General features: G+C 42.2%; 45 protein-coding genes. 28 read left to right on the top strand and 17 right to left on the bottom strand.

Annotation, left to right across the window (positions count from 1 at the left end; genetic code table 11):
- Nucleotides 1–249: 249 nt before the first annotated feature.
- Together L2096_RS15540 and cysK are read left to right on the top strand one after the other, a co-directional pair.
- Nucleotides 250–786, top strand: coding sequence for a GNAT family N-acetyltransferase (locus tag L2096_RS15540; RefSeq protein WP_208477461.1), 537 nt, complete (start codon nucleotides 250–252; stop codon nucleotides 784–786).
- A gap of 88 nt (nucleotides 787–874) precedes the next feature.
- The gene (gene cysK, locus L2096_RS15535) at nucleotides 875–1873 is read left to right on the top strand and encodes a cysteine synthase A (RefSeq protein WP_208477460.1); all 999 of its coding nucleotides are present in this window, start codon (nucleotides 875–877) and stop codon (nucleotides 1871–1873) included.
- A 63-nt stretch (nucleotides 1874–1936) separates the two neighbouring features.
- Here cysK and L2096_RS15530 read toward each other — a convergent pair whose 3' ends face one another.
- Nucleotides 1937–2443 carry a lytic transglycosylase domain-containing protein gene (locus L2096_RS15530; protein ID WP_250365799.1) on the bottom strand — a complete coding sequence of 169 codons (507 nt, stop codon included), beginning with the start codon at nucleotides 2441–2443 and terminating at the stop codon, nucleotides 1937–1939.
- Nucleotides 2444–2714: 271 nt separating this feature from the next.
- On the opposite strand from L2096_RS15530, the gene L2096_RS15525 reads away from it, so the two are divergent.
- Nucleotides 2715–3110 (top strand): putative signal transducing protein, encoded by a 396-nt coding sequence (locus L2096_RS15525; RefSeq protein ID WP_250365795.1) that lies wholly within the window; start codon nucleotides 2715–2717, stop codon nucleotides 3108–3110.
- Between the two features lie 22 nt (nucleotides 3111–3132).
- Here L2096_RS15525 and L2096_RS15520 read toward each other — a convergent pair whose 3' ends face one another.
- The 6 genes from L2096_RS15520 to L2096_RS15495 are packed head-to-tail and all read right to left on the bottom strand — an operon-like array spanning nucleotide 3133 to nucleotide 8980.
- Nucleotides 3133–4077: a phosphatidate cytidylyltransferase gene (locus L2096_RS15520; protein WP_004947646.1), complete on the bottom strand. Its 945-nt coding sequence runs from the start codon at nucleotides 4075–4077 to the stop codon at nucleotides 3133–3135.
- Entirely contained in the window at nucleotides 4074–4757 is a 684-nt protein-coding gene (locus L2096_RS15515) for a lysophospholipid acyltransferase family protein (protein WP_004947643.1), read from the bottom strand. Before L2096_RS15515 ends, L2096_RS15520 begins: the two co-directional genes overlap by 4 nt.
- An 8-nt stretch (nucleotides 4758–4765) precedes the next feature.
- Entirely contained in the window at nucleotides 4766–5206 is a 441-nt protein-coding gene (locus tag L2096_RS15510) for a hypothetical protein (protein ID WP_228154107.1), read from the bottom strand.
- The gene (locus L2096_RS15505; RefSeq protein WP_104125302.1) at nucleotides 5206–6558 is read right to left on the bottom strand and encodes a phosphatase PAP2/dual specificity phosphatase family protein; all 1353 of its coding nucleotides are present in this window, start codon (nucleotides 6556–6558) and stop codon (nucleotides 5206–5208) included. Before L2096_RS15505 ends, L2096_RS15510 begins: the two co-directional genes overlap by 1 nt.
- 19 nt (nucleotides 6559–6577) lie before the next feature.
- On the bottom strand, nucleotides 6578–8326 hold the full coding sequence (locus L2096_RS15500) for a bifunctional alpha/beta hydrolase/class I SAM-dependent methyltransferase (RefSeq protein WP_250365794.1): 1749 nt from the start codon (nucleotides 8324–8326) through the stop codon (nucleotides 6578–6580).
- Nucleotides 8327–8344: 18 nt separating this feature from the next.
- Nucleotides 8345–8980, bottom strand: coding sequence for a CDP-alcohol phosphatidyltransferase family protein (locus tag L2096_RS15495; RefSeq protein WP_250365793.1), 636 nt, complete (start codon nucleotides 8978–8980; stop codon nucleotides 8345–8347).
- Between the two features lie 157 nt (nucleotides 8981–9137).
- Here L2096_RS15495 and ybaK point away from each other — a divergent pair, with 157 nt between their 5' ends.
- From ybaK to L2096_RS15455, 8 genes are all read left to right on the top strand, one after another.
- Nucleotides 9138–9608 carry a Cys-tRNA(Pro) deacylase gene (gene ybaK, locus L2096_RS15490; RefSeq protein WP_004937900.1) on the top strand — a complete coding sequence of 157 codons (471 nt, stop codon included), beginning with the start codon at nucleotides 9138–9140 and terminating at the stop codon, nucleotides 9606–9608.
- A gap of 108 nt (nucleotides 9609–9716) precedes the next feature.
- Nucleotides 9717–11306 (top strand): histidine-type phosphatase, encoded by a 1590-nt coding sequence (locus tag L2096_RS15485; protein WP_502801303.1) that lies wholly within the window; start codon nucleotides 9717–9719, stop codon nucleotides 11304–11306.
- Between the two features lie 230 nt (nucleotides 11307–11536).
- Nucleotides 11537–13678 (top strand): bifunctional mannitol-1-phosphate dehydrogenase/phosphatase, encoded by a 2142-nt coding sequence (gene mtlD, locus L2096_RS15480; protein WP_151764612.1) that lies wholly within the window; start codon nucleotides 11537–11539, stop codon nucleotides 13676–13678.
- A gap of 87 nt (nucleotides 13679–13765) precedes the next feature.
- A complete protein-coding gene (locus L2096_RS15475; protein ID WP_250365792.1) occupies nucleotides 13766–14404 on the top strand; it encodes a 2'-5' RNA ligase family protein in 639 nt (212 codons plus the stop codon).
- Between the two features lie 3 nt (nucleotides 14405–14407).
- Nucleotides 14408–14929, top strand: coding sequence for a bifunctional adenosylcobinamide kinase/adenosylcobinamide-phosphate guanylyltransferase (gene cobU, locus L2096_RS15470; protein ID WP_119690880.1), 522 nt, complete (start codon nucleotides 14408–14410; stop codon nucleotides 14927–14929).
- Nucleotides 14926–15975 (top strand): nicotinate-nucleotide--dimethylbenzimidazole phosphoribosyltransferase, encoded by a 1050-nt coding sequence (cobT, locus tag L2096_RS15465; RefSeq protein ID WP_250365791.1) that lies wholly within the window; start codon nucleotides 14926–14928, stop codon nucleotides 15973–15975. Before cobU ends, cobT begins: the two co-directional genes overlap by 4 nt.
- 5 nt (nucleotides 15976–15980) lie before the next feature.
- Entirely contained in the window at nucleotides 15981–16592 is a 612-nt protein-coding gene (locus L2096_RS15460) for a histidine phosphatase family protein (RefSeq protein WP_502801302.1), read from the top strand.
- Nucleotides 16589–17332 (top strand): adenosylcobinamide-GDP ribazoletransferase, encoded by a 744-nt coding sequence (locus L2096_RS15455; protein ID WP_250365790.1) that lies wholly within the window; start codon nucleotides 16589–16591, stop codon nucleotides 17330–17332. The genes L2096_RS15460 and L2096_RS15455 overlap by 4 nt, the downstream gene beginning before the upstream one ends.
- A 26-nt stretch (nucleotides 17333–17358) precedes the next feature.
- Here L2096_RS15455 and L2096_RS15450 read toward each other — a convergent pair whose 3' ends face one another.
- Both L2096_RS15450 and L2096_RS15445 read right to left on the bottom strand, forming a co-directional pair.
- Nucleotides 17359–18051 carry an LrgB family protein gene (locus tag L2096_RS15450; RefSeq protein WP_104125311.1) on the bottom strand — a complete coding sequence of 231 codons (693 nt, stop codon included), beginning with the start codon at nucleotides 18049–18051 and terminating at the stop codon, nucleotides 17359–17361.
- Nucleotides 18048–18476, bottom strand: a complete 429-nt coding sequence (locus tag L2096_RS15445) for a CidA/LrgA family protein (protein ID WP_250365789.1) — start codon at nucleotides 18474–18476, stop codon at nucleotides 18048–18050. Before L2096_RS15445 ends, L2096_RS15450 begins: the two co-directional genes overlap by 4 nt.
- 116 nt (nucleotides 18477–18592) lie before the next feature.
- Here L2096_RS15445 and L2096_RS15440 point away from each other — a divergent pair, with 116 nt between their 5' ends.
- The 5 genes from L2096_RS15440 (at nucleotide 18593) to L2096_RS15420 (ending at nucleotide 21632) form a co-directional block, all read left to right on the top strand.
- The gene (locus tag L2096_RS15440; protein WP_250365788.1) at nucleotides 18593–19498 is read left to right on the top strand and encodes a LysR family transcriptional regulator; all 906 of its coding nucleotides are present in this window, start codon (nucleotides 18593–18595) and stop codon (nucleotides 19496–19498) included.
- A 61-nt stretch (nucleotides 19499–19559) separates the two neighbouring features.
- A complete protein-coding gene (locus L2096_RS15435; RefSeq protein ID WP_250365787.1) occupies nucleotides 19560–19976 on the top strand; it encodes a YeeE/YedE family protein in 417 nt (138 codons plus the stop codon).
- A complete protein-coding gene (locus tag L2096_RS15430) occupies nucleotides 19976–20386 on the top strand; it encodes a DUF6691 family protein (RefSeq protein WP_250365786.1) in 411 nt (136 codons plus the stop codon). Before L2096_RS15435 ends, L2096_RS15430 begins: the two co-directional genes overlap by 1 nt.
- 4 nt (nucleotides 20387–20390) lie before the next feature.
- Nucleotides 20391–21269 carry an MBL fold metallo-hydrolase gene (locus L2096_RS15425; protein ID WP_250365785.1) on the top strand — a complete coding sequence of 293 codons (879 nt, stop codon included), beginning with the start codon at nucleotides 20391–20393 and terminating at the stop codon, nucleotides 21267–21269.
- A 3-nt stretch (nucleotides 21270–21272) separates the two neighbouring features.
- Entirely contained in the window at nucleotides 21273–21632 is a 360-nt protein-coding gene (locus L2096_RS15420) for a YidH family protein (protein WP_004937858.1), read from the top strand.
- 130 nt (nucleotides 21633–21762) lie between these two features.
- On the opposite strand, the gene L2096_RS15415 is transcribed toward L2096_RS15420, so the two are convergent.
- Nucleotides 21763–22995, bottom strand: coding sequence for an MFS transporter (locus tag L2096_RS15415; RefSeq protein WP_250365796.1), 1233 nt, complete (start codon nucleotides 22993–22995; stop codon nucleotides 21763–21765).
- A 338-nt stretch (nucleotides 22996–23333) separates the two neighbouring features.
- On the opposite strand from L2096_RS15415, the gene L2096_RS15410 reads away from it, so the two are divergent.
- Nucleotides 23334–24551 (top strand): CaiB/BaiF CoA transferase family protein, encoded by a 1218-nt coding sequence (locus L2096_RS15410; RefSeq protein WP_250365784.1) that lies wholly within the window; start codon nucleotides 23334–23336, stop codon nucleotides 24549–24551.
- A gap of 121 nt (nucleotides 24552–24672) precedes the next feature.
- Nucleotides 24673–25518, top strand: coding sequence for an IclR family transcriptional regulator (locus L2096_RS15405; RefSeq protein WP_004937849.1), 846 nt, complete (start codon nucleotides 24673–24675; stop codon nucleotides 25516–25518).
- A gap of 32 nt (nucleotides 25519–25550) precedes the next feature.
- Here L2096_RS15405 and L2096_RS15400 read toward each other — a convergent pair whose 3' ends face one another.
- Nucleotides 25551–26735, bottom strand: coding sequence for an MFS transporter (locus L2096_RS15400; RefSeq protein WP_250365783.1), 1185 nt, complete (start codon nucleotides 26733–26735; stop codon nucleotides 25551–25553).
- Between the two features lie 157 nt (nucleotides 26736–26892).
- Here L2096_RS15400 and L2096_RS15395 point away from each other — a divergent pair, with 157 nt between their 5' ends.
- Nucleotides 26893–28116, top strand: coding sequence for a CaiB/BaiF CoA transferase family protein (locus L2096_RS15395; RefSeq protein ID WP_151753110.1), 1224 nt, complete (start codon nucleotides 26893–26895; stop codon nucleotides 28114–28116).
- Nucleotides 28117–28163: 47 nt separating this feature from the next.
- Here the strand turns inward: L2096_RS15395 and L2096_RS15390 are convergent, their stop codons facing one another.
- The 4 genes from L2096_RS15390 to L2096_RS15375 all read right to left on the bottom strand — a co-directional run bounded on the left by L2096_RS15390 (nucleotide 28164) and on the right by L2096_RS15375 (nucleotide 32719).
- Nucleotides 28164–29009 (bottom strand): IclR family transcriptional regulator, encoded by an 846-nt coding sequence (locus L2096_RS15390; RefSeq protein WP_076032411.1) that lies wholly within the window; start codon nucleotides 29007–29009, stop codon nucleotides 28164–28166.
- A gap of 121 nt (nucleotides 29010–29130) precedes the next feature.
- Nucleotides 29131–30339, bottom strand: a complete 1209-nt coding sequence (locus L2096_RS15385; protein WP_250365782.1) for a 3-oxoadipyl-CoA thiolase — start codon at nucleotides 30337–30339, stop codon at nucleotides 29131–29133.
- Nucleotides 30340–30354: 15 nt separating this feature from the next.
- Nucleotides 30355–31875 carry a 3-hydroxyacyl-CoA dehydrogenase gene (locus L2096_RS15380; protein WP_250365781.1) on the bottom strand — a complete coding sequence of 507 codons (1521 nt, stop codon included), beginning with the start codon at nucleotides 31873–31875 and terminating at the stop codon, nucleotides 30355–30357.
- A 55-nt stretch (nucleotides 31876–31930) separates the two neighbouring features.
- Nucleotides 31931–32719 carry an enoyl-CoA hydratase gene (locus tag L2096_RS15375; protein WP_250365780.1) on the bottom strand — a complete coding sequence of 263 codons (789 nt, stop codon included), beginning with the start codon at nucleotides 32717–32719 and terminating at the stop codon, nucleotides 31931–31933.
- 266 nt (nucleotides 32720–32985) lie between these two features.
- Here L2096_RS15375 and L2096_RS15370 point away from each other — a divergent pair, with 266 nt between their 5' ends.
- The 7 genes from L2096_RS15370 to L2096_RS15340 all read left to right on the top strand — a co-directional run bounded on the left by L2096_RS15370 (nucleotide 32986) and on the right by L2096_RS15340 (nucleotide 40808).
- Nucleotides 32986–34140 (top strand): acyl-CoA dehydrogenase family protein, encoded by a 1155-nt coding sequence (locus L2096_RS15370; protein WP_004937831.1) that lies wholly within the window; start codon nucleotides 32986–32988, stop codon nucleotides 34138–34140.
- A 56-nt stretch (nucleotides 34141–34196) separates the two neighbouring features.
- On the top strand, nucleotides 34197–35474 hold the full coding sequence (locus tag L2096_RS15365) for an MFS transporter (RefSeq protein WP_250365779.1): 1278 nt from the start codon (nucleotides 34197–34199) through the stop codon (nucleotides 35472–35474).
- A gap of 89 nt (nucleotides 35475–35563) precedes the next feature.
- Nucleotides 35564–36835 (top strand): MFS transporter, encoded by a 1272-nt coding sequence (locus L2096_RS15360; RefSeq protein WP_004937826.1) that lies wholly within the window; start codon nucleotides 35564–35566, stop codon nucleotides 36833–36835.
- Nucleotides 36836–36876: 41 nt separating this feature from the next.
- Nucleotides 36877–37545 (top strand): 3-oxoacid CoA-transferase subunit A, encoded by a 669-nt coding sequence (locus L2096_RS15355; protein ID WP_004937825.1) that lies wholly within the window; start codon nucleotides 36877–36879, stop codon nucleotides 37543–37545.
- Entirely contained in the window at nucleotides 37545–38201 is a 657-nt protein-coding gene (locus L2096_RS15350) for a 3-oxoacid CoA-transferase subunit B (protein WP_250365778.1), read from the top strand. Before L2096_RS15355 ends, L2096_RS15350 begins: the two co-directional genes overlap by 1 nt.
- Before the next feature lie 67 nt (nucleotides 38202–38268).
- Complete coding sequence (dcaP, locus tag L2096_RS15345) at nucleotides 38269–39576, top strand: outer membrane trimeric porin-like protein DcaP (protein ID WP_151795612.1); 1308 nt, start codon at nucleotides 38269–38271, stop codon at nucleotides 39574–39576.
- Nucleotides 39577–39596: 20 nt separating this feature from the next.
- The gene (locus L2096_RS15340; RefSeq protein WP_250365777.1) at nucleotides 39597–40808 is read left to right on the top strand and encodes an MFS transporter; all 1212 of its coding nucleotides are present in this window, start codon (nucleotides 39597–39599) and stop codon (nucleotides 40806–40808) included.
- 23 nt (nucleotides 40809–40831) lie between these two features.
- On the opposite strand, the gene L2096_RS15335 is transcribed toward L2096_RS15340, so the two are convergent.
- A complete protein-coding gene (locus tag L2096_RS15335) occupies nucleotides 40832–41254 on the bottom strand; it encodes a PaaI family thioesterase (protein ID WP_151815772.1) in 423 nt (140 codons plus the stop codon).
- 341 nt (nucleotides 41255–41595) lie between these two features.
- Between L2096_RS15335 and L2096_RS15330 the strand changes: the two genes are divergently transcribed.
- Complete coding sequence (locus L2096_RS15330; RefSeq protein WP_250365776.1) at nucleotides 41596–43398, top strand: acyl-CoA dehydrogenase C-terminal domain-containing protein; 1803 nt, start codon at nucleotides 41596–41598, stop codon at nucleotides 43396–43398.
- 152 nt (nucleotides 43399–43550) lie between these two features.
- On the opposite strand, the gene pcaU is transcribed toward L2096_RS15330, so the two are convergent.
- Entirely contained in the window at nucleotides 43551–44375 is an 825-nt protein-coding gene (gene pcaU, locus L2096_RS15325; protein ID WP_004937819.1) for an IclR family transcriptional regulator PcaU, read from the bottom strand.
- A gap of 290 nt (nucleotides 44376–44665) precedes the next feature.
- Between pcaU and L2096_RS15320 the strand changes: the two genes are divergently transcribed.
- Nucleotides 44666–44869 (top strand): CoA-transferase (locus L2096_RS15320; protein ID WP_284444944.1); only part of this gene is annotated, 204 nt, incomplete at its 3' end.

Raw genomic sequence — 44869 nt, 5'->3', positions numbered from 1 at the left:
AGTGAAACCTCTTCGCGCTGATGGTAGTGTGGCGTTAGCCATGTGAGAGTAAGTCATCGCCAGCTTTTAAATACTAAGCCCCCTTAACATACGTTAAGGGGGCTTTTTTATACCTAAATGAAAGGGAAAGAAAAAAGAATAGAAGATTAAGAAGAGAAATAAAAAGCGCATGTCAAATTAGAAAATACAAAATCTGCCCAGCCCATCGGTCACTTTACGTTATGATGAATGAAAACGGAGGGATTTTGTGTGCAGTTTAAGGTAATAAGCGCGAGCGATTTAACGCATAACCAAAGAGAGCAAATCGCAAAATTATGTTTTGAGGCTTTTGATGAAGATCCTTGGAGCCAATATGCATTTATGCAAAATGCTGTGCATGTTATTGGATCAGTAGATAATGTGATTGTGTCACATGCTTTATGGACAAAAAGAAACTTCACTGTAAATACGCTTCAGAATATTGAAACGGCATATGTTGAGTATGTCACTACCGATTTGAGTATGCGGGGTAAAGGTTATGCATCGCAGTTACTTAAATATTTAATCCATTATTTAACTCTGAACCAGTATCCTCTTGCAGCTTTACAGCCTGAAGACAATGAGTTTTATAAAAAACTAGGTTGGTTACCATGGAAAGGTAATCTATATGTTCAAAATGGGCAGTCGTTGTATCAAACTGAAGACGTCGAGATTTTACTTTATCCATTGAATAATGAGATTGAGGCATATCTCAAGTCACAACATCAGCTTCTATGTACAGACTGGAGAGAAGGTGAGCTTTGGTAAATGAATCAGATTTTATGATGAGATTTGACAGGCTTATTTTGATTCTGAATAATGCATGAGAATCATTCCAACGCTAATAAGGATAGTTATGTCTACCGATCCACACTTCAAAACGCCTGAAAATCGTGGTGTTGCAGTTTATGCGAATAATGCTGATGCCATTGGTAATACGCCTTTAGTACGAATTAACCGTATTATTCAAACGGGTGCAACCGTGTTGGCAAAGGTAGAAAGCCGTAATCCTGCATTTTCAGTGAAATGTCGTATCGGTGCTGCACTGATTGCCGATGCTGAAAAGCGTGGCGTGCTTAAGCCGGGCATGCACATTGTGGAGCCAACAAGCGGCAATACTGGTATCGCATTGGCATTTGTTGCTGCTGCAAAAGGTTATCCAATTACACTCACAATGCCTGCAAGTATGAGTCTTGAGCGTCGTAAAGTGCTGAAAGCCTTTGGTGCGAATCTAGTTTTGACAGAACCAGCGAAAGGTATGAAAGGTGCTGTCGATGAAGCTGTCAGATTGGCAACAGAGCAACCTGAGCTCTATTTTTTACCTCAGCAATTTGAAAACCCTGCAAATCCGAAAATTCATGAAGAAACGACTGGTCCTGAGATTTGGGAAGCCACGCAAGGTCAAGTGGATATTCTGATAGCTGGTGTAGGAACTGGTGGTACGATCTCAGGTATTTCGCATTATTTTGAAAAAATACAAAACAAACCGATCTATTCGGTTGCAGTTGAGCCGGCAGAATCTCCAATTATCTCTCAAACCAAACGTGGTGAAGCCATCACTCCAGCCCCTCATAAAATTCAGGGAATTGGAGCAAACTTCATTCCAAAAAATCTAGATTTAGACATAGTCGATGAAGTGATCACGGTCGAGAGTGCAGAAGCGATTGAGTGGGCACGCAAGTGTGCAACTCAAGAAGGGATTTTGGTGGGGATATCATGTGGTGCAGCATTGGCTGCAGCAGCAAAAATTGCTGAAAGACCAGAAAATGCTGGAAAAACAATAGTCGTGATTTTACCTGATGCGGGTGAGCGTTATTTGTCTTCTGCACTTTTTGAAGGCATGTTTGACGAGTAATATCAAGAAGGAAGAAGCCTATGTAGGGCTTCTTCTGATTTGGGTATCGCTCAATAGGTTATACTAAAGTTCCTTTTTTAAAGTTTTTTCAAAACGTTTCACAGATCGCGCATATTTCTTAGCTTTGTGTCTTGTCCAAAAGCTCGATTTATATCCCGTTGGTCCTACATTATAGTAGGCGCTGGCTTTAAACCAACTTCCAGCCATGCTGTTATAGCGTTCTAAAATATAAGCACTACATTGAATATTGGTATATTCGTCCAACAAGTCGCCCGGACAGCTCTGTTGCCAGTAACTTGGAATAATTTGTGCCAGACCGACGGCTCCACCTGAAGAACGAGCGTAGGAATTATAATTCGACTCTTGACGAATCGTGGCTGCAATTAATAGTGGTGGTACATTATAGCGATCTGCACTTTGAATAATCATAGGTGAAATACGGTTCGCTGCATTCGGGGAAACTGAATAGGCACGCTGTAGTCCATGAGCAAGTTTATTTGAGCGTTCGACTACGGTTCCACTGTGTGGTCCTAGTGTCGTACATCCTGTAAAAATCAGACTGATTGTCATCACACTTAAGGTTTTTAAAGAATGAATCGGATTAATAAGAAATTTATGTTTATAAGATAACTGCGTAAATAAAGCCAAGGTGACGATCTATCAGAAATACTATTGTTCTGGATAGTAGTGATAAGCACATTTGAGGTCAATATATGATAACTTTTCATAACAACATGTTGCTCGCAACAGTAAAATGATGCTTATAAGCAAAATAAGTATTTTAACGCACGCTAAATTATGAAAGAAATTGCACTCAAGTAAATAATGTAGGACATCAAAAATGAAGTGGATGGTTATTGCGCAGTATTCATTTCCCTATGAGGCTCACATTGCAAAGGCTCGACTGGAATCGGTTGGTATTCCAGCATATATTGAAAATGAACATACTATTAATATGTATTGGCTGTATTCAAATGCTTTAGGCGGGGTACGTGTTTTAGTGCCTGATGAGCAGGTAGACACGGCACTTTATTTAATTTCTCAAGATTTTAGTCAAGATCTAGATAATGAGCTGAATCTGACTTCGGTACGATGCCCAAAATGCAACAGTACGCAAATTGAGCCATTTACTCAAGGCAAAAAAGCAGCTTTCATTGCGTTTTTTGTGATCAATGTTCCACTATTTATATACAAGCACGGCATGCGCTGTAAAACATGCCAGCACTTTTTTAATTAATATTTTGTTTGCTATTGATGCTTTAAGTCCACCAGTATCTCAAAATATGAAAGAAAATCGGCGCTGAAAAACAAACGGAGTCGATACGATCCAGCATCCCGCCATGACCTTGAATCAGTTGTCCCCAGTCTTTAACACCGCGATCGCGTTTGATTGCAGACATCACCAGTCCGCCAAAAAAGCCAAAAATACATACCACTAAACCAATTGCTGCTGCCTGCCAAAGATTAAAAGGCGTTAACCATTTCATGGCCACACCTAATGCGCTCGCCAGTATAACCCCACCAATTAAACCTTCAATCGTTTTAGACGGAGATAAAATAGGCGCAACTTTATGTTTGCCAAAGAGTTTGCCGCAAACGTATTGCAGTACATCTGAAGCTTGCACCACCATAATTAACCACATTGCCAGCCAGATTTTATCTCCATGAAAGTGAATTAAATTCAAATTGAGAAGTGCGGGCACATAAGAAACACAAAAGACACAGATCATCAGACCCCATTGAATTTTTGCACTTCGCTCTAAAAAATGTTTAGTATCTTCTTGTTTTAAACTTGCAATTGGAATAAGTAAAAAGGCGTAAAGTGGTATAAAAATAGAATATAACCCATACCAATCGGTATAAACCAAGTAATACTGATATGGAATCATAAAATAAAATGAAATGAGTAGAGGGAAATAATCACCACGTCGGGTTGGCAGTAGACTAATAAATTCACGTAAAGCAAATAACGAAATAAGCCCAAACAGCACAATAAATGCAATTTTTCCAAGTAAAATAGCGGTTGCAAGTACAATCAGCATGATCCACCATGCATTAATACGTGCATTTAAATTATCAATCACAGGGGAGGCTTGAGTGCCAGCGCGTTGCTTTAAAACAAAACCGATACTCGATGCAATAAGCAAAACGCCTGCAAAAATAGCAAAAAGCAGATAGGTTTGATATAAATTATGTGCCATCATTGATATTCCGCCTGTTTAAGTTTAAGCAGTTCATCTTGAGCAAGACTTAAAAAATGGTCTTTGTCTAATGCAGAAGATACTTGCAACGGACATCCAAAAATGACGCTAGAGAGTAACGGTAAAGGAATAAATGCACCTTTTGGCATGACTCGTTTCAGGTTTGAAATCCATACGGGTACAACTTCCACCTCGGGAAATGCCTGACTTAAATGATATAAACCACTTTTAAATTCGAGTAGTTCAATATCATCGTTTAAATTACGTGTGCCTTCAGGAAAAAAGATGATCGAATAGCCTTCTTGTAACACATCTTTGACGGGCTGTAAGGGATCTTCATGATGTTCTCGTTGGCGTTTAATAGTCACACCAGAGAATGTATCTTGAATTAAAAAGCGTCTGAAACCATCTTTTAACCAGTAATCTGATGCTGCAATGGGTCGGGTTTGTCTTCGAATCGCTTTGGGTAGTGATGACCAGAGCAAAATAAAATCGATATGGCTGGTGTGATTGGCATAGTAAATTCGTTGTTTCATTTCTGGTGCACAGCCTAACCAGACACTTCGCGCACCCGTCAATAACCGTGCACTGCGACGAATAATGAGCGAAATTAAACGCGCAAAAAGTCGACTGATTGTTGAGTTTGTGCGGGTAGTAGGATCAGATTGAGCAGGTATTGTCATTTTTATCTCTATGAATAGCCAGATAGCATTTGAATCAAACTCATCATTAACATAGCGTATTGCAGCACAAGAAGAACAATTTGTAGTTTAAATAATCGCTTGCATCCATTTAAACGCTCTGTCCAAGTTCGACCTGCTTTACTGTTTGGCATTAACTTTAACGCGATTAAAGCCAAATCCAGATCATGAGTTCGTTCATTTAGCATTTTGGGGTCATGCTCAGCCAAGTAAAGCAAGAGTTCTGCATCGAGTTTGACACGGATAGAGACATAAAGATGACTAAATATCAGAATAAAAATTACAGCAAAATAACCCCATATCCAGATTGTTGGCCAGAGCGCATAAAAGAAACATAAAATGCATAACACAAAAGCCACATAGCCTGCCATTAACAATGAATGGGTGCTTTGTAATACTTTTGCCAGTACAATAAACTGCATATGCATCATTAAAACTCCAACTTTTGAGCATAGTCATGTAGACATTGCATTTGCTCAATGTTCAAACGTACCCATGGTCGCTCCGTTTGAACGATACGTAGTGCATCTTCTGGATCACGTGCAAAGTTTTGATCAATCAGCCAGGCACACAAAATAGCGGTACTGCGTGAATAACCGAGTGCACAGAAAACAAGTAATTCATAAGGTCTTTCTGCTGCTTTAGATTTTTGAACGAGATCATCAAAAATACGCACTGCATATTTTAACTGTTTGGGTTGAAGCGGAATAAGATCTAGACTGAAATATGCTTGATAATGTTTTTGTGTGTGAACAGGCAATTCCGCGCAGCAATCAAATAATGCAGTGTAGTTCTTTGCCACAGATGACGTTGGTATTCTACCCAGATAAAGATTTCCAGATTGATAAGTCAAAATTTTGGAATCTTCTGGATGTTTTTTTGTCCAAAGTCGACTATTTAGCCAAGCCATGACCAAATAAGGCCCCAACAATAAAGTCGCTGCATGCGTTAAGCGACCGTTGGCTTGTTTCTGAAAAAAATGCGGTCTGACCAACAGATATGCCAATCCGACAATGGTTAAACTGACGGCAGGATAGAGCAACCAGAGTGTCCAGCTGGCATAATAAAATGCAATAAAGCTAAGCCCTAAAGCGCCAAAAAGATAATAACTGGCCAGACGAATGTGCCGTGATGTACGGTACTGAAGTGCATCCGCTTGATAAGGTGCTTTGACATGAAAAGGGAACAGCCAAATACATAAGGCGCCCGCCAACACACCTGTTGGAATATCGATAAAATGATGTTGCCATGTCGTCAGCACTGAAAGACCAATCAAAAAGGACCACAGATCTACGATCCATTTATATGGAGCAACTACATGCCGACGGTAGAAATCCCACAAAATAACCAGAAGCACAATATGCAAAGAGGGCGCCTGATTAAATGGCTTGTCAAACCCCATCAGCACATCAAACCAAACACCAAAAAAACCATCAAGTGCGGGCCGATCAAAGCTAAATTTAAGCGGGAAAAGTAAGAAGCAACTTACAGCAATTAGCTGTGCGGTGAATAATCTTAGCGCATGTTGTTTAAGTTCTAAGCGATTCCAGCACAATAGCAACGATAAACCATAAAATAGATCAATCGACCAATATGGAACAATCGTCCAAGGCCACAGCGGAATTTTATGCTCCCAGTCAAATACAATACTTCCAACGTAAGGGAGATTGTCGGCATATTGATTGGCAAAGCCATAACTTAAGAAAAAAAAGGGTGCTAAAAAAACTAAACAGAGAAGTCCCCATTTCCATGTGCCAGCCTGTAGTTCAAAATCTTGCTGCATATGCGTCTTTCTCTGATCTCTATTTGATTTTTTGGGCAACCGATACACTAAATATTCCAAATTCATCAATACATTGATCAATTTTTTTAAATCCGGCTTCTTCTACCAACGCATCAATTTCGGCTTGAGAACGTAAACGCATCACCCAAGCATCTCCCTGACGGTGTGAGGTGAGTGCACGAGCTATAAATTCTTGTTGAGGATGCCAGATCTGACCGGTGTAAATAAGGTAGCCTTCTTTTTCAATGGCTTGAGAAAGACCACGAAGTGACTGTCTGAGTAGATCATTATCACTAAACAGCTCGTACAATCCAGAGACCACCGCCAAAGTGATTTTAGGCTCAATACTCGCCAGTGAGGCTTCATCAAAGGCATCACCTTGTTTAAATACTGCAATATCGTCCAAACCACGAGAGCGAATTAGTGTATTACCTGCATTTACGTTCAGTGGGCTGTAATCTCTTAAAAGCACATGGGCTGGGCGCACAGAGAGATTTTGTATACCATCGAGAATATATCGGCCATGACCTGCGGCGATATCTAATAGCCTAAGTGGTTTTCCTGATTGATTTAGTTTTTCTGCATATTGAATAAGTAACTGCTCGATATGTTGCTTGCGTATACGAATTCCTCGCCAGCCTATGGCATTTAAATATTGTCGATCAATCAGCTTACCCAATATAGAGGTGCTTTCTGGCTGGTTGCGGTACACAAAATCAAGGGTACTTCCTGAGTCATATCCTGTATCTTCACCCAATTGAAGCCCTTTAGAAAATCGGCTGCCTATTTTTAAATTTTGCTTTGTGATCGACCAAAACCAGTGTTTCAGTGAATTACGAGGAAAAGGCGTACTTAACTGTTCAGCGGTCGCACAGCTTGGCCCGACTTTATCGGCATCTAATATATCTGGCGCGGTATAAGCGTGTGCGAAGCATTGGAGAATATAGCGGCGGATTTTCTGTACTGCAATATTGCGGTGCTGCTCTCCCAAAGTATCGTGATAAAAGCCTTCAAGTATATGGAATTCTTTATTGGGATGTGCCAGCCGCTGATAGAAAAGCTGTTGTGGTTTGCGATGTACGACAAAATCTGCGCCCGAACATAACACTTGAGTAGGCACAAAAATGTGTTGAGCATCGGCAACGATACGTTGAGCAGCTGTATACAACCCAAGTAACATGCGCACTGAAATTGCTTTGGCGATCTGTGGATCTTGAGCGTAGTCCGTTGCACGTTCGCGGTCATGCGTTAGCATGTTGGCTTTCACATAACTGGTAATAAAAAAGTTACCTTTTATCTTGCTGAGTAGTGACAAGCCTGGTTTTGCAAACGGAACATAGAGCTTAATATCAAAAGCAGGTGAGGCAAGACACAGTGCCCGAAGTGGCGGGGCATAATCATGCACCCATGTGGCAGTTAAAACAGCGCCTACACTCTGTGCCACAATGGCGATATCGGATGTTTTGATCTGATACTCAGCTTCGATATGTCGCATAAAGTATTGAATATCTTTGACACAAGCCGAAAAACTTGGTGCGTCTCCACGTTCGCCGGGTGATTGACCATGTCCTCGGGCATCCCATGCAAAAAAATCAAAATCTGGAAGATTCAGCTCTTCAACCAAGTGTGCCATACGTTCAGAGTGCTCATGACCCCGATGAAATAATACGATGGCTTTTTTCGCAGGTTGATGTGCTGCCGCCCAGCGCTGATAAAACAGGGTAGTTTCGTCATGTGTGATAAATTGATGATGACTGTTGTGATGCATAGTATTTTGTCCTGTTTATTATTTTGAATGAATTGCGTGTCGAACTCGATTCGATATTGTGAGCATTAAAAGTAAAGCCATAATACCTAAAAGGCCGTTTGCTACAGAATGAAGGATCTGCTCTGAAATGATGGAATTCAACTTACTTGCCAAAACAATCCAGAGGGCAAGAAGACTAAAACAGAATGCTCGATCACTTTTGCCCATGGGGCCATCATAGCGTCGTGCTTGACCAATAAGTGGCGCCATTACACCCGCATATTCACTTAAAATAGCCATAAAAATGACCGCCACTAAAAGTATCGGCTCGATAAAACCAAACGCGATAAAGCAGCCGTAGAGCGCCGTATCGGAAATCACATCACACAGCTCGTTTAGGTAAGCACCTAGCATTGTTTGCTGGTTGAATTCTCGTGCCAACATGCCATCTATAGCATTGAAACCCATACGCACCAACATCCAGAGCGGAATGAATAACCAAACAAAATAAGGCGCTATATTTTCATGTAGCAGCAAATAGGCTGCCAGAGCGACAGAAATCAGCATTGCGAGTACTGTAACTTGGTTGGCGGTTACTCCCTTGTGATAGAGCTGTTTTACCAAAGGTCGTAAAAGATTCTGAAACGCTGGTTTTAATTGATAAATTGAAGGCATTTTTCGTTTTTTTAGTTCAATCTAAAACTTATTCTTATCATTTTGACTTATAACTTACAAGCTGATGCCGAATTTAACTAAAATAGCCTAAGTAATTTTAAAATCTATATAAAAGAATTTATACTCAATTTGCTTTCAATCACTGGACTAAAACAACATGACACCTGCCTGTAAGCTTCTTAAAAATCAAAAGATTGAATTTAGTCTGCACGAATACGAACACGATCCGCAGGCTAAAAGTTTTGGTCTGGAAGCCGCCGAAAAATTGAATCTGAATGTCGAAGATGTGTTTAAAACACTTTTAGTCACCGACGACAAAAACTATTTCGTTGCGATATTACCTGTTAATCATCAGCTTAATCTAAAAAAAATTGCGTCGGCTTTGGGCTGTAAAAAATTACATATGTCGGATCCTAAAGAAGCGGAACGGCTGACTGGATATTTAGTGGGGGGGATTAGTCCGCTTGGACAAAAGAAACGACTTAAAACAGTCATTGATGCAACTGCGATCAATAAACCCAAAATTTATGTCAGTGGTGGAAAGCGTGGTTTAGACATTGGCGTTTCACCACAAGATTTGTCCAAACTTCTTGGCGCAGCATTTGCCGATTTACTCGATATCTCATGATATTTAAATGAATGTCTTTAAATGGTCGTGAAAGCTTCATTAAAATGACATCTTGACTGCGCAAAATCAGTCAACTTTTTTTAATGCCTAAACAAAATGAAAACAAGAATGCTGCTTTTGATGATCTTGACGGGGAGTGGGTTGATCGGACTGACAGGCTGTAATGACAGTTCGAATGATGATTCGACTACTACAACTTCAATTACAACCAACACATCTGGTTATTTTCAGACCAAAACACCTTATCAGGCGCAGCAGAGCATTGGTAGCTATCAGGCAGCACCGGCTGGATTTGAGCCCGTATTTACAGAACTGGTTGCGCGTCATGGTTCGCGCGGTCTATCGAGTATGAAATACGACTTGGCATTGTACAATCTCTGGAAACAGGCCAAGACAGACAATGCATTAACACCATTAGGAGAAAAGCTCGGCTCAGATCTTGAAGCGATGATGAAAGCCAATATCGTCCTTGGTTACGGCGTCGAGGGAATTCGCCAACCGGGTTATGGCAATGAAACTGGACTGGGGATAGACGAGCATCGCGGGATTGCAGATCGTTTGCTGCAACGCTTACCACAGCTTTTTAATGTCTCTGCGATGGGAAATCAGGATATTCTGGTGCAAAGTTCGGGGGTAGACCGAGCCGTAGACAGTGCCAAATTTTTTAGTAATGAACTTATACGCCAAAATGCCGCTTTATCAGGCAAAATTCGTCCTGCAAGCTATACGATTTTAAATACAAGTCTCAGTCCAACTGTTCAAGATCAGGGCGTCGACCGCTTCTTACTGTATTTTCACAGCTTAAATAAAGACACTGATGCAAGCGAAATCAATTCAAGCTTTAAACAACGCATTTTTGACGCCAGCATGAATTATCAAAACTTTGAAAGGAATGATCTTCAGTTACAGCAAAAGCTCAAACAACTTTCTAGTCAAACGCAAGCGCAGCAAGTTGCACTGACAGTGCTAGCTCCACTTTTTAAAGATGCATTTATTCAGAAGTTGGGAACGCCAGGTTATACCTTTAGCAACACGGGCTCTTTTTCAGCCACAGCATCAGACGGCACTGTGGTTACGGAAAAAGGAAAAGGCAAGAATACCATTAGTAGTGCAGTCGATGCTGCGGCATATTTATATGAGTTATATTCGATTGCACCGGGCATGAAAAAAGAATTGGTCAATACAGATTTTGCTCAATATATGCCACGAGAAGCAGCTAAATTTTATGCGGAATATAATGATGCCAACGATTTTTATGAAAAAGGACCAAGTTTTAGCGAGTCTAATCAGGTTACGAGTATGATGGCTCAAGGCTTGAAGCAAGACTTTTTTAACCAAGTCGATGCTTTGATGAATCAGCAGCAGTCACATAAAGCGGTTTTACGTTTTGCACATGCCGAAATCATCATCCCATTGGCGACTGCGTTTGAACTCAAAGGCATGATGACGCCGTTACCGCTTGTCCAAACTTATTCATACAGCAACAGCGCATGGCGTGGTGAAGATATTTCCCCAATGGCAGCCAATATGCAGTGGGATATTTATCAAAATGCGCAAGGTTATACCTTGGTCAAAATGCTTTACAACGAGAAAGAGACCTTATTTAAATCGAATTGTGACTATGCTCGCTACGCACCGAATAGCTATTTTTATGATTATCTGAAATTGAAACAGTGCTACAACATTTCAAATTTTTAACAGATTTTGCGTGGGCAGCAGTGTTTGACTGCTGTCCAATTCTTACATTTAGTTTCATAGATTTCTTATAAAAACAATATTTTCTGATTGATTTGATTAAAAATGTTGAATAATAGACTATATTTTGTTTAAAAAATAATCAAAAATGTTTCATTTATTAAGATCAGCCCGCAAAAGACGATTTATTGGTTACTCTAAAAAACAACAAATTATAAACAAAGGGGAAAAATATGCTGATATTTCACTCGTTTTCTGTTCAGGGCGCGCTTTTTGATATGGATGGTACAATGTTTGATACTGAACGACTTCGGTTTCAAACATTGAAACAGGCATCTCAAGAACTCCTTGGGCAGAGCTTTTCAGATGACTACTTAATGCAGTGTTTGGGTTTAAGTGCAACTACAGCAGAGCAGTTGGCCAAAGAGCGCTACGGCGAGCACGTTCCTTATCAGAAGATTCGCCAGCGCGCCGATGTGCTCGAACTCGAACGTGTCCGTAACGAAGGTGTACCGATTAAAAAAGGCTTGGTGCAAGTTTTGGAGCGTTTACGCAAATCGGGATTACGTATGGCAGTTGCCACGTCGAGCCGCCGAGCGATTGCAGAAGAATATCTGATTAATGCCAATGTATATAAGTTTTTTGATGTGCTGGTTTGTGGCGATGAGGTGACTTGCGGTAAACCTCATCCTGAAATTTTTGAAAAAGCGGCAGAGCAGCTCAACCTTAAGCCGACGCAATGTTTAATGTTCGAAGATTCTGAAAATGGCATTTCATCTGCACATGCAGCGGGTGGTGTGACTATTTTGCTCAAAGACATTAAAACGCCAAATGACAACATGCTTTCAAAAGCAAATTTTTACTACGAAACCATGTATGACTGTTTGCATGATCTGGATCAATTTGTCGCAACGATGGACATGCCTGAACTCGATGCGTCATTTCCGCAGTCATTAAATCAGCTCACCGTTGGCATTCATGGTTTTGGGGCAATCGGCGGCGGATATCTGGCTCAGATTCTCTCGCATTGGGATGGTTATACACGACCGCAGCGCATCTTGGCTTCCACCAGAAATTCCTTATATCGTGAAGCCGTCAATGCATTTGGTACCTACTGTATCCGTTATGGGCAACGTTCTTATGATGAGCGTATAGAATACATGTCGGTGATCGATGCCGATAATGAACAACAAATGCTGGATATGTATCTCGAATCGTCTTTGATCGCGTTATGCTTACCCGAACAAGCGATTCAAGATGAAGCCAAAATCATTGCAAAAGGCCTCTATGCACGTTATGCCTCCCAAACAATGCAAAATCATCATCCACTGACGTTTTTAATTATTTTAAATAAAGTCGGCGCTAAAAAGATGGTGATCGATCATATCCGTGACGCTTTGGCTCAGCTTTCAACCGTTGAGATTGCAGAACAAATCATGCAACAGCATTATTTTTGCGACACGGTGGTCAACCGCATGGTTTCAAAATTGTCAGAGCAAAATCTATATCGACAACTTAAGATTAAATACAACTTTTTTAAGCAATATCAGTCGGATGTAGAATGCGATAATGTCGAGATTGAAGATACGTCTAAGTTATCGAGTGAGCAAGAGCATCAAGCTGCGATGTATATCGATGATATGCGTCGAAATTTTCAGCCAAGCCATATTTTGCAAACGATGGATCTGATTTTGTTCAATAGCGAAGTAGATATGCCAATTTATGTAGAAAATTGCAGTCCGCTTTTAGCTAAATTAAGGCAAGTCATCCGAGTAGATAACATTGCAGATATTCAATTGATCAAGAATCGTTTATGGAACGGTGTACACGCCATGATCGCTTGGTATGCAGCGACGCTCGAACACGACACCATTGGAATTGCAATGGGAGATTCACGTGTAAAGGATTTTGCTGATGCATTGATCGGTAATGTACAGGCGGGATTGAGTCGGCAGTTGCCTCATCGTGAAAAAGATTTACAGCGTTTGGCCAAAAGCTTCATCGAATCGTGCCAATACGCCTATAAAGACCCATGTGAACGTGTGGCACGCGATCCCTTACGTAAACTCAGTTATCCCGAACGTGTTTTTGGTTCGATTGCCATAAATCTTCAGCATGACCAATCTATCGATGTCCTAATTGTTGGCGCAGCGTTGGGTTATTACTACGCGCAACATGCGCAAAAGCAGCCTTTAGCAACAATTCAGGCACATTTACAGCAAACGTTAGATGCTATGAATATCGCTGCCAAGCACAAACATCTAATCAAGCAGCAAATCCTAAACTATTTAACCGAATGGAATGAAAACCCTGAACAGCTGCTGTCAACGAGTTTTTTGCAAGATGCATTAGAACATCATGCTGTAAGCGCTTGATCTAGACAATTGATTTCTAAATTTAAGCGCACTACAGAATCTAAAAGCATGTTTTAATATTGGTCTTAAAGTTTTCGGTGCCATGATGTGTTTATCAAGCCAAATCAGTTTGTTATACCAACCGAGCAACGTGATTATAGCGAATGGCACCGTGGACGCACACGTTATGCACTATGGTATTTGTTGCTTGATCAGGTTAAACATGCAGAGATAATCAAACAGCTTGATCAGATCCGTCATCAGTTTTCGGACTGTTTAATAAAATCTTCAAACCGCCAATACCATATTACATTGTTTATTGGCGGTTTTTTGACATGTGATGAGTCTATTTATAACGATGATTTTCCACAGTCATTGTTTGTCAAACAACAGCAACAGCTTGAATCTTTAAATTTATCTCATTCGATCACACTAAAGTTGACCGCTGTAAATAGCTTCGAAAGTGCGCTTTTTGTGCAGGTGAGTGACTCACTGCATCAACTCACATCGATCCGATCCGCTTTAAGATTAGCCCAACATACTGAAGTGGCTGCGCAAACATACTGTGCGCATATTACATTGGGGCTTTACGCTCAAAAAGTGATGGGACAAGATGTTTTGCAGCGTTTGGATGCATGTGCAGCACTTGATGTAGAACTCGAATTTGATCAAATCCATTTTGGTTATTACAGTGCGCAAACACTGCAAGGCCCGTTACATTCACTTTATTGTTTTAATCTGGAATGATCTATGCTACAGCTGATCTTGGGCGGCGCACGCTCTGGAAAAAGTCGACATGCAGAGAAAACTGCTAAATCCTTTGCGTGTCCTGTGATTTATATTGCGACCGCAGAAGCGCGAGATGCTGAAATGCGGGAGCGAATTCGCCATCATCAATCACAACGGCCCGTCGAATGGAACCTAGTGGAAGCACCACTCGATTTAGTCGATCAGTTGCTGGCACATGATCATGACAATCAAGTAATACTGATTGATTGCTTAACGTTGTGGCTGAGTAATCTTTTAATCACAGAAGATGTGCATTTTCAGTCACAGCAATGCGATCGATTGGTTCAAATCTTACCGACTTTAAAATCGGATGTGATCATGGTCAGTAATGAAACAGGCCTTGGTGTGGTTCCGATGGGAGAACTGAGCCGCCGTTTTGTCGATGAGTCAGGCCGATTACACCAGCGTTTAGGCGAGGTGGTCGATAAAGTAGAGTTTTGTGTTGCGGGTTTTGCAATGTGTTTAAAAGGAGAGGCATCGTGAATTGGTGGATGGCACAGATTAGACCTGTAAATCAAATCGCACAGCAAATGGCCGAGCAGCGACAGCTTCAATTGACAAAGCCGGCAGGCTCACTTGGAATGCTTGAGCAGGTGGTGATTCAGCTTGCTGGATTACAAGGTACACCTCATCCGCAGCTTTGCAAGCCGTGGATCAGCATTTTTGCAGGCGATCACGGCATTATGCAAGAGCAGATTTCGGCTTTTCCGCAAGCGGTCACGCGCCAGATGCTACAAAACTTTGCAACAGGTGGGGCATGTATCAGTGTGATCGCACGTGAACACGCTGCTCACTTACAGGTGATTGATTGCGGAACGGTGGGTGAGGCTTATCACATCGATGGCGTTGAAACCCATTGTATCCGTGTAGGAACAGCAAATTTTATTCAAACTCAAGCTATGATGGCATTCGAGTGTCAACAGGCATTAAATTTAGGGCGTGAAAGTGTCGAAAAAGCCCAGATCGCCCAAGCAGATATATACATTGCAGGTGAGATGGGTATTGGAAATACCTGTTCGGCTGCTGCGTTAGCCTGTTTACTTTTAAATGAAGATCCAGATCAGCTCACAGGCGTAGGAACGGGTATCGATGCAGATAAACTTAAACACAAAAAGGCAGTGATTCAAACTGCGCTGAATCTACATCGAGAAGCAAAAGGTAATGCCTTTCAATCACTGTGTGCAGTAGGCGGGCTTGAAATTGCTGCCATGACAGGTGCCTATATACGCGCTGCTCAATTAGGAATCGCGATGGTGGTGGATGGTTTTATCAGTTCGGTAGCAGCACTCTGTGCTGTACATTTAAATCCAGATGTTCGTGGGTGGATGATTTTTGGCCATGCCTCTGCCGAATACGGGCACCGCCGAGTGCTTGAAGCATTAAATGCAACTCCACTGCTCCAGCTTAATTTACGTTTAGGTGAAGGAAGTGGGGCGGGTGCAGCGCTTGGTTTGATTAAGCTTGCATGCAGCTTGCACAATCAAATGGCCACATTTGCTCAAGCGGCTGTGTCGGATCATACAGGCTAACCGAAATGAATCTGCCAATCATTCGACTCGATCTATTGCGCCACGGAGCCACCGAGCAAGGGCATACTTTACGTGGTCATATCGATGATGCACTGACAGTAGAAGGGCTTGCGCAGATGCAGGCATCAATCGATGCACATAGCAACCAAAACTGGCATGTGATTGTAAGTTCGCCTTTATTACGCTGTGCTCACTTTGCAGCGCCTTTGGCACAGCGCTTGGCGTGTCCATATATAGAAGTTGAGGCACTCAAAGAAATGTATTTTGGTGAGTGGGAAGGTAAAACCACCCAATCCATATATGAGCAATCACCCGAAGAATTGGCAAACTTCTGGCAGTGCCCTACACAGTACAGTGCTCCACAAGGTGAACGGCTAATCGATTTTCAAACACGGGTTTTAAATGCCTTGAAAAAACTCATCGAACTGATGTCGGTGCGGCATCAGTCGCATGCTTTGGTGGTGACGCATGGCGGGGTAATCAAACTATTACGCTGTCTTGCGCAGCAGCGCCCGTTAGACGAGCTCTTGACCATGCAAGCACCTTTAGGTGAGCTGGTTACACTGCAATTAAGCACTCAGGATGATCAGTTAATGATTCAAGAGATGTATCAATGATGCCGTTTTGGATTGCCTTACAGTTTTTGACGATTTTACCTGTACAGCTTGATCGCATGCCGACAGCAGAAGAAAATGCGCGAGCTGTGTTGTTTTATCCTGTGGTTGGGCTACTTTTAGGTGGGCTTTTATACGCTCTGGCGCTGCTTCTTGTACCAGTGCCAACCATTTTAACAGCAGTGCTCATAACGGTTTTCTGGATAGGCCTGACAGGCGGATTGCATCTTGATGGTTTGGCAGACACGGCCGATGCATGGGTGGGGGGCTTTGGAGACAAAACCCGAACGCTTGAAATTATGAAAGACCCTGCATGCGGGCCTATAGGTGTATTAAGCTTAATTGCGCTGGTTCTTGTTAAAGTGTGCTGTGTATATTTGCTTTTGATGCAAAGTCAGACACTATTTTTAATTTTTGTACTGGCACTGAGCCGCACAGTCCCCATATTACTGTTTTTGAGCACACCTTATGTACGCAAAAAAGGCTTAGGGCGCGATATTGCGGCAAGAATTCCTAGATTATATGCATACTTGATTTTAATCTTGATTGCACTCGGAGGCATCAACTGGGGCTTACGAGGTATGTTGGCTGTCTTGGTTTCGATAACGACCATTATTTTTTTGCGTAGATGTTTTATCAAACGTATCGATGGCATCACAGGAGATACCATCGGGGCGAGTATTGAAATTGTTGAAGCCATGCTCATCTTAAGCTTTGTTTTGCTTGGCTATTATTTGCTGTAATCCGACTTTGGTGTTGAGAGTTTCAATTAACCTAGTAACTTGATAACCAGATGAATCAGGCTCGGACCAGCCACCACCATAAAAATACCAGAAAGTACCATCGTGAGACTGGCAATCACGCCTTCATCTTTATGCCGGGCATAGGCTTTACTGGTGCCAAAGCCATGCGCTGCATTGCCTAAAGAGGCACCTTGTGCCAGCGTAGAGCGTAAGCGCAAAATCGCCAATACCACATCACCGAGTACCATGCCTGTAATTCCGGTGATCATGGTAAAAACAATCACCAGTTGCACCGATCCACCGATGTGTGCCGTGAGTGCCATGGCAAATGGTGTCGAAATTGAGCGCGACATTAAACTAAGCGTGGTTTGCTCATCAAAATGAAACCATCTTGCCAGATAAAATGCACTCACAATACCCGCCGTCATACCAATACATATTCCGAATCCGATTGCCAATGCATGACGACGGATGATACCCCGATATTCATAAATTGGAATAGCAAACGCGACAGTAGCTGGGCCAAGCATCCACACAATCCACTGGTTATCTTGCATATAGGTGTTATAGGAAATATTGAAAGCCACCAATATAAGTATGATGATGGCCGGCAATAAAATGGCGGGTGAAAGCAGTAAATAGGGAAAGCGTTGGTGTAGGGCTTTGACCAGCACGTAACCAGCGAAGGTTCCGATTAAACACAAAAGTGATAGCATCATGACAATGACTCACTTTTACTATTACCTTTGCCAAAGCGAAACGAATGTTGAAGCCATTGTTCAAGCTTAAAGCACAAATGGACTGTATATACGGTTGCAAGCATGACGCATACTGTACCAAGTACGACCGCCGTGATGAGCTGCAAGCCTTCGCTAAGAAAAAGCACTTTATAGTTCATTAGCCCGACCACACAGGGAACAAAAAATAGAACCAGTTCGCTCAAAATAAAATCTGAGCCCGATTTAATCCAGTTCAGCTTAAAAGTTCCACTGAGTAATCCGAGCAACACCAAAAATAACCCAATCACACCAGCCGGAATCGGAAGTTGAAACAGCTTTTGAATCAGTGATCCTATCCACCACAGCATGATCAAAAGGCCGATCTGTAAACTTATTTTTGCCAAAACCGAATAACGTGAGTTCATCACCAGAAGTATCCTAAACTTATGCGGGAGAAAGTGATGTAATTAGTTTAAATCGACTTTTTATATCAAATTATGAATAATAAAATTATAATTATGCTGTATTGGAATGTTTGATTGTGGATATTAAAGCCTTAAAAATTTTTGTGCAGATTGTTCAATCGCAAAGTTTTACACTTGCGGCTGAACATATGTTTGTAACTCAACCGACCGTAAGTAAGGCCATTTCTCTTTTAGAGAATGAACTCGGAACAGCACTATTTAAAAAAGGCGAGGCAGGGCGTAAGCGTGAAATTGAACTGACCTATACTGGTGAACTGGTTTATCAGCATGCATTAAAAATTTTAGCCGAACAAAAGAAAATCTATGAAACCCTAGAAGATATCAAGCAGCTCAAAAAGGGCAAGTTAACTTTAGGTTTACCTCCTTTAGGCTCTGTTCTACTTACTCCTCTAATTGCAATGTTTCATAAACAGTATCCCAACATTGAATTAAGTTTTTTGGAAGTGGGTTCCAATACCATTGAGCAGGCGATTTTAGCGAAAAAAATTGACGTTGGAATTTTATTGAGCCATCTCAATCCGGTACTGGCGACCATACCCATTATCGATTCTCCACTGTATTTACTTGCAGCAAAAGATTCACACTGGAAACATCATGAAGCTGTGGTATTGAGTGATTTACGTGAAGAGTCATTTTTGTTGTACGACGATAGCTTTACCCTGAACCATTTAATTTTACAAGCAGCACAACTTGAAGGCTTTCAACCCAAAATCGTATGTAAAAGTAGTCAGTGGGATTTTATTGCCAAGCTAGTCGAGTTTTCGATGGGTGTTGCACTGTTGCCAAAAATTTATTGTGATCAACTTGATGCCTCCAGATTTATGATAATCCCTTTGATTAACACACCGCTACGCTGGACCTTAAGTATGGCATGGAATACCTCCGTACCCATGACTAGTGCTACCCAAGCGTGGTTAAAGATTGTAGAGCAACATAAGCAGCAGATTGGGTTTAAAAAATAACTTGAACAAATTATAAAATAATATATTATAAAAATGTATATTGTTAAGTGAGGCTAAGCACATGCACGAAGTTCTGTTGGCTTTTTTTGGAGGTATGCTTCTGGGGCTTGCTGTTGTTGGATATCTATATGTTCATGGGCGCATTGCCGGCATTAGTGGCCTGATTGCACAACAATTCGGTTCGGGCTTGCCAACAAAGTCACCTGCATTTTGGTTTTTGTCTGGACTCATTTTCACCTCATTTGTAGTCGGGCTATTCTGGCAACCAGAAATTCAGCTTAATAGTCATCCATTGATACTGATTATTGCGGGTTTACTGGTGGGATTTGGTACACGTTTAGGATCAGGATGTACCAGTGGACATGGCATATGTGGCTTAAGTCGATTGTCATTACGCTCAATTATGGCAACGTTTACCTTTATGCTCACCGGTTTTATCACGGTTTATGTATTACGTCATATCATTGGAGGATTCTAATGAAAAATCTCCTTGCATTTGCTTTTGGTGCTTTATTTGCTTTGGGTCTGTTAATCTCTGGTATGTCAAACCCTGCTAAAGTTTTGTCTTTTTTAGACTTATTTGGAAATTGGGATATCAGCCTTGCCTTTGTTATGCTGGGTGCTATTGTGATCGCATTTCTGCCGTTTCAGCGCGCCATCAGACACACAAAAACTTGGTTAGGTGAAAAAATTGATTTGCCTTCAAATCAGCAAATAGATAAAAAACTCATTATTGGTGCGATCTTGTTTGGTGTGGGCTGGGGGATCGCAGGTGTATGTCCTGCACCTGCATTGACATTGATTGGGCTTGGGCACTTTCAGGTTTTGTATTTTGTAGTTGCCATGTTGATTGGCATGTATATTCATCGTAAATGGTTTGGAGTATAAGCCCATGTCTCTTATGAAGCCGCAAGTAACTGCATTTTTTGATGAATCGACCAAGACCTTCAGCTATGTAGTGACTGATCCAGACACCAAAATCAGTGCCATCATAGATAGCGTGCTGGATTATGATGCTGCATCTGCAACCACATCGACCGTACATGCCGATCAGATTGTTGAGTATGTCAATCAACATCGCCTTAGTATTGCTTGGATTCTTGAGACACATGTACACGCTGACCATTTAACGGCTTCGCAATATTTAAAAGAGCAGCTGGGTGGCCGAGTGGCCATGAGTGAAAAAATTAGTACGGTACAAGACACCTTTAGCCACATCTATCATCTAAATGCAGAAGCATTCAAAGCAAAGCATACTTTTGATTATTTGTTTAAGGACGGTGAGAAGTTTCAAATTGGTAATTTAAAGGCTTACAATATTCCAACGCCAGGGCATACGCCCGCTTGTTTAAGTTATGTGATTGGCGATGCTGTGTTTGTAGGAGATACCCTGTTTATGCCAGACTACGGCACCGCGCGCTGTGATTTTCCTAAAGGCAGTGCAAGCCAGTTATTTGACTCGGTACAACGCTTATATCAATTGCCTGAATCCACACGGATGTTTTTGTGTCACGACTATTTGCCAGAGAGCCGAAAAGACTATGTGTACGAAACTGATGTGCGTACGCAAAAGGTTCACAATGTGCATATACATGAAGGTACATCTAAATTTGATTTTGTCGAAATGCGTCAGGCGCGTGACGCAACATTGGCAATGCCCAAACTTATTTTACCGGCGATTCAGATCAATATGAATGCGGGGAAATTTCCAGAACCGGAAGCCAATGGTCAGCGTTACCTCAAACTTCCTTTGAATTACTTTAAAGTCTAAATTATGTCTAATCTTGAAGATCCGCGCGTTTTACTCGCGCTTGAACGTACTTTACTGGCATGGAACCGAAGCAGTCTTGCCCTGATTGCTTTTGGTTTTTTAATTGAAAAATCGACACTTTTGGTACATTTGATTGATCCAGTGCGTTATCACGACAAAATTATTTTCAATCGCTGGTTAGGCGTGATCGTGATCGTGATGGGCGTTGTGGTCAGTATTCTTTCGATCCAGCAGTATCGAATAGCACTACGTTCTCTTACACCGCTCGAAATGATACCTGGGTACAAAACCAATCTTGCCAGTGTATTAAGCTATTTCACCATTTTAGGTGCAATTATGCTGATTATTTCATTTTGGATGTAGTTTTTAACAGTAGCCCTCGAGAGGACTACTGTTACCTAAAAAATAATATTGAAGCGCTTAATAACACGCTTATTATACGGGCCACCTAAAGCTGGCCTGTATCTGATGTGCCCAAGGGCAATATTAGACATTATGATTGCTGCGGATCGTATTGTTTTTCCTTAATCAATAATGCTGGAATTACACCGCAAATCAAATAGGCAGCGCCCATGACTAAAAAGCCTAAGCCGATGGAGCCGCCCGAGGCTAAAAAGCCAATCGTCGCAGGTGCAATTGCCGCACCCAAACGACCCACATTGTATGCGCCACCTGTAGCGCTACCGCGAATATGGGTAGGGAAGCTTTCCGTCATATAGGTGGCATTCACGCCGTAAGGAATACCATATAAGAAGCCAAACGCAATCAAAAGGAAAAGAATATTATCTGGGGAGTTGTAAAACACAATGAGTGGAAGAAAGATTGCAGTTCCAATGGCACCAAAGGCATAGGTAAAACGCCGTCCAAGTTTATCTGCCATAAAACCTGCAAGAATTTTACCTAAGATCATTGCACTGTATGTTCCGACCATGTAGGCAGTCATTTCCTTAAACTTCATGCCTAACTCACTTTCAAGGTAAGAAGGCATCCAGTTATTTACACCATAATAGCCAAATTGCAAGAAACCCGCAGTTAAGGCCCACAAAATAAACATCTTACGGTTTCGTGGTTCTGCAAAAATGCGTTTTAACGCACTCTCTTGCGTGTTGATATTTTGCCCATTTAGATCGTTGCGAGAATGATACCAAGCTTGTGGTTCGGGAACTAAAAAATGCATCAATACTGCAAGGAGTACCGGCACGATCGCAACGTAAAATAGCATTCTCCAGCCATGATCCGGGATAATCCAGCCTGCAAGTAGAGTTGCCACAATATATCCAACCGTCCAGCCCGCTTGAAGTGTACCCAGAACAGTTGTACGGTAGCGAGTTGGCACATACTCGGCCATGAGAGTATTACAGGCAATATAAAGTGAGCCTAAACCCAATGATGCAAAAAATCTTAAGATACTAAATTGTATAAAATTTTGTGTGAGTCCTAGTCCACAAGTCAGCACTGAAAACAGCAAAATCGAAATCACAACAATCCGAACTCGCCCGAATTGATCACAGGCCCAACCGCCAAAAATTCCACCAATTGCCATTCCCGCAAGGGTAAAGCTACCGAGCATACCTGCTTGAACAGAACTTAATTGGAATTCAGCCTTGATGCTATTAAGGCTGTATGACAGCAACATCAGATCGGCGCCATCGACTAAAAGGGCAAGAAAAGCAAAAAAGAATGCGATTTTCCATGTATGAGGGCTGAGATTGACCTTATTTTTCATATTTTTCACTGCTCTGTTCCTTAAGCACAACAACCGATATATCTTGTTAGCACTGATGATAGTGCGAGATGAAATCGATGAATTTTCCGGATAGTAAAACAAGAAAATTATATTTTCAATTAAAATAAAATTGAATATCGCTATGCGGTATAATATTTTCTTATATAAGATGATGTTTTTGCTTACAAATCTTTTGTGTTGGAAAGTTTAATCTTTTATTCAGTTTTTAAATCAATTTGATGTTTTATTAAATATCTGTATTATTGATTTTTCATATCGCTATGCGAAATATTTTGCTAGTGTTTAACTTTTAATACGCCATAATAATGGAAATAAGAATGGGTGCACTTCAAGGAATCCGTGTTTTAGATTTAACTCGTGTTTTGGCTGGCCCGTGGTGTGGTCAAGTACTTGCAGATTTGGGCGCCGAGGTCATCAAGGTTGAGCGGCCAAAAAAAGGCGATGATACGCGTGCTTGGGGGCCACCTTGGATGAAAGACAACACAGGCCAAAATACCCAAGAGGCTGCTTACTATCAGTCGACCAACCGCAATAAACTTTCGGTTGCCATTGATATTTCTACACCTAAAGGGCAAGAGCTTATTCGCAAACTTGCAAAAGAATCTGATGTTTTGATTGAAAACTATAAAGCGGGTTCACTGAAAAAATATGGTTTAGATTATCAAACCTTGGCAGAAATAAATCCTAAACTGATTTACTGCTCAATCACCGGTTTTGGTCAAACTGGCCCACGTGCACAAGAGCCGGGCTATGATTTTATCATTCAGGGTATGGGCGGTCTGATGTCTGTTACAGGTGAGAGAGACGATTTACCCGGTGGCGGCCCGCAAAAACTTGGGATTGCATTTTCAGACATTACCACGGGCCTATATGCGGCCATTGCCATTCAAGCTGCGATCATAGATCGATATACGTCCGGACTTGGTCAATATATCGATATGGCTTTGCTCGATGTGCAAATCGCAACACTTGCCAATCAAGGCATGAATTATTTGGCATCGGATCAAATTCCAGTTCGCTATGGCAATGCGCATGCCAATATTGTGCCGTATCAAGTCTTTCAGGCGTCTGATCGGGATTTTATTATAGCCTGTGGTAACGATTCACAGTTTATCAACTTATGCACCGCGATTGATCGTTCAGATCTGGCACGAGATCCACGTTTTAAACGTAATGCCGACCGGATCGCACATCGAGAGCAAATTATTTCAGAGTTAGCGCATCATTTTAAAACCAAAAAGGCCGATGAGTGGGTGGAGAAAATTCATGCTGCGCATGTTCCCGTTGGACTAATTAATGATTTGAAGCAGGCTTTTGAAGAGCCACAGGTACGAGAGCGAAATATGCTGATCAAGATGGAGCATCCTCAGCGAGATGAGCTCACCATTGTGGGTTCACCTATTAAAATGTCGAGAACACCAGTTGAGTACAAACTTGCGCCACCCACTTTGGGGCAGCATACCAAAACAGTACTTGGGCGTTTTTTATCTTCAGATGAGCTTCAAAAATTATCGCAGCAAGGCGTGATTGAATAGTTAGCTTGAATTATTGAGTAAAAGAGGCTGGGCATTTGTCGCTTCTTTTGCTATTCCCAGAATAATTAGATTATAATTTTCGCAATGCGAAACATTAATTGAGTTGAGTGCACTCATTCTTATGACAGATTTAAATGACATTGAACATAATGAAAAATTATTAGCCCCGCTGCGTCATGAATTGCTTCATCCCATCGAAGATATGCAAGATGAAGATGACCGACAATTTATCACGGCTTTGGCGCGTGGTCTGGAATTATTGCGCTGTTTCTCTGCCAAACAACCGCATTTAGGTAATCAAGAATTATCACAGATGACAGGCTTGCCCAAACCTACAATTACTCGCTTGACACATACCTTGTCGCGTTTGGGGTATATTCGTCAGGTGCCCAATTCGACCAAATTTCAATTGTCTGTTGGCGTCTTGGCGTTTGGTTATTCCATGCTTTCCAATGTATCCATCCGTTCGATTGCTCAGCCCTATATGAAAGATCTGGCCGATTATGCTGGTGCTGCTGTGGCCATGTCGACCCGCGATCGACTCAACATGATTTATCTGGATGTTGTGCAAGGTAAAGGTAATGTTACCATGCGCCGTCAGGTCGGAACGTATTTACCCATTCACCTCAGTTCGATGGGGCGTGCCTGTCTTGCTGCTATGCCTGAAGATGAGCGCGACTTTCTGTTAAACGCGATTCGTAGCAAGCATAAAGAAGACTGGATTAAAATTAATCGTGATCTGGATAAAGCATTTCGTGATTACCAAGATTTTGGTTACTGTTTTTCGATAGGCGACTGGCATAAGGATGTTAATTCGGTTGCGGTGCCACTCATGCATGAGCAACATGGATTACTGGTATTTAATTGTGGTGGACCAAGTTTCATTATGAAGCGAGAAAAACTCGAAGAGGATATTGCACCGCGCTTATTGCATATGGTCAATAACATCAAGACAGAAATTAGCTGATTTTTTTACTATCACGCTGATTTCTAAGGCTGTTAAGCCTGCTTTGATAGTAAAGTACTTTTACTGTCGAGGTAGGCAATCCATAAGGTCAGACCTCCAAAACCAATGCCAATCAAACATACGCCATGCCATCCTGAATGTCGCCAAGCATAACTTCCGACTGCTGTGCCGAGTGCGCCACCAAAAAAATAAGCCGTCATATAAATTGCGTTAAAGCGTGATTTCAACACCTGATTCAATCGAAAGACAATACTTTGATTGGTGACATGAAGCGCCGATAATGAGGCATAAATCAAAAGAGTTGCCAAAATATAAAATATAAAAGAGACAGGTAAAAATAAAAAAAGGATCCAGCTCCCAATAAAGCCACCAGCAGAGATATAGGATATCCAGTGGACATTACGCTCATTTAAATGATGACCAGCCAGATTTGCAATCAAAGTTCCTAAAATGCCCACAAAGCCGAACAGTCCGATACTAAAATCAGAAAAATGATAGGGCGCAGGCGCAAGTAGTAAAGACATTGTAGTAAATACCATGCTCACACTCGCAAAAATTAAAAAACCAAGTGCGGCGCGTCGGGCCAAGCAGGGTGAATTTTTTAATAATACTGGAATAGAAACAAGCGTTTGCATATAGCTCTGTCGCTGTGTGGCGGGAAACACATCGAGCTTGCGATACAACATAAATGCAATCATGAGCAAGGCGATTCCGCTGATCACATAAATGATTTGCCAGTCCCAGAGCGTAGAGGCCAAACCAGATAATGACCGAGCTAATAAAATTCCAAGCATGAGTGCGCTAATTAAAAAACCAACCACACGGCCACTTTGTGTAATAGGCACCAGACTGGCTGCAAGTGGCAGGAGTAGCTGAGCAGAAACTGAAAATAATCCAGTTAAAATTGTGCCTACGATCATCCATCCCAAACGATCTGCGCTTCCGGTAATGAGCAGTCCACAGGCGGCAAGCACCATCAAAATGACCACCAATTGACGCTTTTCTAACAGATCTCCAAGTGGCATCAACACCAATAAACCAATGGCATAGCTGATTTGAGCACATGTGGGAATCCAAGCAACAGATGTTTCTGGAAGTGCAAGAGATAGCGCAATGGAATGAATAAGCGGTTGGCTAAAATAATTACTACCCGAACAAATTCCCGCTGCAATCGCCATGAGTATTAATGTAGGCGTATAAAATGAACAAGATCTCATAAAACCAGACGGCCATTGCTGTGCTTACAGAATTTAAGAGTAATAAATTTAAATTGTATTTACAATTAAATAAAACATTATTTTGCTATGCGGTACTTTAATTTGATATAAACATGAATCATGTGTCAGATGCATATATTACAGAATGAGGGATGCTATGGGAGCCTTAACAGGATTTAGGGTGCTGGATTTAAGCCGTATACTTGCTGGGCCTTGGTGTAGCCAGATTCTTGCAGACTTAGGTGCAGAGGTCATCAAAATTGAAAAGCCATTTCAAGGCGACGATACGCGTATCTGGGGACCACCGTTTTTAAAAACCGATCAGGGTGAAGATTCAAATGAGTCAGCCTATTATTTATCTGCAAATCGCGGTAAATATTCGGTGGCCATTGATATGGCAAGCGTTGAAGGTCAGGCTCTCATTAAAAAAATGGTACTTGAAAGTGACGTTCTACTCGAAAATTACAAAGCGGGTTCTTTAAAAAAATACGGGCTGGATTATGAAAGTTTAAAAGAAATTAACCCTAAACTGGTGTACTGCTCAATCACTGGATTTGGTCAAAAAGGCCCACGTGCTCAGGAGCCAGGTTACGACTTTATTATTCAAGGTTTGGGCGGGATGATGAGTGTGACGGGGGAGCGCGATGATTTACCGGGTGGCGGCCCTCAAAAAGCAGGTTTAGCTTTTGCAGATTTAACCACAGGGTTATACGCTGCGATTGCAATTCAGGCTGCTTTATTGTCTCGTGTGAGTACCGGTGAGGGGCAGCATATTGATATGGCTTTACTCGATACACAAGTGGCTTCACTTTCTGTATTGGCCATGAATTATTTAACTTCAGAAAAAATACCGGGCCGTTTGGGTAATGCGCACGCAAATATTGTACCGTATCAGGTATTTAAAGCCTCTCAAGGCGAATTTATTATTGCATGTGGCAATGACCAACAGTTTAAGGCCTTATGTGAAAGTATTGAGCGTCCAGAGCTGGCTGTAGATTCAAGATTCAAACAAAACAAGGGAAGAGTGACGCATCGTGACGTACTTGTAGAGATCTTGCAGCAACACTTTATGCGCAAGCCTGCACAGGTCTGGGTAGAGCGGATTCATGCTGTGCAAGTACCTGTTGGCATGATCAATAATCTTCAACAAACGCTTGAAGAAGAGCAGGTGCGTTTTCGTGAAATGGTTGTTCAAATTGAACATCCGCTTAAGAAAGACTATGTATCGATTGGCTCGCCAATCAAACTCTCAAAAACTCCGGTGCAATACACCAAAGCACCGCCGTTTTTGGGTGAAGACACTGATCTCATCTTACAGCGTTTTGTTTCGCCGCAAGAACTTGCGCAGCTCAAAGATCAGCGTGTGGTACAGCAAGGTTAATAATGCAGTGAGGTGTGAGGCAGCGCGTATCACGATTTGGTTTAAGATCACAGGCTCTCAGTCAGCGCATCTTGAATACTGTGCACCATATATTTCAAGCGTGGCCCGATCTCGTCGACTAATTTTTCTGCGCTGAGCAAATAAGAAGGCGAGCCGCAGTTAAATACATAAATGCCGTGCTTTAAACTGACGAGGGGTACTGCAACTGAGTTAATGCCTTGTTGCCAATCGCCCAGAGACAAACAATATCCGTGCTGGGCGTACTCATCAAATGCTTTTTTGAGCATCATTTCAATTTGTGGCCATTCTTCAGGATGTTTCTTCTGAATCGCCTCAAGTAAGCGTTTACGTTCAAATTCTGGTGTCGCAGCAAGGCAAGCTCGTCCCATAGAACTGCTATAAAGTGGTAAGGTGGAACCAATCGGGCGACGAATTTTACTATTGGTTTGAACAACATCCAGATAGAGCATATTTAGACGATCACGCGCTGCCAATGCAACGGGTGCCTGAGCATATTGGCTCATTTCTTCCATATAGCGATGTGCAGTACTACGCACAGTTAAATTCGAGAGCGCGGCATAACCCAAAGACAATACGCCAATATCCAGCATATATTTTGGAGAATCTGGCATTTGTTTTAAATAGCCTAAGCAAACTAGCGTATTGGTTATTCTGGCAATGGTAGGTTTAGGTAGTCCTGTCATTTTTGCCAGCTCGAGATTACCAAGAACTTGGTGCTGTAAAGAAAAACAACGCAGAAGTTCAAGGCCACGTGCCAAAGACGCAATAAACTGAGGATTGTTTTCTCGATGAATATGGGAAATTGGATCTAAACGAATTTCATCAAAATTGAGTGGTTTATCATTTTTTTTAAGTTCAGTACTTTGCGACATTCCATGCTCAAACAGAAGGCTAAAGACCGATAATAGAGCATTTCATTTTGTATTGTAAGTATCATCCATTCATCGCAAGATACGATGAATGGATCTGATGAATACATGTAGGGCAGATCAATTATCCAGAAACATTTTCAATGACCATCGCTAAGCCTTGTCCTACACCAATACACAAGCTCACCACCGCATACCGTTTATTATGACGCTGAAGTTCTCTAGCAACCGTAAGAGCTAAACGTGCACCGGAAGCGCCCAGTGGATGCCCAATTGCAATAGCGCCGCCGTTTGGGTTTACACGCGGGTCATCAAGCGAAATGCCTAATCCCTTTAAACATGAGAGTACTTGTGAGGCAAAGGCTTCATTAATTTCGATAATATCTAAATCATCTAGCGTAAGTCCTGCACGCTGTACTGCTTTTTTGATGGCTTCAATTGGGCCAGCACCCATAATTCGAGGTTCAATACCTGCTGCTGCCGCAGAAAGTATTTTAGCCATAGGCTTTAATCCATATTTTTGACCCGCCTGTTCAGAACCGATCAGCAGTGCCGCTGCACCATCATTAATCCCTGATGCATTACCTGCTGTCACTACACCACCTTCAAAAAGAGGCTTAAGTTTACTCAAGGCATCGACGGTAGAGCTTGGGCGAGGGTGTTCATCTTCGCAGATGAGTTTAGGTGGCAGTTTCTTACCCTGAGGCACTTCAACAGGCGTGATTTCGTCAGTAAAAAAACCATCTTGTTTGGCTTGCTGGTATTTTGCCTGTGAATCTGCTGCAAACTGATCGGCCTGTGCACGGTCTATACCATATTCCACCGCAACATTGTCGCCTGTTTCAGGCATGGAGTGCCCACCAAACTGCGCGGTAATTTTTTTATTTGGGAAGCGGGTACCAATGGTGGTGTCATAAATTTTTGCTTCGCGGCTAAACGCACTTTCTGCCTTGCCCATCACAAATGGCGCTCTAGACATGCTTTCTACTCCACCCGCAATGTATAAATCGCCTTCACCACAGGTAATTGCACGTGCCGAATCGATGACTGCCCCAAGGCCGCTCGCACAGAGACGATTGATCGTCTGACCCGGTACCGTTACGGGTAAGCCTGCGAGTAATGCAGCATGCCGCGCAATATTGCGACTGTCTTCACCCGCTTGATTGGTATCCCCTAAAATAACATCTTCAATGTCTGCACCCGGTACGCCGGTTTTTTCAATGAGTCGTTGAATGACCAATGCGGCCAAATCGTCTGGTCGAATCGAGGCCAATTCACCTGCATGGCGACCAAATGGTGTACGTAATCCGTCGTAAATATATGCATTTAACATGTCTGAAATCCTAAATTATGATGCGCTATAGGTAAGGGGTAATTGTAATGTCACTCTACGCTGCAGCCATGGACTAGGTCGATAACGTGGATCCAGGGTAAGTGCCGAGATGCGCGTGAGAATCAGTAAAATCTTATCGGCGCCCACTACTTCGCCCCACTCAATAGGGCCGTGTGGATAGCCTAAGCCCAAACGTACTGCTGCATTGATGTCATCTACGGTTGCAATACCTTGCTGAGCCATGTCACAGCCCAAGTTAATCACCATGGCCAGTACGCGCTGCGCAACAAAGCCAACACTTTCTGCAATCGTGCTTGCACCAACGCCGTCAAGGTTGAAAATAGAATGTGCAGCTTGGTAAAGTTCTGGTCGTGTTATTAGTGAAGGCATCAAGGTTCGATGGCGCTCAAGCCCATACAGTAGATCAATCGCAACGCATTGTTTGGCATCGAGTCCTAATCGCTTTGCGGCATGTGTTGTATCTTCGCCGTAGCAGGCCAATAAACATAAGCTGTCTGGCTGCGGTGTTGCGCCGTTATCCATTGTGATCTGCTGTTGTTTTAAATAATGGATCAGGGCATCTTGGTCGGCCGTATAATCTGCTGCAACCCAGACCGCTGGATATTGCTCAAGCCGAGCGACATGTGAGGGGGCGGCTTCATTGGTTTTTTTACCAGCTTCGTAACGATAAAAGCCCTGACCGGTCTTACGTCCAAGCTGTTTACCCGCTAGAAGTTGTTGGGTAAGCGGGTTTGGACGATAGCGTGGCTCTTGATAATATTGCTGATAAATAGACTCCATGACAGGATGCGATACATCTAATCCGGTCAGATCGAGTAGCTCAAATGGCCCCATTTTAAAGCCAACACCCTCTCTTAATATCCGGTCAATTTCGCTGAACGTTGTAACTGATTCATTGAGTATTTTCAGTGCTTCAGTGCCATAGCCACGGCCGGCATGGTTTACGATAAAGCCCGGTGTGTCTTTTGCCACGACTGCCCGATGTCCAAATGCATGAGACAGTTGAGTCATGGTCTCTACATGTTTTGCATCGGTTTTTAAACCTTGTATGACTTCGACCACTTTCATAAGTGGAACAGGGTTAAAAAAATGATAACCAATTACACGTTCTGGAATACGACACTGCGCCGCAATCGCAGTCACAGACAGGGATGAGGTGTTAGAAGCTAAAATCGTGCTGTCTGACACAATCTCTTCAAGCTGCTGCATTAAGGCCTGTTTGATGTCTAGCCGCTCAATAATTGCCTCAATAATCAGATCACATACTTTCAGATCAGGTAGGCTTTCGGTCACGATCAGGCAGTCGATGGCCTTTTGAGCCTGTTCAGACGTAATTTTATTTTTTTCGACCAGTTTATTGAGGGTTTCAGCCAGTTTATCTTTGGCTTGTAAGGCTGCGCCTTCTTTAGTGTCATACAAATAGGTGGTATGTCCTGATTGAGCTGCAATTTGGGCAATTCCACTGCCCATAATGCCGACCCCAATAATCCCTATATGTTGTATTTGCTGTGTCATACCGTCGTTCCTCGGGTATTTGATTATTCTCTTAAACGTTGCACAAGTTTAAAAATTATTTGCCCTGATAAACGGGTTTACGTTTTTCCATAAAGGACTGAATACCTTCAGATTTATCTTGTGTTGAAAAAAGCAGTTGAAAAGACTTCCGTTCTAATGTCAGTCCTGCATTGAGAGGTACATCTTCACTGTGTAGCGCCACTTCTTTAATCTGCTGTAGCGCGATAGGCGGCATTGCGGCAAGGTTTTCTGCCATTTTGATGGCAGTTGGAATCGTGTCTGCATCTTCGGTTACTTGAGATACCAGCCCAATGCGATAGGCTTCATCGGCAGGTACCAATACACCAGTCATGATCATGCGCATGGCGTGAAATTTACCGACCGCACGAAACAGGCGCTGCGTTCCACCTGCACCCGGCATAAGTCCCACTTTAATTTCTGGCTGGCCAAAATTGGCACTTTTTCCGGCAATGATAATGTCACTATGCATTGCAAGCTCACAGCCACCACCCAAGGCAAAGCCGTTCACTGCTGCAATAATTGGTTTTGGACACTGCGCAATGGCATTCCAGTAACGTTCGGTGTGTCTGAGCAACATCTCTGTAGAGGTGGCATTTGCCATTTCTTTTAAATCTGCACCCGCAGCAAATACCGAGTCTCCACCAGTGAGTACAATCGCATGAATATCATCATTAAAGCTTAAATCGTTAAATGCTCGAGCCAAATCTTTACGGATTTGCGTATTGAGCGCATTTTTTGCTTCTGGTCGATTAATTTTCACAACGGCTATGTTCTTAACTGAATAATCGACTTCTACGAAACATTCCTGTTTAAGATTTGTCATTTTATTATCCTTAATTTCGCACATCAAAATACTGTTCCTCATATCATGAATATTTGTGATTTTTTTTCAAGTACTTTTTCCTTAATTGCATATCATTTTTAAAAAATAAACAAAATAAAGCATCAAAAATTCAAAATTACGATAAAAAATTTCGTTTAACGAAATTTATTTTTAAAAAGTATTGTAAATTTGGTTTTAGTTCTCGTAGTATGAAATTAGTTTAAATTATTTTAGATATGTGAATTTGGTGGACAGGGAGAACACACATGATCCGCGATGATGGAATGTTGCAGCAGTTACTTTCAACCATTCGAGACTTTGTCCGCAATGAATTGATTCCCAGAGAGCACGAAGTAGATGAAAATGACCGTATTCCACAGGATATCGTGCAGCAAATGCGTGAAATGGGCCTATTCGGATTAACCATTCCAGAAGAATATGGCGGCCTTGGTATTACCATGGAAGAAGAGGTCAATGTTGCATTTGAATTGGGACATACATCGCCAGCGTTTCGTTCACTGATTGGAACAAATAATGGCATTGGCTCGAGTGGCTTAATTATTGATGGTACAGATGAACAAAAGCAGAAATACCTGCCCAAATATGCCAGCGGTGAGATTATTGGTTCGTTTTGCCTCACTGAACCAGAAGCAGGATCTGATGCAGCATCCTTAAAAACGACAGCAGTGAAAGACGGTGACTTTTATGTGATCAATGGAACCAAACGCTACATCACCAATGCACCACATGCTGCAACCTTTACCGTGATGGCGCGAACCAATCCAGAGATCAAGGGGGCAGGAGGAATTTCAGCATTTTTGGTTGAGGCCAATACACCAGGAATATCGTTAGGAAAAATCGACAAGAAAATGGGCCAGAAAGGCTCACATACCTGTGATGTTATTTTTGAAAATTGTCGTGTTCCGGCTTCAGCACTGATTGGAGGCGTAGAGGGCGTTGGCTTTAAAACCGCAATGAAGGTACTCGATAAAGGGCGTTTACACATTGGTGCGTATAGTGTCGGAATTGCCGAGCGCATGCTCGATGATGCACTGCGTTATGCGGTAGAACGTAAACAATTTGGTCAACCGATTGCCAGTTTTCAATTGATTCAAGCCATGCTGGCCGATTCAAAAGCTGAGATTTATGCAGCAAAATGCATGGTGCTTGATGCGGCCCGACGTCGTGATGATGGTCAGAATATCAGTACAGAAGCCTCATGTGCCAAGATGTTTGCTACTGAAATGTGTGGCCGTGTGGCAGATCGCTGCGTACAGATACACGGCGGCGCTGGATATATCAGCGAATATTCAATCGAACGTTTTTATCGAGATGTTCGTTTGTTCCGTTTATACGAAGGCACAACTCAGGTTCAACAGCTCATTATTGCCAAAAACATGATTAAGGATATTACACACTAAACATAAGTATATGAGGCAGAGGATGCCTCATCATTTAATTGTCTGAGGAAATAGACATGACAACGGATACAATTACACAAGATCGTCCTGTTGCAGTGATTGAAACACCCAAAAAGATTTGGATTACCGCGTTTGTTTTTGCTTTTTTAGCGCTATTGTGCGATGGCGCAGACCTTGGATTTCTGGCACTAAGCTTAACTAGCTTAAAGGCAGAGTTTCACCTCACGGGAGTACAGGCTGGTACTTTAGGCAGTTTGACTTTACTCGGATCGGCTATAGGCGGCTTGTTTGGTGGTTGGGCATGTGACCGTTTTGGACGAGTCAGAATTATTGTTTTTTTTGTTGCGTACTCGTCGATTCTCACCTGTGCGCTCGGATTTACTCAATCTTATATGCAATTTGCATGTATACGTGTGCTTGGAGCAATGGGGCTTGGTGCGCTATATATCGCGTGTAATGTGCTGATGTCTGAAATGGTGCCTACCAAACACCGCACCACCGTCTTGGCGACACTCATGACCGGCTATACTTTAGGCTCATTGCTTGCAACCTTACTCGCGGGACATATTATTCCCGATCATGGCTGGCGCTATTTGTACTGGTTATCGATTACACCTATTGTATTATCATTTTTTATGCATTTTATGGTGCCTGAGCCAGCATCATGGAAAATATCATTCGAACGACGTGCTCGTGTGCATGCCCAGCAACTAGCTGTAAAATCTACAAATCCATATCGGGAAATCTTTAAAGAGCGTCGTCATGGCGTCATGTTCTTACTTTGGGTGGTGAGTACAGGTGCCTTACAGTTTGGTTATTATGGTGTGAGTAACTGGTTACCTGCCTATTTAGAATCTGATCTTGGTATTAAATTTAAAGAGATGGCCATGTATATGGTCGGTACCTTTATGATCATGATCTTTGCCAAAATTATTGCCGGTATGATTGCCGACCGTTTGGGCAGACGCGCTGTTTTTGCCTTTGGTACGATTGGTACCGCACTGTTTATTCCGGTGATTGTTTATTTAAACACGCCTATGAATATCTTATGGCTCATGTTGATGTTTGGGTTTTTATATGGCATTCCGTATGCAATTAATGCCACATACATGACCGAAAGCTTTCCAACCTCAATGCGTGGCTCTGCCGTTGGGGGTGCCTATAACGTAGGCAAAGTGCTCTCTATTTTTTCTCCACTTACCATTGGTTATTTATCACAGCAAGGTTCTATTGGTTTAGGGCTACTCGTGATGGCTGCTGCGTATTTTATTTGTGGTGTCATTCCTTTGTTATTTATTAAAGATCGTTTGTTTAATCCACAAAAAGCAGATTAACTCTACGTAATTTTAAATGCGTAGAAAAGATTTCAAATGATTTTAGCAACAATAATGAGAACAATGGATCAATTAAAAAAGGTGTATCAATGAAAATGGAAGTTTTAGATTCGATACAAAATGACGTGGTTCAAACGCCTAAGCGCATCTGGATGACTGCATTTATTTTTTGTTTTTTTGTTTTATTGTGCGACGGTGCCGACATCGGAATTTTGGCATTTACATTGACTAGTTTAAAGGCGGAGTTTGGCTTGACCAGTGTTCAAGCAGGAGCGCTGGGAAGCTGGTCAATTTTAGGCATGGCCATTGGCGGATTGGCGGGTGGTTGGGCCAGTGATCGTTTTGGTCGCGTCCGGATTATTGTGATTGCCACTGCCGCATTTGCAATTTTATCTGCATGTACGGGTTTTGCGCAGTCTTATACTCAAATCGCAATTTTAAGAACGATTACCTGCATGGGGCTGGGGTGCCTGTATATCGCCTGTAATACCCTAATGTCGGAATTGGTGCCAACCAAATATCGCACCACAGTTCTGGCCACACTCATGACGGGATATACCTTGGGCTCGTTAGTTATTACTGGGTTATCGGGTTGGATTATTCCAGAGTTTGGCTGGCGAATGCTGTATTTCATCACCATCATTCCCATTGTACTGGCTATTTTGATGTGGATGCTGGTACCAGAACCTGCCTCTTGGCAACGTGCACGTGAGTTAAAGTTGCATGCTGCACCCACAAATCATGCTCAATCGAAAAACCCATATATCGCTCTTTTTAAAGATAAACAGCACGGCAGAATGCTGATGCTCTGGTCGTTTAGTTCTGGATTTTTACTGTTTGGTTACTTTGGAGTCAGTAACTGGCTGCCTGCTTATCTTGAGGCCGAACTCGGCATCAAGTTTAAAGAGATGGCGGTATACATGATTGGTACCTTTATTACCATGATGTTTGCAAAAGTAGTGGCCGGTTTTGTAGCGGATCGTATTGGTCGACGCATTGTGTTTGCTTTTGGCACCTTTGGAACAGCCCTGTTTATACCGGTTGTGGTCTACTTTCATACCGCTCAGAACATTGGCTGGCTGATGCTGATCTTTGGTTTTCTCTACGGGATTCCGTATGCCATCAATGCGACCTATTTAACTGAAAGTTTTCCAACCTCGATTCGTGGTACAGCAGTGGGTGGTGCCTTCAACATCGGACGTATTGGGGCTATTTTTGCACCGATCGCGATTGGATATCTTGCCATGCACAACTCCATCGGTGCCGGATTGTTACTCATGGGCGTGGCTTATTTTATGTGTGGCCTCATCCCGACATTACTGATTAAGGATCGTTTATACGATCCGCAACGTGCGGATTGAATCCGGTTTGTTTATCGAAACCATTCAAGGAATAGATGATTATGGTGAATAAAATCACGACAAATATAGAGTCGGTCTTAAAATCGATTCCAGATGGTGCAACCATTATGACCAGTGGCTTTGGTACGACAGGGCAGCCCGAAGCCTTAATTGAAGCGCTCATTGATATTGGCACCAAAGATCTGACCATTATTAACAATAACGCATCTTCTGGGCCGGGAGGGCTCACCAAGCTATTTTTGGCCGGTCGAGTGAAAAAGTTAATCAGTTCGTATCCTAAATCCATCAGCTCGACAGTATTTGCAGATTTATATCGTGCAGGGAAAATTGAACTTGAACTGGTGCCTCAAGGTAATTTGGCCTGTCGAATTCAAGCTGCTGGCGCTGGTCTGGGCGCAATTTTTACCCCAACCGGCTATGGAACCAAAATTGCCGAAGGAAAAGAGACACGTCATATCAATGGTAAAAACTATGTACTTGAATATCCATTAGAAGCGGACTATGCCCTGATTTATGCAGATAAAGCGGATCGATGGGGAAATCTAACTTACCGAAAAGCTGCCCGAAACTTTGGTCCTATTATGGCCAAAGCTGCAAAACAGACCATTGTACAAGTGAACCAAACCGTTGAGCTGGGAACACTCGATCCTGAATGTATCATTACCCCCGGGATTTTTGTTCAACATGTCGTTGCAGTAGGAGACATTTAATGCATGTTCAAAAAAGAAATCGCGAAGAAATTGCTGCGCTCATTGCACAGGATATCCCTGATGGTGCCTACGTAAACTTAGGAATTGGCCTTCCTACACATGTGGCGAAATATTTGCCAAAGGACAAAGAGATTTTCTTGCACTCGGAAAATGGTGTCTTGGCATTTGGTCCACCACCTATAGCAGGTGCAGAAGATCCCGATCTGGTCAATGCAGGAAAAGAGTTGGTGACGCTCCTTGATGGTGGATGTTTTATGCATCACGGTGATTCGTTTGACATTATGCGTGGCGGCCATCTGGATATTTGTGTGATCGGAGCGTTTCAGGTGGCAGTCAATGGAGATCTGGCCAATTGGCACACAGGGCGAGCCGATGACTTACCTGCGGTCGGCGGCGCAATGGATCTGGCAGTTGGTGCAAAAAGCATTTTTGTATATATGGAACACATCACCAAAAAAGGTGAACCCAAAATTGTGGAAACACTACATTATCCGATTACTGGGCAGCAATGTGTGGATCGAATTTACACCGATCTATGTGTGATTGAATTAAAAGCAGGTCAGGCGCATGTCATTGAAATGGTCGACGGACTAACATTTGAAGCATTGCAGGCTGTGACCGGATGTAAATTAACTGATGCAAGAGCCGCTGCATGATGATGTGATCAGTACAGCAGTGTGATCTCGCAGGTTGAAATCAAAATAAAATCTTTAAGGATAAAAGATGAAAAAACTATTACTGGCTGTGGCTTGTACCACGGCCTCAGGAGCGCTTTTTGCAAATTCGGGTACTACAGAACAACGAATTCAGACATTAGAGATGGAGTTAGCGCGCTTAAAGGCCGATTTGGCTCAGCAAAAACAACAAAATCAATCGGTTGAAAGTGTTCAGGCACAGCAAGTGAGTACACCTCAAAATACAGCCCCAAAAGATAAAGTAATTCCACCGTCTTGGGTCAATTGGACGGATCAAGTGAAGGTGTATGGAATTGCACGTCTTGATGCCGCTGTAGATTTTCAGTCTTCACCAGACAGTGGCGGACGTACTACGAGTAGTCTATATCGTACACCTTTTGAAAGTAGCACCAGAGCCAATCACGCACGTTCGGATGCCAGTATTAATGCCAGTCGAATCGGCGTGTATTTTAATAATCCCGATAAAACAATTTTAGGTAATGTCGAAGCAGACTTTTTTGACAGCTCGACCATGGGTACAGGGGATGGTAAATTCCGTATCCGACATGCATTTTTCACTTATAAAGATTGGACTTTTGGTCAAACATGGTCCTTGATGTCGAATATGGAAACTCGAACGGAATCTGTCGATTATACGCAGTTCTTAGGTACCTCATACACCCGCCTGCCACAAGTACGATATGACTGGAAAATAGATGCTCAGCAGGACTTGAAATTGGCACTGGAATACACCGGTTCACGTGTATCGGCGTTGCCGTCTTTCACCACACGTTATAGTTATAAACAAGGCCCACTCTTGGTTTTGGCACAAGGTTTTGTCAATGAAAAATCGGTCGATGTTGGTACAGAGAATATTAAAAAAATCAGTTGGGGCGCTGGTGGTGGCTTAAAATATGCCTTTACACCTATGCAATCGATTCAAGCCAATTATCAATATATCGTGGGCGATCAAAAATTTATGCCTTATACCGCGCAAAGTGGGCTGGCCAATGCATCTACGCTCAATGCTGCTGGAGACTTTTCTTTAAATCAGGATAAAACGGCATTGGTCATGAATAAGTTGCATGCCTTTAATTTAGGATATACCTATAAGTTTAGTCCGTATTGGCGCACCAACTGGTCGGCATCGTTATTTAAGTATGACGATCGTACCACCTATGCAAAACTAAATCCCGATGCCAATAAGCAGCTTGTCGATTACGTAGCAAACTTATTTTATAGTCCGAATACTCAACTCGATTTCGGTATTGAATATCATCAGGGGCAGCGAAAAGTGTTTGATGGTCGTACCGCCGATGTATCACGAATCAATGTTGTCTCTATGTACAAATTCTAGTTTGGGATGATCTAAATACAATGCAAAATGTCATGCAGTCTGCTGGTCAACCCTTGAACATGTCACGAGGTTTGGTATTTATCTTGGCCATGACATGCGGCATTTGTGCAGGCTCAAACTATTATAATCAGCCGTTGATCTATTCTATCGCGCACGCATTAGGAGTCAGTCCAGATCAAGCGGCACTAGTGATTGTGATTGGGCAGCTCTCATATGCGGTGGGGCTGTTTTTACTGGTGCCGCTGGGCGACTTTTTTGAAAAAAGACGCTATATCGTTCTGTTAATGTTATGCACCGGATTTTCACAAATCGGCATTTCATTTAGTCCAAACCTGAGTGCGTTGTATGTTTTAACATTCATGTCGACATTTTTTTCGGTATCGACACAAGTGCTGGTTCCTTTTGCTGCTGGGCTGGTCTCTACACAGCAAAGCCCCCGCATTGTGGGTACGCTCATGAGTGGCCTGTTTATGGGGATTTTATTGGCCCGATCTGTTGCAGGCTTGATCTCTACATTGTGGTCGTGGCATGCGGTCTATTTGCTCAGTGGTGGATTAATCCTGATTTTTGCAATTGTGGTTTGGTTTCGTTTACCTGAAGCACATCGAAGCGCGCAGATCAAACTTTGGCAAATCTATGTATCACTTTTTACGCTTGCCACACATGAGCCACATTTGATTCGGCGTGGTATTGTAGGTGGTATCGGTTTTGGAATTTTAGCGCTCATTTTTACCACCATGACTTTTTTACTGGCCAATGCACCTTACTATTTTAATGATTTTCAAATTGGTGTATTTGGTGTGGTAGGGCTGGCTGGTGTATTTGCGACACATTGGGCAGGTAAAAAAATTGCTAAAAAACAAGAAAATTTAACCGCATTGCTCAGTTTGATCTTACTTATAGCAGCATGGTTTCCATTATTTTTCGCCCAAAAATCATTGATTCTTTATGCTTCAGGTGTGATTTTGGCCTATTTTGGATTATCTGCATTACACGTATTGAATCAAAATCTGGTCTATCGGATCTCACTTCAGGCAAGATCAAGAATTAACTCGATTTACATGACATTGTATTTTGCAGGTGCTGCACTGGGCTCACTCATGGCGGTCTATGCTTGGAAACATTGGGGCTGGACCGCCTGTGCAAGTATAGGTTTAGGTATGGCGATACTCAGTTTTATGATTGACCGTTATGATTTTTATATCATGAATCGCTCGGCTGATTGCGACTAAACAAAGCGTTTCATCGCGCTGACTTAACGTCGAATAATCATAAAGGTTGCTGAGGCAAAGGCATAAATCTTACCTTGATCATCAACAATTTTACCCTCGGTGGTAATGATATTCCGTCCCGCATTAATCAGCTCCCCATGCGCATAATAGGCGGTATCTATTTGCATAGGACGGATCATCTTTACATTTAAATCAATGGTGCCGTAGCCCGTATTTGGGCCGAGTACCGAATGTGCTGCGCCACCCGTAGATGTATCTAAAGCAGTGGCACAAAAACCGCCGTGTACGCCACCTTGTACATTTAAGTGGCTCTTATTGGGAGTCACTCTATACACCACTTTTCCTTCAGATGCTTCAATCAATTCCATTGGCAAGGTGTGTGCCATTGGGGAGGCATCTACTTCTCCTTGTTTTAAAGCGGTTAAAAACTCAAGACCCGTTTGCATATGACATCCTTGTTAAATGGTAGAATAAAAGAGAATTAAACATACTATAAAAACAAATTATTCAAAATATAATTTTGCATAACAAAAATTAAATTTATTTTCAGTTTTTATTTAATATTTTTATTAATACGTTGATAAGTTATTAAGATATTGTAATTATTCATTTATTTTTAAAATAAAAATTCCTCTAATCTATATATTTGCATAGTTAACCTTGAATTCATGTTATTTTGCAGAAATTAATTTTGCATTATGAAATTAAATTGGTTATTTTTGACTCATAGAATGACAAGATTGGATGTGTCTATCCATCACTTACAACACTGCAAGGGATTACAGAGATGCCGGTTTATCAAGCGCCACTTCGTGATATGCAATTTGTTTTACATGAGCTTTTAGAGGTTGAAACTACATATCAGCAATTTCATGATTATAAGGATATGCTCAGCACAGAGGTGATCAATCAGTATTTAGAGGCAGCCGCAGATTTTTGTGAAAATGAAATTGCACTGCTCAATCAATCTGGTGATCAGCACGGGTGTCGATTACATGAAGGTGTTGTGACCACGCCAAAAGGCTTTAAAGCAGCGCATCAAAAATATGCCGAGCTGGGTTTTCCATCCTTGACAGCAGATCCCGAATATGGCGGGCAAGGGATGCCAACCTTGCTTCGAATCGCAATTTCTGAAATGTTGTGTGGCTCGAATTGGTCTTGGGCCATGTATCAAGGGCTTTCACATGGTGCAATGCGTACGCTTGAGCATCATGGTACACCTGAACAAAAACAAAAATTTCTGAGTAAACTGATTACAGGCGAATGGACAGGCACCATGTGCCTCACCGAGTCACATGCCGGATCAGATTTAGGCTTGATACGTACAAAAGCAGAACCCAATGCAAACGGGAGTTATGCAATTTCAGGTGAGAAAATCTTTATTTCTGCCGGAGAGCACGATTTAACCGAAAATATTGTACATATTGTGCTGGCACGTTTGCCTGATGCACCTGCTGGGACCAAAGGCATTTCGCTTTTTATTGTGCCAAAATTTAATCTTGATGAGGCGGGAAATATTACAGATCGAAATGCAGTGCTGTGTACATCAATCGAGCATAAGATGGGGATTCATGGGAACGCGACCTGCGCACTCCATTTTGATCGAGCAATAGGCTACTTAATTGGTCCGCCACATCGTGGGCTCAATTGTATGTTTACCTTTATGAATACTGCACGTATTGGAACGGCTGTACAAGGACTTGCAGCATCACAAATAGCCTTTCAAGGGGCTTTGGCTTATGCCAAAGATCGTTTGGCTATGCGTGGACTTACGGGTGCACATTATCCCGAAAAAAATGCCGATCCGATTATTGTCCATCCCGCTGTTCGTAATATGTTAATGACGCAAAAAGCTTTTGCAGAAGGCGGCCGTGCACTTGTGTATTTTTTAGCACAGCATGCAGATATTATCGAAAAATCAAATGATCCTGCCCAAATTCAACACTCCGATGAACTACTGGCCTTTTTAACTCCAATTGCCAAGGCATTTTTGACCGAAACAGGCAATGAGTCGGCCAAACATGGTATTCAAATATTTGGTGGTCATGGATTTATTGTAGAACATGGTATGGAGCAAATTGCACGCGATGCCAGAATTTCTACGCTTTATGAGGGAACCACTGAAATCCAGTCGATCGACTTACTTGCGCGTAAAGTATTAAAGTCTAAGGGTAAACTTCTGAACAATATGCTTAATTTGATCGATACATTTATTGCAGCGCATCATGCAGATCCAGCGTTGAGTCTATATATTGAAAAGCTCATTGCATTAAAAGGAGAGTGGTTGAATCTTACTCAAGAGATTACAACGGTTGCAAAGCAAAATCCTGAAGAAATTGGCGCTGCCAGTGTTGATTACTTATATTATTCTGGTTATGTAGTATTTGCTTATCTGTGGGCAAAAATGGCACAAGTTGCCTATGAGAAACAACAAAACACAGCACAGGATACTCGTTTTTATGCGGCTAAAATTAAGACTGCGAATTTCTTCTTCGATAAGCTGCTGACCAGAACACAAAGCCATGCCGCTTCAATTAAATCAGGCGCTTCCTCTGTAATGGCATTGAGTGAAGAGGACTTTGCTTTTTAAAAAACAGATGATGCTTGAAGGCATCAGATTCTATTGATATACATTTTAAGCGCGACATTTTCACTGTTATTATACTCAGCCCATGATGAGGCTGAGTATTTCTTTATAAAATGATCAGATACGATCATCGAACAAGATGTATGGAAAATGAATTATAAAATATTGCGTAACTCACGTGCTGTTTCTTGCAATAGTGGCAAGATATGCTGAATCAGATATTCTTTTGTGGTTCGCATCGTGGGCGACACAATATTGAGGGCGGCCACCACACGTGATTGCTGCCCATAAATAGGAACAGCCAGTGCATGTACACCGAGTTCATGTTCTTCACTTGAATAACACCAACCCTGTTCTTTAATTTCAGATAATAGATCTAGAAAAATCACATTATCGGTATGGGTATACTTGGTTAAACGCTGTAAAGGGTACTGATTTAGCCATTCTTGTTGTGCGAAATCATCTAGATAGGCCAACAGAATTTTTCCAGCTGAGGTGGCATGTGCAGGAAGTCGATTGCCCAAATGTAATCCGTAAGGATTTACACGATCTGTCTGTTGATGCGCTGCGCTACGTGCAATGGTAATGGCTTCATATCCATCTAATACCATCACGGAGTAGATTAAGGAAGTTTGTGTGGTCAGTAAGTTGAGCAGGGGTTGCGAAATTTTTGGAAGCTGGGCACCGCCCAAATAAGAGCCTGAAAATTTTAAAATTTTTGGTGTTAAATAAAAGTAATGACCATCTGAATCTAGATAACCAAGATACTCCAGCGTGAGTAGATGCCGACGTGCTGCTGCGCGCGTCATGCCGGTGCGTTCGGCTGCCATGGTAATATTAAGGCGATGACGATCTGTGCCAAAGCTATCAAGTATTGCCAGACCTTTGCTAATACCTGCAACAAAGTCTTCATGACGAATCGTTTTTTTATTGGCAGGATTTTGAAGAATATTTTCTTCTCTGACTGAATTTCTATCCATGACGCACTCAAAATATGTTCGTTACAATACAGGTCATATTGCATGCTTACTATACTCTGAAAATGGATCAATTAAATGATGTTTTGTTCGAACATCGAACATAATTTTTATAAATCGAACAAAACCTTGTGTGTTGCTCTAGCGCTCAACCATAAAATTATAAAAAATGATCAAACAAGGGAATCCTACTAAATGACTAAGGAATAGTGATTTGTATCTCTCATTCATCTCCTTCTTCATGTCTGTTTTCCTTCCTTTCAAATTTGCTAGATGCACATTGGAGTTATCTAATGATAGATAAAAGTGCAGCGACCCTAACGGAAGCGCTCTCCCAGATCCACGACGGTGCCACCATCCTGATTGGTGGTTTTGGAACAGCCGGTCAACCCGCCGAGCTGATTGACGGACTGATTGAACTAGGTCGCAAGAACCTGACCATCGTCAGCAACAACGCCGGCAATGGAGACTATGGACTGGCCAAGCTGCTAAAAACT

The organism is Acinetobacter sp. ACZLY 512, from assembly GCF_023614015.1.
GTDB lineage: Bacteria > Pseudomonadota > Gammaproteobacteria > Pseudomonadales > Moraxellaceae > Acinetobacter > Acinetobacter soli.
Note: the sequence above shows the minus strand (reverse complement) of the source record. Positions and strands in the feature narration are given on the sequence as shown.

Bases quoted from the DNA above. Each gene is read 5' to 3' on its own strand.
- L2096_RS15520 (WP_004947646.1), bottom strand. From the start codon at position 4,077: ATGATGGCACATAATTTATATCAAACCTATCTGCTTTTTGCTATTTTT.
- L2096_RS15385 (WP_250365782.1), bottom strand. From the start codon at position 30,339: ATGTTAAATGCATATATTTACGACGGATTACGTACACCATTTGGTCGC.
- L2096_RS15445 (WP_250365789.1), bottom strand. From the start codon at position 18,476: ATGAACTCACGTTATTCGGTTTTGGCAAAAATAAGTTTACAGATCGGC.
- pcaU (WP_004937819.1), bottom strand. From the start codon at position 44,375: ATGGATAGAAATTCAGTCAGAGAAGAAAATATTCTTCAAAATCCTGCC.
- L2096_RS15500 (WP_250365794.1), bottom strand. From the start codon at position 8,326: ATGCATCACAACAGTCATCATCAATTTATCACACATGACGAAACTACC.
- L2096_RS15425 (WP_250365785.1), top strand. From the start codon at position 20,391: ATGTCTCTTATGAAGCCGCAAGTAACTGCATTTTTTGATGAATCGACC.
- L2096_RS15410 (WP_250365784.1), top strand. From the start codon at position 23,334: ATGGGTGCACTTCAAGGAATCCGTGTTTTAGATTTAACTCGTGTTTTG.
- L2096_RS15380 (WP_250365781.1), bottom strand. From the start codon at position 31,875: ATGACACAGCAAATACAACATATAGGGATTATTGGGGTCGGCATTATG.
- L2096_RS15355 (WP_004937825.1), top strand. From the start codon at position 36,877: ATGGTGAATAAAATCACGACAAATATAGAGTCGGTCTTAAAATCGATT.
- L2096_RS15495 (WP_250365793.1), bottom strand. From the start codon at position 8,980: ATGCCTTCAATTTATCAATTAAAACCAGCGTTTCAGAATCTTTTACGA.
- L2096_RS15360 (WP_004937826.1), top strand. From the start codon at position 35,564: ATGAAAATGGAAGTTTTAGATTCGATACAAAATGACGTGGTTCAAACG.
- L2096_RS15430 (WP_250365786.1), top strand. From the start codon at position 19,976: ATGAAAAATCTCCTTGCATTTGCTTTTGGTGCTTTATTTGCTTTGGGT.
- L2096_RS15515 (WP_004947643.1), bottom strand. From the start codon at position 4,757: ATGACAATACCTGCTCAATCTGATCCTACTACCCGCACAAACTCAACA.
- L2096_RS15350 (WP_250365778.1), top strand. From the start codon at position 37,545: ATGCATGTTCAAAAAAGAAATCGCGAAGAAATTGCTGCGCTCATTGCA.
- L2096_RS15390 (WP_076032411.1), bottom strand. From the start codon at position 29,009: ATGTCGCAAAGTACTGAACTTAAAAAAAATGATAAACCACTCAATTTT.
- L2096_RS15510 (WP_228154107.1), bottom strand. From the start codon at position 5,206: ATGATGCATATGCAGTTTATTGTACTGGCAAAAGTATTACAAAGCACC.
- L2096_RS15335 (WP_151815772.1), bottom strand. From the start codon at position 41,254: ATGCAAACGGGTCTTGAGTTTTTAACCGCTTTAAAACAAGGAGAAGTA.
- L2096_RS15370 (WP_004937831.1), top strand. From the start codon at position 32,986: ATGATCCGCGATGATGGAATGTTGCAGCAGTTACTTTCAACCATTCGA.
- L2096_RS15485 (WP_502801303.1), top strand. From the start codon at position 9,717: ATGCTGCTTTTGATGATCTTGACGGGGAGTGGGTTGATCGGACTGACA.
- dcaP (WP_151795612.1), top strand. From the start codon at position 38,269: ATGAAAAAACTATTACTGGCTGTGGCTTGTACCACGGCCTCAGGAGCG.
- L2096_RS15405 (WP_004937849.1), top strand. From the start codon at position 24,673: ATGACAGATTTAAATGACATTGAACATAATGAAAAATTATTAGCCCCG.
- L2096_RS15420 (WP_004937858.1), top strand. From the start codon at position 21,273: ATGTCTAATCTTGAAGATCCGCGCGTTTTACTCGCGCTTGAACGTACT.
- L2096_RS15375 (WP_250365780.1), bottom strand. From the start codon at position 32,719: ATGACAAATCTTAAACAGGAATGTTTCGTAGAAGTCGATTATTCAGTT.
- L2096_RS15365 (WP_250365779.1), top strand. From the start codon at position 34,197: ATGACAACGGATACAATTACACAAGATCGTCCTGTTGCAGTGATTGAA.
- L2096_RS15340 (WP_250365777.1), top strand. From the start codon at position 39,597: ATGCAAAATGTCATGCAGTCTGCTGGTCAACCCTTGAACATGTCACGA.
- cysK (WP_208477460.1), top strand. From the start codon at position 875: ATGTCTACCGATCCACACTTCAAAACGCCTGAAAATCGTGGTGTTGCA.
- L2096_RS15400 (WP_250365783.1), bottom strand. From the start codon at position 26,735: ATGAGATCTTGTTCATTTTATACGCCTACATTAATACTCATGGCGATT.
- L2096_RS15330 (WP_250365776.1), top strand. From the start codon at position 41,596: ATGCCGGTTTATCAAGCGCCACTTCGTGATATGCAATTTGTTTTACAT.
- L2096_RS15460 (WP_502801302.1), top strand. From the start codon at position 15,981: ATGAATCTGCCAATCATTCGACTCGATCTATTGCGCCACGGAGCCACC.
- L2096_RS15525 (WP_250365795.1), top strand. From the start codon at position 2,715: ATGAAGTGGATGGTTATTGCGCAGTATTCATTTCCCTATGAGGCTCAC.
- L2096_RS15530 (WP_250365799.1), bottom strand. From the start codon at position 2,443: ATGACAATCAGTCTGATTTTTACAGGATGTACGACACTAGGACCACAC.
- cobU (WP_119690880.1), top strand. From the start codon at position 14,408: ATGCTACAGCTGATCTTGGGCGGCGCACGCTCTGGAAAAAGTCGACAT.
- mtlD (WP_151764612.1), top strand. From the start codon at position 11,537: ATGCTGATATTTCACTCGTTTTCTGTTCAGGGCGCGCTTTTTGATATG.
- ybaK (WP_004937900.1), top strand. From the start codon at position 9,138: ATGACACCTGCCTGTAAGCTTCTTAAAAATCAAAAGATTGAATTTAGT.
- L2096_RS15505 (WP_104125302.1), bottom strand. From the start codon at position 6,558: ATGCAGCAAGATTTTGAACTACAGGCTGGCACATGGAAATGGGGACTT.
- L2096_RS15395 (WP_151753110.1), top strand. From the start codon at position 26,893: ATGGGAGCCTTAACAGGATTTAGGGTGCTGGATTTAAGCCGTATACTT.
- L2096_RS15435 (WP_250365787.1), top strand. From the start codon at position 19,560: ATGCACGAAGTTCTGTTGGCTTTTTTTGGAGGTATGCTTCTGGGGCTT.
- L2096_RS15450 (WP_104125311.1), bottom strand. From the start codon at position 18,051: ATGATGCTATCACTTTTGTGTTTAATCGGAACCTTCGCTGGTTACGTG.
- L2096_RS15455 (WP_250365790.1), top strand. From the start codon at position 16,589: ATGATGCCGTTTTGGATTGCCTTACAGTTTTTGACGATTTTACCTGTA.
- L2096_RS15415 (WP_250365796.1), bottom strand. From the start codon at position 22,995: ATGAAAAATAAGGTCAATCTCAGCCCTCATACATGGAAAATCGCATTC.